Origin of the sequence: Streptomyces sp. SKN60, from assembly GCF_026236535.1 — a bacterium.
Taxonomy (GTDB): domain Bacteria; phylum Actinomycetota; class Actinomycetes; order Streptomycetales; family Streptomycetaceae; genus Streptomyces.
In genome coordinates, this window is record NZ_JAHTMW010000004.1 from 55,957 (window position 1) to 111,424 (window position 55,468).

A 55,468-nucleotide genomic window follows, 5' to 3' on the forward strand; every position below is an offset into this window, starting at 1 on the left:
CGGCGCGTCGCCGCGCGCCCGCTGCCGGGCACCACCCTCCGTACCACCCTCGGGCTCCCCCGCCCGGAGAGCCGCTTCGCCACCACCATCACGCGGGAGGGGAACCGATGACCGCCACCGACCCGTACGACGTCCCCCGCCCCGACGCCCGGCTGCACTTCGGGGTGTTCTTCCAGGGCGTCAACCACTGGACGGTCTGGTCGCACCCGGAGAGCGGCTCGCAGATCGATCCGGCGTCCTTCCGCAAGGTCGCGCAGACGGCGGAGCGCGGACTGTTCGACGCCTTCTTCCTCGGGGACGGGCTGCGGCTGCGCGAGACCGGCGGCGCGGTCCACGAGCTGGACGTGGCGGGGCGGCCCGACGCGCTGGTGCAGTTGTCCGCGCTCGCCGCCGTCACCCGGCACATCGGTCTGGTCGCCACCGCCAACACCACCTTCAACGAGCCGGGCGACCTGGCCCGCCGTCTGGCCGGCCTCGACCTGCTGTCCGGGGGCCGGGCCGGCTGGAACGTGGTGACCACCGACAACGCCTGGACCGGCGCCAACTTCCGGCGCGGCGGCTTCCTCGACCACGCGGACCGCTACCGGCGCGCCGAGGAGTTCCTCGGCCTCGCCCGCGCGATCTGGAACGGCTGGGCCGACGGCGTCGTGGCGGCCTCGGCCGACGCCCGGTCCTGGGCGGTGCCGGGCGGGATCGGGCGGGTGCGCGCCGCCGGCGCGCAGTTCGACGTCGACCTGGCGCCGACCGTGCCGCGCTCCCGACAGGGGCATCCGGTGATCTTCCAGGCGGGCGACTCGCCGGACGGCCGGGACTTCGCGGCCCGCCACGCGGATGTCGTCTTCTCCGCGCACGGTCACGAGTTCGACGACGCGCTGGCCTTCGCCGAGGACATCCGGCGCCGACTGCGGGCCGCCGGGCGGGCGGAGGACGCACTGCGCATCCTGCCGGGGACCGAGATCGTCATCGGCGCGACGGAGAAGGAGGCGGAGGAGAAGGCGCGCTGGATCCGCCTGGAGCAGGTGACTCCGGCGACCGCGCTCGCCATCGCGGGCCGGGTGTGGAACCGGGATCTGTCCAACCAAGACGCGGACGGTCCGCTGCCCGCCGAGGACCCGGTGGTCGTGGAGAACACCGGGGCGTTCGGCTCGGTGCGGATCGCGGATCCGCGCGCGCTGGCCGCCGAGTGGCGGGCGAAGGCGGAGGCCAACGGCTGGTCGCTGCGCGAGACGGTGATCGAGCTGGGTCCGCAGCGGAGCCATGTGGGCACGCCGTCCGGACTCGCGGACCGGTTCACGCACTTCGCGCGGCACGGGGCGGTCGACGGCTTCAACATCACGCCGTCGCTGGTCCCGGACGGTCTGGACGACATCGTCGACCTGCTCGTGCCCGAGCTGCAGGAGCGCGGGGCCTACCGGACGGCGTACACGGGGACGACGCTGCGCGAGCACCTGGGTCTGGGGCCGGCACGGGCCTGACCCGGCAGCGCCGGAGGGGGCCCGCGCGATCCGCCCGGGCCCCCTCCGCGTACCCGGCCCCCTCCGCGTGCCCGGCCCCCTCCGCGTGACCGAACGCCGCCGCTCAGCCCAGCGGCAGCGCGAGCACCGCCGGGGCGTCCTCGGACGCGCCGACGGTGGTCTGGGTCCAGACCGCGGCGACCTCCTCGGACACGTCCGCGTACAGCGGGTCCTTGCTGTCGATCACCAGCATCAGCCGGTGGCCCTCGGGGATGTCGTACGCGGCGGCCTGGAGCCGCCAGGAGACCCGCCGCTGCTGTCCCGGCGTCAGATCCCGTACGTTCAGCGGCTCATGGGTGACGATCCGGCCGAGGCCTTCCTCGTCCACGTCGAGGAGGTGGGCGACGAGGGTCGCCGCGGGGGCCGTGGAGCGTACGGTCAGGCTCAGCTCCGGGATCCCGCGCACCCGGCGGGCGACGCCGGTCTCCATCGCGCCCCCGGCCCCGTCCCCGGATGCGGCCCCGACCCCGGTCAGCGGCTCCGTCGTCCAGACCAGCGCGTGGATGCGGTCGATCTTCCGGGTGTCGTAGACCTTGGGATTGCCGGCCCACTCCGCCTTCCCGGTCTCCATGATCTTGTCCATGGCGGTGGCCTCGGTGTCGACGCCCGCGATGAAGGACCGCTCCCAGACGGGCGGTTCCGCTCCCCCGCCCGGCACGAGACCGCCGTCGGCGCCGCCCGCGCCGCCGGCCGTCAGGGCGAGCAGCTCGGTGCCCGTCGTGACCTCGGACCAGTCGGCCCGGTCCTCGCGCCGCGCCGGTTCCACGATCTCGTTCTCGCCGGTCGGCCGTCCGGTCTCGGGGTCGCGCACCGGGACGGTGCGGTAGGTGAACATGACCTGGTTGCTGACGGCGGCCCAGTCCTCCACACCGTTGCGCTCGCCCCTGAGGTGGTGGTCGAGCCACGCGTACGCCTCGCGCATCGGGATGTTGACGTCGCCGGGCTCGGCGGGCGGGGCGATCAGCCCGCTGCCCTCGGGCACGGCGTGGTCACCGATCCACATGTTGAGCCGCTTGGGCACGGTCAGCGCGTCGAAGGTCTCCAGGACCTGGTTGGCCGCGAACAGGCCCTCGTGCCAGGTGTTCGAGATGAAGGTCGGCGTCCCCTTCTCGTTGGTCTCGGCGAGGTACGACCAGGGCGCGCGCTCCGTGCCCCACGCGACGACCTCCGCCATGTCCACGCCCGCGTCGAACGTCGCCAGGATCTCCCGGGTCGGCTCGTCGAACTTCTCCTCGACCCGGCCGCCGGTCAGCCGCAGGAGCGCGGCGACGGCCGCGGTGTGGCGCACCCCGTTGGCGTACAGGCAGGTGGCGAGGTTGCCCCAGGTGCTGAGGGCGGCCACGGCCTGGACCCGCTCGTCGTGGGCGGCGACCAGCTGGCTGATGCCGGAGCCGTACGACTCGCCCAGGAATCCGATGGCGCTCGGGCCGAAGTGCTCGACGGCGTGGTCGACGACCGCCGAGCCGTCGGCCCGGTCGTTCGGCCCGGCGACGTCGATGAAGCCGGGCGAGGTGGAGGGCAGGCCCTTGAGGCCGAGGCCGCGGGGGGTGTAGGCGACGACGTGGTAGCCCTTGGCGGCCAGGGTGAGGTACGCGTACATGAAGAGCGCCCAGCCGAGCGGCTGCCAGCCGGCGGGCATGACGACCAGCGGGTGCGGGCCGGGGGCGGTCTGCCGGAGGGTGAAGGCGGAGAGCCGGAGGCCGTCGTGGGTCTCGATGCGCGGGAAGCCCGGCAGGGCGAGGCCGCGCACCCGGGCGACCAGATCGGCGAGGGCGTCGGGGAGGAGCTCCGCCCGGGTCTCGTCCTCCAGGGCGGCGGCCAGGGTCTGCCCGAGGCGGGCGGCGTCGGGGTCGAGCCGCCCGTCGGCGGCCCACATGCCGCGCGCGGCGACCCGGGCGAGGTCGGCCTCGGTGACGGCCTCGCTGATGAACGAGCTGAAGGTGGTCTCGTCGGGCACGTGCACCCGTTCCTCTCGTCTGGTCCGGCGATACGTGCGCCGGCGGCCCGCGGCGGAGACATGGGAGGTGCCCGTGTGACGACGGGCCGCCGGCGCACGGTCAGCAAGCCTGGCCCATTGCGGACAGATCCACCAGAGAGCGCATGAAGGGCGCGTGAGACACCCAACCGGGGCAGGAGCGACACCGGCTGCCCGGTTTCGCACGTTTGAAATGCCCCGGGCCCGTTACGGCAGGGCTTCGGGTGCGGTGGGCGCGGACACGGCGGCCGGTTCCGGCGGGCGTACGAGGAGCAGCGCGGCCACGTCGTCGTCGAGGCCGGCCACGCCGTAGTCGGTGAGGTCCTGGTGGAGCAGCGACAGGACCTGGTCGGCGGGCTCGTCGGTCCAGCCGCCGAGACGGGCGCGCAGCGGATAGAACTCGCCCGCCCGGTCGCGGGTCTCGCTCACCCCGTCGGTGAACAGCAGCAGCCGGTCGCCGGGCCCGAAGGGGACCTCCTCGACGACATGCCGCGAGGCGTACAGACCGGCGAGGTTGAGGGGCAGCGACGGGTCGGTGAAGGCCACCGGACGGACCCGCCCGGCGTGCTGGAGCAGCGGGGCGGGGTGGCCGCAGCTGACAAGCCGGACGACGTCGCTGTCGTCGGGGAGTTCGAGGAGCAGGACGGTGGCGAAGCGTTCGGCGGCGTCGGAGTCGGGATCCCAGGCGCCGTACTGCTGCAGGCCCGTTTCGAGGCGGTCGGCGAGGGCGGCCAGGTCGGGCGCGTCGGTGACGGAGGCGCGGTAGGAGCCGAGCAGCACGGAGGCGGTCTCGACGGCGCCGAGGCCCTTGCCCTGGACGTCGCCGAGCATGACGCGGACGCCGCCGGGGACCCGTACGGCCTCGTAGAAGTCGCCGCCGATACGGGCCTTGGCGGCGGCCGAGACGTAGAGGAGGTGGAGTTCGACCCGGCCGAGGCGCGGGGGCAGCGGGCGCAGCAGCACCCGCTGGACCACTTCGGCGACGGCGGTCACCTCGCTCAGGTCGCGCTCGTAGCGGGTGCGGACCTGGCTCACCCAGACGGACGCGGCGATGACGGCGGCCAGGACGAGCTCGGCGGAGACGGTGTCGGTGGCCGGATCGCCCTGGACCACGGCCAGGACGAGCCGGAGCACCATGGCGAGGATTCCGACGACGAGGGTGCCGCGTACGTTCCACGTGATGGCGGCCAGCGCCGGACCGATCACGAGCAGGCGGTCGAAGTGCTGCGTCTCGGCGGTGATCAGGTCGGCGACGACGACCAGGACGAGGGCCAGGAAGGGCAGCGCGAGACCGAGGTTGAACTGGGTGCGCGTCCCCGTCGTGCCGGGAAGGCGGTGACCACCGGAGGGCATCTCATGATCGTACGTTCGGGGCGGCGGCGGAGCCCGTTGTGGCGGCCCCGCTGGCGTGTCCGGCGGGCTCGCCGGCGTCTCCGGCGGGCTCACCCGCGGCCCGGGCGGCTCCCGGCAGGGCGAGGGCGGCGGGGACGGCGAGCGCGGCGGCCGCGGCCAGCGCGGGCAGGGCGGTGCCCGACGGCAGGAGCACGCTCGCGAGGGCGACACCGAGGACGGGGCCGGTGTTCATCGCGGTCTGCTGGAGCCCGCCGGCCACCCCGGCGTGTGCCTCGGCGGCCCGGTGCACGACCACGGAGGTGGCCGTCACCATCACGGCCCCGAATCCGGCGCCGATCAGGGCCGCGCAGCCGCCGGTGGCGAGCGCGGAGCCGGTGACCTCGGGCCGGGCGAGCAGCAGCACCCCGGCGGCGAGGAGCCCGGCCCCGGTGGTGGCGGTGCGCCGCGCCCCGTACCGCTTGGCGAGGACGGCGCTGACCGGCGCGCCGACGATCATCAGGAGGGCGAGCGGCACCATCCGCAGGGCGGTCGGCAGCGGTCCGAGGCCGAGGGTGTCCTGGAAGAGGTACGTGGCGGTGAACAGCGTCCCGGAGAGCGCGGCCGACACCGCGAGCAGCGCCCCGAGCCCGGCGGCGACCGGTCCCCGCCGCAGCATCCCGGGCGGCACCAGCGGCTCCGGCACGCGCCGCTCGTGGCGGACGAAGGCGATGCCGGCCGTGGCGGCGACGGCGAGCGCGGGCAGGGCGCCGGCGGCGGGCCCGTGGACGAGCCCCTGGACGAGGGCGGCGAGCGCGAGGCCGAGCAGGGCGGCGCCGGGCAGGTCGAGGGCGCGGAGGGCGGCGAGGACGGGACGGGACGGGCCCACCGGGGCCGCCGGGGGCGGGGTGCCGCGCTTGAGGCGCGCCTCCTGGCTTCGCCGGCCCGGCGCGGCCTCCTCGTACGGCACCGCGAGGCAGAGCAGGGCGATGGCGAGGGTCGGCGGAACGCCGAGCAGGAACACCGCGCGCCAGCCGTACGCGTCGACCAGCGCACCGCCGATCAGCGGGCCGGCCGCCGCGGCGAGTCCGATGACGCTGGTGCGCACGGCGACCGGCATGCCGAGCCGGTCGGGCGGATAGACGGCACGCAGCATGCCGAGGGTGGCGGGCTGCAGCAGCGCGCCCGCCACGCCCTGGAGGACGCGCAGGGCGACGACCCAGCCGATGCCGGGCGCGGCGGCGATGCCGGCGGAGGCGCCGGCGAAGCCGAGACAGCCGATGACGAAGAGCCGGCGGTGCCCGTAGCGGTCGCCGAGCCGCCCGGCGAAGACCAGCAGGCTCGCCACGGCGACCAGATAACCGGTGCTGGTCCACTGCACCTGGCCGGTGTCCGCGCCGAGGTCGCGCTGCAGCACGGGCTGGGCGATCGTCAGGACCGTCCCGTCGAGGGCGACGACGCCGGCGCCTATGACGCTGCAGGCGAGGGCGACGGGCCGGCGCGGGCTCATCGGGCACCCCCGGCCGGGGCGGCGGACGCGGACGGTCCGGACGGTCCGGACGGTCCGGACGGTCCGGACGGTCCAGACGGTCCGGTGGATCCGGCGGATCCAGCCGGGCCGGCGGCTGCGGCCGATCCGGCAGGTCCGCACAGTCCGGCGGACGCGGCTGGTCCGGCGGACACGGTCGATCCGGCCGATCCAGACGGTCCCGACGGTCCGGCAGGTCCAGACGATCCAGACGGTCCGGCAGACGCGGCCGATCCAGCCGCCCCGGCCGCCCGCCCGAGGTGGGCGTCCAGCGCGGCGGCGAGCAGCGGTGCCGGGTCCTCCGCGCCGGTGGCGAGGCGCAGGCTGCCCCAGCGCCACAGCTGGGCGATGCCGTGCAGGTTGGCCCACAGGGCGCCGGTGGCGGCGACCGGGTCGGCGGTGTCCGGGCGGGTGGCGGCGACCAGGTCGGTGAGGTGGGCGAAGAGCGGGAGGCTGAGGTCGCGCAGGCCGAGCCGGCCGCTCTCCAGGAGGTCGTGCCGGAACATCAGCTCGTACATCCCGCCCCGCTCCCGGACGAAGTCCAGGTAGCAGCGGGCGAGCGCCTCGATGCGGGCGCGCGGCGCGCCCGCCGGGTCGTCCGCCGCCGTCACACGCGCGCCCAGTTCGGCGAAGCCCTCGCGGGCGATGGCGGAGAGCAGGTCGAGGTGGGTGGGGAAGTGACGGCGGGGCGCGCCGTGGGAGACCCCGGCGCGGCGGGCGATCTCCCGGAGGGTGAGCGCCTGGACGCCCTCGGCGTCGACAAGCGCGACGCCGGTGCGGACGAGTCGGTCGCGCAGGGTCTCCTCGGGGGCGGCGTCGGATGCGCCTTCCGGGCGGTGGTGTGGTGCGTCTGCGGGCATGGGGTCTGTCTATCCGATCTTCGTAGACACTGTCTACTTCCCTGCGGGCAGCCTGGTCGACAGCGTCCACGAAGCCGAAACACGAGGTCGGATACACTGGTGGGCAGCGAAGGGGAGTAGCCCTGCGAACCGGTCGTCGACACACTGGAGCCCCCGGGTTCCCGGTGACCGGGTCCGCGTGAACAGCGCGGACGGGCGAGACCTTCGGCCAGGCAGTACGCCGCGTCCGCATTCCGTGGGCGTGGTTCGTCATGCCGGGCCGAGTGGTCCTCCCGTCGCCCGCCGAGGCGCCGTGTCGGTCCCGGGCCCGGTCCCGAGCAGAGAGCCTCTCCGGTTATGCATCTCGACCCCTTGGCGATCGTCACCGCCTTCGGGCTGATCTTCCTCGCCGAGCTCCCCGACAAGACGATGTTCGCGTCCCTCGCGATGGGCACGCGGATGCGTCCGCTGTACGTCTGGTTCGGCACCTCGTCCGCGTTCATCGTGCACGTGGCCATCGCCGTCGGCGCCGGCAGCCTCATCGGGCTGCTGCCCGGCTGGACCGTCAAGCTGGTCTCGGCCCTCCTGTTCGGCTTCGGCGCCTTCATGCTGCTGCGCGGCGGCGGGGACGACGACAACGAGGACGAGGCGGGCGGCAGGACGGTCACCGGCTTCTGGCCGGTCTACTCGACCGCCTTCATGGCCGTGTTCATCAGCGAGTGGGGCGACCTGACCCAGATCACCACCGCCAACCTCGCCGCCACCAACGGCACCTGGTCCACCGCGATCGGCTCCGCCGCCGCCCTGATGACCGTCTCGGCGCTCGCCCTGATCGCCGGCCGGTTCATCGCCAAGCGGGTCCCGCTGAAGACGGTGCAGCGGATCGGCGGCATCTGCATGGCCGGACTCGCCCTGTGGTCGTTCGTGGAGATCTTCACCGGCTGACCCCGTGGCCGGGCCGGGCCGCCCATCCCTCGCCCCCTCCCGCGGAGGTGCGGCGCGGACCCTTGCTGAAGCTATGAATCACTGCTTCACTTCTTGCATGGTCTACCGCCGCACGCCCGCCGTCCAGGCCCGTCTCGACGCACAGCGCACCGCCGTCGTCGAGGCGGGCCTCGGTCTGCTCGCCGAACACGGCTACGCCGGCTGCACCGTGGCCGCCGTCGCCGCGCGGGCGGGCATCGCCACCGGCAGCGTGTACCGCCACTTCCCCAGCAAGGCCGAGCTGTCCGTCGAGCTGTTCCGGACCGTCGTGGAGCGCGAGGTCGCCGCGGTCACCGAGGCCGCCGCGCTCAGCGCCCACCGGACGGCCGCCGACCGGGTCGTGGCGGTCATCGAGACCTTCGCGCGCCGCGCCCTCAAGGCGCCGCGCCTCGCCTACGCGCTGCTCGCCGAGCCGGTCGACCCGGCCGTCGACGCCGAACGCCTGGTCTTCCGGCGCGCGTTCCGCGACGTCTTCGCCGAACGGATCACGGCCGGCGTACGGGCGGGCGAACTGCCGCCCCAGGACGCCGTCCTGACCGCCTCCGCGCTCGTCGGCGCGGGCGCGGAGGCGCTGATCGGCCCCCTGACGGGCGGGGCCCCCGGGCCCGGCACCGTCCCCGCACTGGTCACCTTCACCCTGCGAGCCCTGGGAGTTCCCGATGCCGACCACGCATGAGGTCACCAACCAAGTTCCGCCGCTCACCGGTTACGACGTCGCCGGCGACCCGGCGCTCCTGGAGGCGCTGCGCCGCGAGGGCGCCGGCTGGGCGGAGGACGAGGTGCGCGAGCTCGGCCGGCTCGCCGGTGACGCCCGGGCCCAGGAGTGGGGGCGGCTCGCCGAGCGCCACCCCCCCGTGCTGCGCACCCACGACCGCTACGGGCACCGGATCGACGAGGTCGAGTTCCACCCGTACTGGCACGAGCTGATGACGACGGCCGTCCGGCACGGCCTGCACGCGGCGCCGTGGGCCGACGAGCGGCCCGGCGCGCACGTGGCCCGCGCCGCGAAGGTGTTCGTCTGGGGCCAGGCCGACGCGGGGCATCTGTGCCCGGTCTCCATGACGTACGCCGCGGTGCCCGCGCTGCGCGCCGAGCCGGAGCTCGCCGCCGTGTACGAGCCGCTGCTGACCTCCACGACGTACGACTTCGGCCTGCGGGTGCCGACGGAGAAGCGCGGGATCATCGCCGGAATGTCGATGACCGAGAAGCAGGGCGGCTCGGACGTGCGCGCCAACACGACCTGGGCGGTGCCGACCGGCGAGCCCGGGACGTACGCGCTGACCGGGCACAAGTGGTTCACCTCGGCGCCGATGTCGGACGTCTTCCTCACCCTCGCGCAGGCGCCCGGCGGTCTGTCCTGCTTCCTGGTGCCGCGGGTGCTTCCGGACGGCTCGCGCAACCCGATCCGGCTGCAGCGGCTCAAGGACAAGCTGGGCAACCGGTCGAACGCCTCCAGCGAGATCGAGTACGAGGGCGCGCTCGGCCGGCTCGTCGGCGAGGAGGGCCGCGGGGTCGCCACCATCATCCGGATGGTGAACATGACCCGGCTGGACTGCGCGATCAGCTCGGCGTCCGGGATGCGGCTCGGTCTGGTGCAGGCGGTGCACCACGCCACCCACCGCAGCGCGTTCGGCGCCCGGCTCGTCGAGCAGCCGCTGATGACCAATGTGCTCGCCGACCTGGCGGTCGAGGCCGAGGCCGCGACCCTCGCCGCGCTGCGGCTCGCGGGCGCGGTGGACCGGGCGGCCGCCGGTGACGCGCAGGAGGACCAGCTGCGCCGGCTCGGGCTCGCCGTCACCAAGTACTGGGTGTGCAAGCGGGCCCCCGTCCACGCGGCCGAGGCGCTGGAGTGCCTGGGCGGCAACGGCTATGTGGAGGACTCCGACCTGCCCCGGCTCTACCGCGAGTCGCCGCTGCCGTCCATCTGGGAGGGCTCGGGCAACGTGGCCGCGCTCGACGTGCTGCGCGCGATGGCCAAGCAGCCCGCCGCCGTGGAGGCCTTCTTCGCCGAGGTGGAACTCGCGGCCGGCGCCGACCGGCGGCTGGACGCGGCGGTCGCCCGGCTCCGCAAGGACCTGGCCGGCCTGGGCGACCCGACGGCCCTGCAGTTCCGTGCCCGCCGCCTGGTCGAGCACCTCGCCCTCGTGCTGCAGGGCTCGCTGCTCGTCCGGCACGGGCACCCGGCGGTCGCCGACGCCTTCTGCGCCTCGCGTCTGGACGGCGACTGGGGCATCGCCTTCGGCACCCTGCCGCACGGCGTGGACACGGCCGCGATCCTGGAGCGCGCGGCGCCGGTGTTCCCGGGCGTCTGACCCGGAGCGTGCGCCGTACGGCCGTCCTCGCCACGAGGGCGGCCGCGGCGTGCCAGGCTGGGCGCGAGCGGGACGTCCGTCCCTGGAACCGAGCCCTACGGAGGCCCTGGTGAGCACGGACCCGACGGCGGAAGCCACGACGGAACCGACGACGGAACCGACGCACGACGAGATCCGCGGCGCGCTCGACCGGGCGGCGGAGGCGGCGGCCGGGCAGGTCGTCGCCTGGCGCCACCACCTGCACCGCAATCCGGAGCTGTCCAACCGCGAGGAGAAGACAGCGGCCCTGGTCGCCGGCCATCTGCGGTCGCTCGGCCTGGACGAGGTGCGCACCGGGATCGCGGGCCACGGGGTGGTGGGGGTGCTGCGCGGCGGCCGGCCGGGGGCCCGGACGGTCGCGCTGCGCGCGGACATCGACGCCCTGCCCGTGAAGGACCTGTGCGGCGCCGACTTCGCGTCGGAGACGGTCGACGCGGACTATCCGGGCGGCCCGTTCCCGGTCTCGCACGCCTGCGGGCACGACTGCCACACGGCGATGCTGATGGGCGCCGCGAGCGTGCTCGCCGGGGTGCGCGAACGGCTGCCCGGCACCGTCCTGTTCGTGTTCCAGCCGGCCGAGGAGGGCCCGCCGGTCGACGAGGACGGCGGGGCGCGGGCGATGCTGGCGGCGGGCGCGTTCGCCGACCCGGTGCCGAGCATGGTGTTCGGCCTGCACGTCACGCCGTATCCCAAGGGGTACGTGGGCTACCGGATCGGCAACCAGTACGCCGCGTCGACGCTGGTGCGGATCGTCGTCACCGGGCACCAGACGCACGGCTCCACGCCCTGGCAGGGCATCGACCCGATGCCGGCGGCGGGCGGGATCCTCACCGGAATCGGCCAGATCTACCGTCAGGTCTCCGCGTTCGACCCGGTGACGGTGAGCATCGGGCACGTGGAGGACGTCGGCCGGTTCAACATCATCGGCCAGACGGTCACCCTGTGGGGCACCGTGCGCTGCGCGGTGGAGTCGGACATGGCCGAGGTGCAGCGGCGGCTCGCCGTGCTCGCCGAGCACACGGCCGCCGCGTACGGGGCGATGGCCGCCGTCGACTTCCTGCAGCCGGTGCCGCCGGTGCACAACTCGGCCGCGTGGGTGGCGGCGGGCCTGCCGACGCTGCGCCGGGTGGTGGGCGAGGAGCGGGTGGTGGAGACCGGGGGCACCCTCGGCTACGACGACGTGTCCGAGTTCGTGAACCGCTTCGGCGGCCTCTATGTGATGCTCGGCGTGCAGGACGCCACCCTCGACGAGGCGGGCCGACCGGTGCCGGTCCCCGGCGGCCGGGGCCTGGTCACCAACCACAACCCGCGCTTCTACGCGGACGACGACACCCTGGTGACCGGGGTGCGGCTGCACGCGCACATGGCGTACGCGCATCTGACCGGCGTGCTGACCGTCGACTCCGCCGACGTGGCGTGATCCGATGTGACCTGATCCGTTTCACCCGTTGGTGAGTTTCCCGTACGGACCACTGAACGCGCCCCCACCCTGGTGCGCGACCACGGCGGATCACGGAGAACGGGAACGGTGTGACACGGGAGAGCGGCAGGGACGAGCAGGCGGTGCTGCTGGTGGCGGGGCTCGCGGACCTGGCGGCGAGCACGCTGGGTTCGGCCCTGGGGACGGTACGGGGGCTGCTCAGGCGCTCCGACACGGCGCAGCTGGTCGAGGACGCCGAGCAGGACCTGCGGGCGCGCGGGCGGCTCGCCCTCGACCGGTACGCGGCGGTGCCGCCGGCGCATCTGGAGGTGCTGGCCCAGCACGTCCTGAGCCGGCGCGGAGCGGAGACGAGCGCGGACACGGGTACGGACAGGGCTACGGCTACGGCTGCGGTTCCGGGCGATGACGACTGAGGCCTGGGAGGCGGGTGCCTTCCGGGCCCGGATCGACGAGGTGCTGCACCGTTTCGTGGCCGAGGAGGCCGATCTCCTGGTGGACGTCGATGCCTCGCTCGGGCCGGTCGCCGCCGAGCTGGAGGCGGCGGTCGCGCACGGCAAGCGGCTGCGGGCGGCGTTCTGCTACTGGGGCTGGCGCGGCGCCGGGCAGCCGGACAGCGAGGCGCTGCTGCGCGCGGCGGCGTCCATGGAGCTGGTGCACGCGGCGGCCGTGGTGCACGACGACCTGATCGACGACAGCCCGCTGCGGCACGGGCGGCCCACCGCGCACCGGGCGCTGCGCGCGGCCGTGCCGCACCATCCGCGGGGCGGCGCCGCCGCCCGGTCGCTCGCGATGCTGGTCGGGGACCTGCTGATGTCCCTGGCCGGGCAGCTGTTCGTGACCAGCGGGCTGCCCGCCGCGTACCTGTCGCGGGCCCGGCCGCTGTGGGCGGCCCTGGCGCGGGACCTGGTCGCGGGCGAGTGTCTGGAGATCCTGCGCACGGGCGCGGCTCCCGACACCGCCGCCTCGCTCAAGGTGGTCCGCTACCGGGTCTCATCGCAGTGCACGGGGTTCTAGCCCGGTGATGAAGCGATTTTGAGAAGTGCTCTGCCCTGTGCTGTGCGCATGGGTCTGCGCTGTTGACCTTGGCTCAGACGGGTCGGTTCTGCTGCTCGATGTATTGCTTCACGACCCACAGTGGAGCCCCGCCGGGAACTCCTGGCGGAGCCTGCGCGAGCTGACACCCTTGAGCGAGTTGACCAGCCTGGACAGGGCCACCTTAGGTGGGCAGTTCACCAGCAGGTGGACGTGGTTGTTCTCAAGGCACAGTGACGACCAGTACGGATGTTCTGATGCTCAGCCATAAACCAATCGCAGTAGCGTGATCGGCATGCAGTTGAGGTACAGCTTCCGCCTGTACCCGAACGGTCCTCAGCGCACTGCGCTGGCCCGGGCGTTCGGGTGTGCCCGCGTCGTGTTCAACGACGCGTTGCGCGCTCGTGAGACCGCCCGCGCCGCCGGTGAGCCGTTCCCGAAGACCGGGGACCTGTCCAAGCTTCTGATCACCGAGGCGAAGAAGACCGACGAGCGCGCCTGGCTCGGAGAGGTCTCCGCCGTCGTCCTGCAACAGTCTCTGCGGGACCTGGATACGGCGTACCGGAACTTCTTCGACGGGCTGAAGGGCAAGCGCCCGCGTACGGGCGCGCCTCGGTTCAGGTCCCGTAAGGACAACCGGCAGGCCGTGCGGTTCACCGCGAACGCCCGCTGGAAGATCACCATCGGCGGAGACCTGTCGTTGCCGAAGATCGGCGATGTGCGGGTGAAGTGGTCCCGAAACCTGCCCTCGGTTCCCTCCGCGGTGACCGTGATCAAGGACGCCGCCGGCAGGTACTTCGCGTCCTTCGTCGTCGAGACCTACCCGGAGGTGCTGCCCAAGACCGAGTCCGTCGTCGGTATCGACCTCGGTCTTGGACACTTCGCAGTCCTCTCCGACAGCACGAAGATCGACGCCCCGCGCTTCCTGCGCCGGGCGGAGAAGAAGCTCAGGCGCGAACAGAGGCGCCTGAGCCGCAAGGCCATGGGATCGCAGAACAGGGACAAGGCCCGCATCAAGGTCGCCCGCGCTCACGCGCAGGTCGCCGACGCACGCCGCGAGTTCCACCACCAGCTCTCCACACGGATCATTCGCGAGAACCAAGCGGTGGCCGTGGAGAGCCTGGCGGTCAAGGGACTTGCCCGTACACGCCTGGCCAAGTCCGTCCACGACGCCGGATGGTCCGCGTTCGTCGCGATGCTGGAGTACAAGGCCGCTAAGTACGGCCGCGTGTTCCACCGCATCGGGCGGTTCGAGCCAACCTCACAGGTCTGCTGCGTGTGCGGCGTCAAGGACGAGCCCAAACCCCTCCACGTCCGCATCTGGGAATGCGGGGCGTGCGGATCCGTCCTCGATCGCGACATCAACGCGGCGGTCAACGTCGCCAAGGCCGCCGGACTGGCGGTGTCAGCCTGTCGAGCGCAGGTAAGACCGGTACCCGTACCGGCACAGCGCGGTGAAGCAGGAACCCACCGAGAGGGTCAGATGACCGTGGCAGGAATCCCCGCCCGTAGGGCGGGGAGCGGAAGTCAAAAGACCGCCAAGTACACGGTGCGGTGGAGCAGCCGCTGCTGATCGGCGGCACGCTCGCGGGGGCGGCGGCGCGGCTGAGCAAGGGCTACTCTGCGTACGCGCTTCCTGATGCGGCCGGACGCCTTCGAGGCGGGCGGCCGCTTCGTGCCCGCCGCACAGAAGGTGCGGCTCCTGCACGCGTCAATCCGCCACCACCTCGGGCGGAGGACCGCTGGGGTCGACCAGGAGGCGGTGCCGAAGGACCTCGGCGAGGCGCGCCGCTTCCTCGGCCACCTCACCACGGTGTTCGAACTGTCCTCGCTGACCCGGGGCCGGGCCATGCACTACGCGATCCCGGAGCACCTGAAGAAGGGCTACGGCGTCTCGTCCACGGTGAACCGCTCGCGCCGCTGGAGCCCGCCGCCGGCCGTGCTCGAACACTGAGGCTCTCAGGCCGAGGCCGCCGCCGTCTCGGCGAAGGCCCTGATCAGGGCGTTCTCGCTCGCGGTCGGCCAGACCAGGCCGTAGTCGAGGGTCGGTGCGTCGTGGAAGGGGACGTACGCGATGCCGGGGCGCGGGTGGTAGCGGGCGCCGCGGGCAGCGCCCGGGGCGACGCCGCGGCCCGCGCCGACCAGGGACAGCACCTCCTCCCAGGTGCCGGCGGCGGGGCCGTGGTGGATCGCGGCGCCGGACGGGGTGCGGGTCGGGTAGTGGGTCTCGCGCCAGGCGCGGGAGCGGGTGCGGCCGGTGGTGACGAGGGTCTGGCCCGCGAGGTCCTCCAGGCCGAGCGAGGCGCGGCGGGCCAGCGGGTGGCCGACCGGGACGAGCAGCACCCGCTCCTCCCGTACGAGGACCGGCCCGGTGGTGAGTCCGGTGACGCCGACCGGGAGGGCCACGTACTGGACGTCGAGTTCGCCGTCCTCGACCGGTCGGGTCCCGGCGTCCACGGGCACCTCGCGCAGGGTGAGGGCGCAGCCGGGGTGGCGGGCCAGGAAGGTGTCCGCCGCGGCGGTGAGGAGCTCGCCGCCCCACGGCGAGCCGAAGCCGACGCGGAGGGTGCCGAGCAGTCCGCGGCCGGCGGCGGTGGCGCGTTCGAGCGCGGCCAGGATCGTGGTGTGGGCGGGGCGCAGTTCCTCGTGGAGGCGGCGGCCGACCGGGGTGAGGGCGACGCTGCGGCTGGTGCGGGCGAACAGCGGGGTGCCGACGCGCCGCTCCAGCTTCTTGATGGTCTGGCTGATCCGGCCGGTGGAGACGCCGAGCAGCTCGGCGGTGCGGCCGAAGTGCAGCTCGTCGCCGAGGGTCAGGAAGGCCTCGAGTTCGTGTCGTTCGAGCACCGTGCCGCGTCCGCCCTCCGCCTGCGAGCCAGGCCTCCGATCGTTGAGTCTCGCTCAACGCCGATTGCATTGTCGCACCTTGATGGGCCTGTGCGGCCAAGGGAGCCTCGATGCGTGACCCTCCTCTCCCTCCACCCGCGCACAGCCACGCCCTCCGGGACCGCCTCGGCTCCGGCTCCCCTCAACGTCCTCGTCCTCGCCGTGGCCGGGGCCGTGACGGTGGCGAACGTCTACTTCCCGCAGCCGCTGCTCGCCGCCGTCGCCCGCGGACTCGCGGTCTCCGACCGGACGGCGGGTCTGGTGGCCACCGCCGGGCAGCTGGGGTACGCGCTCGGCATCCTGCTGCTCGTCCCGCTCGCCGACACCGCACGGCTGCGCCGGCTGACCGGTGTCCTGCTCGCGCTGACCGCCGGCGCCCTGCTGGTCGCCGCCGCGGCCCCGAACGTCCTGACGCTGCTGCTCGCGACCCTCGCCCTGTCGACGACGACGGTGCTCCCGCAGATCCTCACCCCGGTCGCGGCCGCCCTCGCCGGGCCCGAGCGGTGCGGCCGGGTGGTCGGCGTCATCGGCCTGGGCCTGACGCTCGGCTCGACCCTGTCCCGTACGGTCTCAGGCGCGGTCTCCGACGCCGGCGGGAGCTGGCGGGCGGCCTATCTGGTGGCCGCGGCGGCGACGGCGGCGCTGCTGTGGGTGCTGCCGCGCGCGCTCCCGGAGCGGCTCGCCGCGGCGGACCGGCCCCGTGTCCCGTACGGGCGGATGCTCGCCGGGCTGCCCCGGCTGCTCGGCGCGCACCGTGCGCTGCGGGTCGCGGCACTCAGGGGCGCGTGCGTGTTCGCCGCGTACAGCGTCTTCTGGGCGGCGCTGGTGTTCCAGCTGGCCGCCCCGCCGCTGGGTTACGGGCCGGGGGCGGTGGGTCTGTTCGGGCTGTTCACCGTGCCGGCGGCGCTCGCCTCGGCGTACGCGGGGCCGCTCACCGACCGGCTCGGCGCGGGGCCTGTCGGCCGGTGGGCGCTGGGCTGTGTGGCCCTCGGCCTGGCGGTCGCGGGCCTGGCGCCCGGCTCCCCCGTCGCCCTGGTGGCGGGGGCCGGGCTGGTGGTCCTGGGCACGAGCTCCTGCCAGGTGGCGAACCAGTCGCGGGTGCTTGGACTCGGGCGGGCGGTGGCCGCACGGGTGAACACGGTGTTCATGCTGGCCACGTTCGGCGGCGGCGCGCTCGGCTCGCTCACGGCGGCCTGGCTGTACGGGGCGTACGGCTGGACTGCGGTGGTGCTCGCGGCGGCGGGGTTCACCGCGGTCGGACTGCCGGCCGGGGCGCGGCGGCCCCGAGTTGCGTGACGCCCGGTACGCGCAAGGCTGGGTACGTCCGTCCGCGCACCCCGCAGGGAGACGCCATGCAGCAGCCCGAACCCTTCGACCTCGGCGCCCTGGTCGACGAGCACCTGGAGAAGGCGCGCGCGGACGCGCACGGCCGCAGCGCGCATCTGGTGGTGCACGACGGGGTGCTGCGGCAGAGTGTGATCGCCCTGATCGGCGGCATGTCCCTGGACGAGCACAACGCGCCGCCGGCGGCGAGCCTCCAGGTGCTGCGGGGCCGGGTGGAGCTGACGGCCTCGGGCCGGTCGGAGGAGCTGGCGATGGGCCAGCTCCAGATGCTCCCGAAGGAGCGCCACGGCCTGACGGCGCTTGAGGACGCGGTGGTGCTGCTGACCGCCGTCAACGACTGAGCCGCTCCGGCTCGGGGGTCACGAGCACCAGCGGCGTGCCGTGGCACGGCGTCAGGCGCAGGCCCCGGTCGTGGTGGACGGCCGGCGGCGCGGCGAGGACGGCCGCGACGTCGGGGCCCTTGGTGAGGGAGCCGGCGAGGTGGGCCGGGTCGGTGGAGGCGGCGACCCGGCCCCGGGCGTTGACCAGGCGGGCGGGGACGGGCAGTTCCTGGAGGACGGGCAGCACGGCCGCCTCGAAGTGGCGCAGGTAGACGTCGGCGGCGGCGACCCCGACGAAGGCGCCGTCGACGTGGACGGGGGCGGAGAGGGTGAGCCCGTACTCGTCGGAGCAGAGGTAGTCGACGTAGGGTCCCGCGACGGCCCGCAGGCCGGTCTCGCGGGGCAGCGCGTACCAGTCCCAGTGGGTGTAGTCGGAGTAAGCGGAGTGCGCCGGGTCGAGGTCGCGCACGAGCGGCCGGACGCTGCCGTCGGGGCCGCGCTGCCACCATTCCAGCCAGGCGGGGACGTCGGCGAGGAGGCCGGGCGCGGCGACGAAGCCGATGCCGGAGACGAGGCCGCCGAGGCGGGCGTGGAGGCCCGGGCGGAGCGCGGCGAGGTCGTCCCGGAGCGGACGGCGGCCTCCGGCGCCCGCCCGTACGAGCAGGGCCGCGGTCTCCTCGCCGGTGGCGGCGACGGCCGCGAACACCCCGTCGAGGGTGGCGCGGACGCGCTCCGCGACGGGGTCCGGGTCGAGGTCCGCGGCGGCGCCCGGGGCGCGTCCCTTTTCGAGGCCCGGTTCGAGGCCCGGGCCGGGGCGGCCGGCCGCGGCGCGCGGCTGCGGCGGCACGCCGTCGAGGCGGGGCGGGGTGGCGGACGGCGCGTCAGGCGCCGCTTCGTCGGGTCGGGCGAGCCCGGTGGTCCTGGCCATCGGTGTCCTCCTCGGGACGCGGCTCGGGGGCGCGGCTGGGCGGCGCGAGCCGCAGGGCGACCAGTCGGCCCACGGTCTCGCGCACGCACTCCTCGGCCAGCATTCTGGCCCGCTCGTCGGCCTCGTCGTGCACGGCAGAGATCACGGAGCGGTGACGATCCGCCACGCGGGAGACATACCCCGGATCGTCCAGGACAAGGACCGGGAGGGCGCCCAACTCGGCCTGGAGGGCGATCTCCTCGCGGGTGAGCCGGGCCGACTGGGCCGCGGCGGCGAGTTCGACGTGGAAGCGGCCGTAGAGCCGGCTGCGGGCGGCGGGGTCGGCGGCCGCGGCGAACTCCTCGACGGTACGGGCGGGCTGCCGCAGCTCACCGGGCTCGGTGCGGCGGGCGGCGAGCAGCGCGGCGGCGCCGGACACGGCGGCCCAGTGGTCGCCGAGGTCGCGCAGTTCCTCGGTGGACCAGTCGGCGAGCCGGGCGCGGATCCGGTCCTCGGGCGGGCCCTCGGGGACGGTGACGAAGCTGCCGCCGCCGCGGCCGCGGCGGGTGGTGACGAGTCCCTGCTGCCGCAGGGCCATGAGGGCCTCGCGCAGGGTGACGGTGGAGACGCCGAGCTGTCCGGCGAGCTCGGTCTCGCCGGGGAGTTGCTCGCCGTCGGCGAGCAGGCCGAGTTCGATGGCGTCGCCGAGCCGGCGTACGACGGTGTCGACCCGCGCGCGGGTGTCGACGGGGGTGAACACGGCCGTGCGGGCGCTCCCCCGCGCGCCCGCACCCCCTCTGCGGCCCGGCCCGCCGGACCCGCCCGGTCCGCCCTGTCTGCCGTCCGGTCTCACGCTGCACCACCTCACGCACGCCGACGCGTTGACTCAGGCTTTACCTTACGGGGGTCTTGAGATTTGAACTATGACTTCATATGTTTACGCCGCTCGTCAGAACGCTCCCCGCACCAGAAAGGTTCCCGGCCATGGAGGGAATGGCGATCCGGCTCTCCGGACTGCGCAAGAGCTACGGCCGGACGGAGGCGGTCGCCGGGGTCGACCTGGAGATACCCGACGGCGAGTTCTTCTCGATGCTCGGCCCGTCCGGCTCCGGCAAGACCACGGTGCTGCGGATGATCGCCGGCTTCGAGACGCCGAGCGCGGGCACGGTGGAGCTGGCCGGCCGGGACGTCACCCGGCTCGCGCCCTTCGAGCGCGATGTGCACACCGTCTTCCAGGACTACGCGCTCTTCCCGCACATGACGGTCGAACAGAACGTCGCGTACGGGCTCAAGGTGCGCCGCGTCCCCAAGGCGGAGCGGCTGGTACGGGCCCGGGCGGCGCTCGCGCAGGTGCGCCTGGAGGGCTTCGGCCGGCGCCGCCCCGCCGAGCTGTCCGGCGGGCAGCGCCAGCGCGTGGCGCTCGCCCGGGCGCTCGTCGGCCGCCCCAGGGTGCTGCTGCTCGACGAACCGCTGGGCGCGCTCGACCTCAAGCTGCGCGAGCAGATGCAGGTGGAGCTCAAGGCGATCCAGCGGCAGGTCGGCATCACCTTCGTGTTCGTCACCCACGACCAGGAGGAGGCGCTGACCATGAGCGACCGGATCGCCGTCTTCCACCAGGGCCGGATCGAGCAGGTCGGCCCGCCCGGCGAGATCTACGAGCGCCCGGCCACCCCGTTCGTCGCCGGCTTCGTCGGCACCTCCAACCTGCTCAGCGGCAGGGCCGCGCGGACCGTGGTCGGCGCCCCCGGCACGTACAGCATCCGGCCGGAGAAGATCCGCGTCGTCGAGGACCCGGACGAGCCGGCCGGGCCGGGGCTCACGGGCGCGGCGGGCACCGTCGCCGAGGTGGTCTACCTGGGCGACGCCACCCGCTTCCTGGTCGACCTGGACGCCGGCGGCCGGCTCACGGCCGTGCAGCAGAACCTGGAGACCTCGGCCGCCGACCTCGCCGCCTTCCGCGGCGCCCGGGTGGGCCTGCGCTGGCGGCCGGCGCACGCGGTGCCGGTGCCCGTGCCCGAAGTGCCGGCCCCAGCGGCGCCCTGACCGGGCCTCGGCCCCCGCTCCCGTGGCCGTATCCGCTCCCGCACCCGTACCCGTACCCGTACCCGTACCGCTCCTGCCTCCCCTCCCCGTACCGTCCCCTCACGCAACGGAGGACCCCGTGCGTCTGCACCGCTCGCTCCTGACGGCCGCCGCCGTCTCCGGACTGCTGCTCGTCACCGCCTGCGGCTCGGCCGACCCGGCCGGCGGCGGCACGTCCGGCGGACTCAACCCGCCGCCCCTCAAGGCGCCGACGGCCCTCGGCTCCCCCGAGGGGCAGGTCAATCTGATCGCCTGGGCCGGCTATGTCGAGGACGGCTCCAACGACCCGAAGGTCGACTGGGTCTCCGGCTTCGAGAAGCAGACCGGCTGCCAGGTGAACGCCAAGACCGCCGCCACCTCGGACGAGATGGTGGCGCTGATGAAGACCGGAGCGTACGACGCGGTGTCGGCGTCCGGCGACGCCTCGCTGCGCCTGATCGCGTCCGGCGACGCGGCGCCCGTGAACACCGCCCTCGTCCCGCACTACGCGGACGTCTTCGCCGGCCTGAAGAACCAGGAGTGGAACTCGGTCAAGGGCGTCGCCTACGGGATCCCGCACGGCCGCGGCGCCAACCTCCTGATGTACGACACGGCGAAGGTCACCCCCGCGCCCGACTCCTGGTCCGCGGTCTTCGACGGCGCCTCCGCCCACAGCGGCAAGGTCACCGCCTACGACTCCCCCATCTACATCGCGGACGCCGCGCTCTATCTCTCCGCCACCAAGCCCGAGCTGGGCATCAAGAACCCGTACGCGCTCGACAAGAAGCAGTTCGACGCGTCGGTCGCGCTGCTCAAGGCGCAGAACGAGCACGTGGGCGAGTACTGGAGCGACTATCTGAAGGAGATCTCCGCCTTCAAGAGCGGCGACTCCGCGGTCGGCACCAGCTGGCAGGTGATCGCCAACCTCGCCAAGGCCGAGGGCGCGAAGGTCGAGGCCGTGCTGCCGAAGGAGGGCGCCACCGGCTGGTCCGACACCTGGATGGTGTCCGCCAAGGCCAAGCACCCCACCTGCGCCTACAAGTGGCTCGACTGGATCGTCTCGCCGAAGGCCAACGCCCAGGTCGCCGAGTACTTCGGCGAGGCACCCGCCAACGCCAGGTCCTGCGCCGAGACCGCCGCCAAGGACCACTGCGCCACCTTCCACGCGAGCGACGAGGAGTACTGGAAGAAGGTGCGCTTCTGGACCACGCCGATCGAGCAGTGCCTCGACGGCCGCACGGACGTGCGCTGCGTGCCGTACGCCTCCTGGGTGCAGGCCTGGAACGAGATCAAGGGCTGACCGCTCCCCATGACCACCCTCTCGCCCCCGCCCGCTCCGCGGACCGCCGCGGACCGCCGGACCGCCGCCGACCGGGCCACCGCCTCGGTCCGGCGGTTCGCCGGGGCCCTGCACCGCAGGCCCCGGGTCCGGCTCGCCGCGCTGCTCACCGCGCCGCTGCTGTGGCTGGTGCTCGCCTATCTGGGCTCGCTGGCCGCGCTGTTCCTCTCCGCCTTCTGGACCACGGACTCCTTCACCTCGGAGGTCGTACGGGTCTGGTCGACGCGGAACTTCCAGGAGCTGGTGAGCTCCTCGCTCTACCGCACGGTCGCCCTGCGGACGGTGGGCGTCGCGCTCGCCGTGACGGTGCTGTGCGCGGTGATCGCCGTCCCGCTGGCCTTCTACACGGCCCGGGTGGCGAGCCCGCGGCGCCGCCCGCTGCTCGTGGTCGCGATCCTCACCCCGCTGTGGGCGAGCTATCTGGTCAAGGTGTACGCGTGGCGGCTGATCCTGTCCGAGGGCGGGCCGCTCGACTGGGCGCTGCGGCCGCTGGGCATCGAGGGGCCGGGGTACGGACTGACCGCCACCGTCCTGGTCCTGACCTACCTCTGGCTGCCGTACATGATCCTGCCGCTGCACACGGCGCTCGAACAGCTGCCGGACAGCCTGCTGCAGGCCTCGGCCGACCTCGGCGCGCGAGCGGGGCGGACGTTCCTGTCGGTGGTGCTGCCGATGGTGTGGCCGGCGATGGCGGCCGGGTCGGTCTTCACCTTCTCGCTCAGCCTCGGCGACTACATCACCGTGCAGATCGTCGGCGGCAAGACCCAGCTCATCGGCAACCTCGTCTACTCCAACGTCACGCTCAACCTGCCGCTGGCCGCGGCACTCGGGACGGTGCCGGTGGCCGTGATCGTGCTCTATCTGCTCGCGGTGCGGCGCACCGGGGCGCTGCGCAGCCTCTGACCGCCCGTGAACTCCCCCGAGGCCGGAAGGACTCCGCCCCCATGAACCTCTCCCGCCCCGCCCGGATCGCGCTGCGCACCGCGGCCGGGCTCGGCTTCGCCGTCATCTATCTGCCGCTGCTGCTCGTCCTCGTCGGCTCGGTCAACCCGGACCGCTCGGCGAGCTGGCCGCCGCCCGGGCTCACCCTGAAGTGGTGGGCGGCGGCCTGGGAGAACGACGGGGCCCGCGAGGCCCTGTGGACCTCGGTCCGGGCGGGCCTCGCGGCGACCGCCGTGGCCCTGGTGCTCGGCACCCTGATCGCCTTCGCCGTGCAGCGGCACACCTTCTTCGGCCGGGAGGCGGTGTCGTTCGCGGTGGTGCTGCCGATCGCGCTGCCCGGCATCGTCACCGGCATCGCGCTCAACTCCGCGTTCGGGGTGGTCCTGGAGCCGCTGGGGGTGGGACTCGGGCTCTTCACGGTGGTCGTCGGGCACGCCACCTTCTGCATCGTGGTCGTCTTCAACAACGTGGTGGCGCGGCTGCGGCGGCTGCCCGGCTCGTACGAGGAGGCGGCGACGGACCTGGGCGCGCACACCTTCCGCACCTTCTGGGACATCACCTTCCCGCTGCTGCGCTCCGCGCTGCTCGCGGGCGGGCTCCTCGCCTTCGCGCTGTCCTTCGACGAGGTGGTGGTGACCACCTTCACCGCCGGTCCCGGGGTGCAGACCCTGCCGCTGTGGATCTTCGACAACATGACCCGGCCTCAGCAGGCGCCGGTGGTGAACGTGGTGGCGGCGCTGCTCGTGCTGCTCTCGGTGGTCCCGATCTACGCGGCCCAGCGGCTGTCCTCGGACACGGCGGGCGGCGGCCGGGTCTGAGCCGGCCGCCCGCGGCGGTCGGCGCGGGCCGCCGCGGGCCGCCGCGGGCCGCCGCGGGCGCGTCACACCGGGACGGGGTGGAGTCCGGGCCGGCCCCGCTCCTGGTCGCGGTTCCATTCCAGGGTGATCCGCAGGCTGGCGTCGACGCCGCCCTGGACGACGAGGGCCGTGAGTTTGCCGCCCTGCAGGCCGAGCTGGCAGCCGAACTCCACGGTGGCCCGGTCGGGCGCCGCCCGGTGCAGGGCGTCGCCGATCTGGTCGGCGAAGGAGGCGAGCGCGGCGGTGACGCCCGACAGATCGGGCAGCCGGCCGCCCCCGAGGCCTTCCAGGCCCTCCAGGTCGTCGGTCCGGTCCGCCGGGCCGCCGAGAGGCCGGGCCTCCACGTAGAGCACGCCGCTGTCGAGGGCGACTCTCGCGATCGCGGTCTCGGGTCCGGGTCCGGTCTCCGGTCCGGTCTCGGTCATCTGCGTCTCCTTTCCGTGTCCTCGGTACGTCAGAGGGCGGGCGTGAGCACGCCCTCGGGGGCCCCGGACGCGGATCCGGGTCCCGCCCCGGGTCCGGCGGCCGCGGTGCCGAGGGCGCTGCCGCGCCGCCACTCGGGCCAGCTGAGGTTCCAGTCGCCGTAGCCGTTGTCGAACGGGGTCATCCGCTCCCCGTAGCCGTTGACGACCCGCACCACGTCGCCCTCGCGGACGGTGGCGAACAGCCAGGCGGCGTCCTCGGTGCTCATCCCGGTGCAGCCGTGGCTGACGTTCTCGCTGCCCTGCGCGTCCAGCGACCAGGGCGCGGCGTGCAGGTACTCGCCGCTCCAGGTCACCCGGGTGGCCCAGCGGACCTTGAGGTCGTAGAAGTCGCCGCTGCCCCGGGCGATGCCGATGGAGTCGCCGCGCATCCGGACCGTCGCCTCCTTGCCGAGGACGACCTTGACCCCGCTGCGGGTGCGGTAGCCGGCCTTGCCCGTGGTGACCGGGATGGTGCGGACCACCTCGCCGTCGCGCAGCACGGTCATGGTGTGCGCGGCGACATCGGTGACGGCCTCGATCCGGGCGCCGGTGATGAAGGTGAGCGGCGCCGAGGGCCCGCCGTAGAGACCGCCGGTGACGCAGACGCCGTCGAGCGCGCTGCGGACCCGGACGGTGGCGTGGGCGGGCCAGTAGCCGCGCGGGCGGTAGTGCAGGGTGGTGGGCCCGACCCAGTGCCAGGCGCCGTCGGCGCGGGGCACCGAGCTGACGTGGAGGGCGCGTTCGACGGCGCGGCGGGCCTCCGGGTCGGTGGCGGGTACCGGGTGGCTGAGCTCGGCGGTGAGCGGCTGCCCGACGCCGTACGTCCCCTTGCCGGGGCCGAATTCTGCGGTGAGCCGCTCGCCGCGGGGCGCCGCCGGGGTGCGCAGGGTGAGGCGGGTGCGGTGCACGATCTGCTCGGCGCCGTGGGTGCGTTCGACCAGCAGGCGGGCGGTGTAACGGCCGGCGGCGCCGAGCGGCCCGACGCTGGTCCAGCGGGCGCCGTCCGGGCTCACGGTCCCGGCGACCCGGCGGCCCTTGTGGTCGGTGACGGTGACGTCGGCGAACCGTCCGGCGGTGCGCAGCGCGAGGTCGACGGGTCCGGCGGCGGCGTCCAGGTCCAGGGTGGTCGCGCTGTCGTCGAGGACCAGGGTGCGCCGGGCGGCGCTGCACATGCCGCGGGCGGGGCAGGAGCCGACCGAGAGCAGTGCGGCGCCGGCGGGGGCGGCCGTCCCGCCGGTGGCCGCCGGCGGGGCCGCGCCGAGCGCGAGCGCGGTGCCGACGGCGACGGACAGCGCGCTCCACCCCTTGACGCTTCGGCGTGACATCACGTCGTACACCCGCCCCTTCTCGGTCCGACCACTGCACCGTTGCACCGCTGTGCCACGGCACCACTGCACCGCTGCATCAAAACGGATCGAGGGCGAAAAGGATGATCATCCGACCGGGCGTGGCGCACGAGAGGCCGTCGAGACGACTCGAAAGCACCAACGCCGGCGGCGCCGGAGAGCTCAGCGGGGCACCTCGGGCAGCTCCTCGCCGGTCTCCAGGAGCGACTTCAGGCTGGAGATCAGCGCGGGCCAGCCCTCGCCGACCAGACCGCGGATGGTGCCGCCGGCGGCGAGGTCGTCGTGGACGACGGTCAGTTTCACCATGTCCCCGGCCGGTTCGATGGTGTACGTGACCCGGGAGCGCCCCTCGTCGACGAGCCGCGCGTACACCTCCTCGCCGATGCCGACGGCCTGCGCCCATTCGGGGGTGAAGGTGTGCCAGGTGTACGAGAGCATCCGGCCCGGTTCGGCGATGAGCACCACCTGGTCGGGGTCGGCGGTGGTGCGCCCGCCCTCGTCCCAGACCATGGGGGAGCCGACGGCCCAGTCGGTCTCGAAGGCCACGCCCCAGTAGCGGCGGGTCAGACCGGGCTCGGTGAGCGCCTTCCACAGCTCGTCGGGCGTGGTGCGGATGTACGTCGTGTAGACGAACGCCGCGTGGTCTCCGCGGTCGCCGCTGTGTCTGCTGTCCATCGGGGCTGCTCCATTGCTGGCATCGGATCGGCGGGTGGGCGGGCGCCCGCGCGGTCACGGCCGGAGGGCCGCGGCCACCAGTCCCTCGATCGCCCCGGTCCCGCCGCCGGCCGCGTCCGGCCCGGCGACCACCCGGTCGAGGACGAGCCCGTCCACACAGGCGAGCAGGGTCAGGGTGCGCGCCTCGGGGTCCGCCACGCCCCGGGCGGTGAGGAAGGCCCGTACGGCATCGCGACCGGCGTTCTCCCTCGGCACCAGGATGTCCCGCAGTTCGGGGTCGCGCACGCTCTCCAGGACGCAGGCGTAGCGGGCGAGGGAGCGCCGGCGCCCTTCGCCGCTCGTCCGGGCGGCGACGAGCGCGGCGAGACCGTGCACGAGGTCGTCGGCCGTCCGGAGTACGGGGGCGTGCTCGGCGGCCGCCGTCAGTTCGGCCTGGTCGAGCTCGACGAGGCGCCGTACGAGCGCGGTGAGCAGCGCGGAACGGGTGCGGAAGTACGCGGAGGTCGTGCCCGCCGGCAGACCCGCGGCGGCGTCGACCGCCCGGTGGGTGAGGCCGCGCATCCCGGCGTCGGCGAGGACGCCGAGGGCGGCGTCGGCCAGCAGGGTGCGGCGGGTGGACGGCACGGCGCGTGCGGGGGCGGGGGCGGGGGCGGGATGCTCGGATGTCACCCCCTCTTTCTACACCTGTAGAGGACACGCGCTAGGCTTCTACACCTGTAGAAGCCTAGCGATCGCAGGGAGTGGAAGCATGGGAGGACGTACCGCCGTCGTCGTGGGCGCCGGGATCGGCGGCCTGGCCGCCGCCGTGGGACTCCGCCGGATCGGCTGGGAGGTGACGGTGCTCGACCGTGCGCCCGTCCTCGCCGACGCGGGCGCCGGGATCTCCCTCGCCGCCAACGGGATCCGCGCCCTCGACGTGCTCGGCGTCGGCGCGGCCGTACGGGCAGCCGGGCGCGGCCAGTACACCGGCGGCACCCGCACCCCGGACGGCTCCTGGCTGGCCCGGATGGACGGCGCCGCGCTCGAACGCGCCCTGGGCTCCCCCATCGTGGGCATCCCGCGCGCCGAGCTGCACCGACTGCTGCGCGAAGCCCTGGACGCTGACGGGGCGCCGCGCACCGGCGTGACGGTGACGGGTGCGGGCACGCTCCCGGGCGGCGCGCGGGCCCGGGTGACCCTTCATACGGCGGAGGCCGTGGAGGCGGATCTGGTGGTCGCCGCTGACGGGGTCGGCAGCCGCCTCCGTACCGCCCTGTTCCCCGCGCATCCCGGCCCGGTGTACAGCGGTTCGACCGTGCTGCGGGCGATCACGGACCGCCCGCTCGATCTCCGTACCGACTTCGAGATCACCTGGGGGCGCGGGGCGGAGTTCGGGCACATCGCGTTCGCCGACGGGCGGGCCGAGTGGCACGCGGTGCTCAACGCGCCCGCCGGGGTGCGCCCCACGGATCCGCTGGCCTTACTGCGCCGGCGCTTCGCCGGCTGGCACGCGCCGGTGCCCGAGCTGCTCGCCGCGACCCGTCCCGAGGCGGTCCTCCACCACGACATCACCGAACTGGCCACTCCCCTGCCGTCCTTCACCGCGGGCCGGGTGGTGCTGCTCGGCGACGCCGCCCACGCGATGACCCCGAACCTCGGGCAGGGCGCCTGCCAGGCGCTTGAGGACGCGGTGGTCCTGGCGGCCGAGCTGGAGGGGGCCGCGGACGTGGCCGCCGCGCTCGCCCGGTACGACGCCGCGCGCCGTCCGCGCACCACCGCCGTGGCCGCGGCGGCCCGCCGTGCCGGGCGGATGGGCCAGCAGCTGAGCCACCCGCTCGCCGTGCCGGTGCGCAACGCGCTGCTGCGGCTCGCACCCTCGGGCGCCGCGGTCCGCGCGATCCTCCGGCACGCCGCCTGGACCCCGCCTCTCACCAGCGCTTTCGTGCGTGAATAGGCATGGCGGAAACACTTCGGCGGACTGCTAGTTTGTCCGGATGTCTCTCAAGCACGCGGTCCTGGCGGCTCTCCTGGAGGGCGAGGCGTCGGGGTACGACCTGGCCAAGCTCTTCGACGTGTCCGTCGCCAACTTCTGGGCGGCCACGCCGCAACAGCTCTACCGGGAGCTGGACCGGCTCTCCGAGGCCGGTCTGATCGCGGCGCGGGTCGTGCAGCAGGAACGCCGCCCCAACAAGCGCATGTTCACCCTCACCGACACGGGCCTCGCCGAACTCCTCGCGTACACCGCCCACCAGCCCAAGCCGACGGCGGTCCGCGACGACCTCCTCGTGCAGGTCCAGGCGTGCGACGCGGGAGACACGGCGGCGGTGCGCGAGCACGTACGGGAGCGGATGGAAGGGGCACGGGGGAAGCTCGCGCGCTACCGGCGGATGCGCGAGCGGATGCTCGACGGGCAGGACGAGGAGACCTATCTCCGCGAGTCCGAGCGGGTCGGCCCGTATCTGACGCTGCTGCGCGGCATGGCCTTCGAGGAGGAGAACGTGCGCTGGGGCGAGCGGACCCTCGCGGTCCTCGGCGAACGCGCGGCGCGGCGGTCCGCCGCCGATGCAGGCGATGCCGCCGACGTCGGCGACGCCGGGCGGGTGACGGGCGGCACTACCGTGGGGTAACGTCCGCTTCCATGAACGTCGGTGACTTGGTCGAGGACTTCACCCTTCCGGACGAAACGGGGCGGTCCCGCTCCCTCTCCGGCCTGCTGGCCGACGGTCCCGTCGTGCTCTTCTTCTACCCGGCGGCGCTCACGCCCGGCTGCACCGCCGAGGCCTGCCACTTCCGGGACCTCGCGGGCGAGTTCCACGCGGTGGGGGCGCGGCCGGTCGGCATCAGCACGGACGAGGTGGAACGGCAGCAGGAGTTCGCCGAGCGGCACTCGCTCGGCTATCCGCTGCTGTCCGACCCCTCGGGCGAGATCCGCGAACGGTTCGGGGTGAAGCGGGGCTTCACGCTCGCGCCGACGAAGCGGGTCACCTTCGTCATCGACCAGGACCGCCGGGTGCTCGAAGTGGTGCGCAGCGAGCTGCGGATGTCCGCGCACGCGGACAAGGCGCTCGCGGCGCTGCGTGCCCGTCAGGCCTGAGAGACGGAAGACGCCGTCCCATCCGAACACGGGGCCCGCGGGGCCGCACCCGCAGCACATCACGACATGCGGGGTCCCTGGGGTTCGGCGAGACTCGCTGCTGCGCGAGGCCTCCACGGCCTGGCCGGAAACGGAGTTTCGGCATGGACGGCTACCCCCTGCTCAACGTCTTCTGGACCATGCTCTGGTTCTTCCTCTGGATCATGTGGCTGTTCCTGCTCTTCAAGATCGTCACCGACATCTTCCGTGACCACGAGATGAGCGGCTGGGGCAAGGCGGGCTGGCTGATCTTCTGCATCCTGCTGCCCTTCCTCGGCGTGCTGGTGTACGTCATCGCGCGCGGCAAGAGCATGACCCAGCGGGACCTCAAGCAGGCGAAGGACACCGAGGCGGCCTTCCAGGACTACATCCGCAAGACGGCGGGGACGGCGCCGGCCGGCGGCAAGGGCAGCGGCGTGGACGAACTCGCGCGGCTCGCCGAACTGAAGGACAGGGGCGCCATCACGGACGAGGAGTTCCAGCAGGCGAAGGCCAAGGTCCTGTCCTGACCCGGCGGGAGGGCGAGCGGGAGGACGCGTCGGCCCGGCTGGTCCGGTCACTGCTGCGCGAGGCGGTGGCCACGCCGGGCCGTCTGCCGGAGGTGCTCGCCGCTTTCGCGCCGCGCCGTCTCGGTCCGGGAGCGGACCGGACGGTGCGGCAGCTGCGGGCCGGTCTTCCGGAGGCGACGCCGGACGAGCTGCACGCCCGGCTCGTGCGGCGCGGCACCCGGTCGGCGTACACCGAGGGCGCGTTCGTCGGCGGGCCGTTCCTGTTGCTCGTGCCGTTCGCGTTCTGCGCGGCGTTGCTGTCACAGGCGCGCACCGTCCTCCAACTGGCGGCGCTCACCGGCCGGGACCCGGCGGATCCCGAGCGGGCCGCCGAATTCCTCGTCCTCCAGGGGGTGTACGCCGGCACGGACACCGCCCGGGCCGCGCTCACCACCGACGCGGCGACGGAGGAGAAGCAGGAGGAGGGGGAGGACGGGGTCGAAACGCGGCGGGGGCGGATCCCGGCGCAGTGGGGCCTGAGCATGCGCATGGCCAAGCTGCTCGGGGTGCTGACGCCGTCCACGGACGGCGCGCGCTGGTTCGTCCGGTTCGGGCAGTACACGCTGACGGGGGCCGTGTTCCTGGTGGGCCTGGTGGCGCCGCTGGTGTGGCTGCCCTATCTGGCGTACACCTATCGGCGCAACACCCTCCAGCTGCTCGACCGGGCCACGGTCTTCTACGCGGGAAAGCCGATCCCGCGCCGCAGCACACGGCTGGACGCGGCGATGGTCCTCGCGCTCACGCGGGCCGCCCTGTCTCTGCTCGTGCCGGTGGTGGGGGTGCTCGGAGTGCTGATCGCGGACGCGCGGATCGCGGGCAGCCACTGGCCGGTGCTCGGCATCGTCCTCATCGTCGGCTCGGTGGGCGTCGGCGGATGGTGGGCCCGGCGGCAGTGGCGCCGCTGGCACAGCTGACCGGGAATGCGGTCCGCATCACTCACCCCTGAATACGAATCTGAAATACGCCTTTGATACGGTCGGATCGTGCGGTTGACGAGATTCACCGACCTGGCGCTGCGTGCCGTGATGCGCCTGGCGGTCACCGATCAGGACGAGACCCCCACCACCCGGGAGGTCGCGGACTCGATGGCCGTTCCGTACGCGCACATGGCGAAGGTGGTCACCCGACTCCAGCACCTCGGCGTGATCGAGGCGCGCCGGGGCCGTGGCGGCGGGCTGGCGCTCACGGAGCTCGGGCGGCAGTCCTCGGTGGGCTGGCTGACCCGGACCCTGGAGGGGGACGAGGAGGTCGTCGCCTGCGAGGGCGACACGCCGTGCCCGCTGCGGACGGCCTGCCGGCTGCGCGGCGTGCTGCGCCAGGCGCAGGAGGCGTTCTACCGCACGCTCGATCCGCTCACCGTCGCCGATCTCGTGGAGTCGCCCACCGGGCCGGTGCTCCTCACGCTCTCGACCCGCCCACCGGGCGACTGACCCACCGGACTCCCGCCCCGCCTTCCCTCCCTCAGACTCCCGCCCTCCCCCGGGCGGTTTCCTCTCGCCTTTAAATACGTAGATCATCTACCAGTTTAGGAGCCCCCATGCTGTCCGAGCAGTCCGTACCGGTCGTCCGCGCCACCCTTCCCGCCGTCGGCGGGGCTCTCGACGAGATCACCGAGCGCTTCTACGCGGGCATGTTCGCCGCCCACCCCGAGCTGCTGCGCGATCTGTTCAACCGCGGGAACCAGGCCACCGGAGACCAGCGCAAGGCGCTGGCCGGCTCCATAGCCGCCTTCGCGGGCGCCCTGCTCGAGCACCCGGACAGCCGCCCCGACGTGATGCTCTCGCGCATCGCCCACAAGCACGCCTCGCTGGGCGTCACTTCGGAGCAGTACAAGATCGTCCACGAGCATCTCTTCGCCGCGATCGTCGCCGTCCTCGGCGACGCCGTGACGCCGGAGGTCGCCCAGGCCTGGGACGAGGTGTACTGGCTGATGGCCAACGCCCTGATCGCGCTGGAGGCCCGGCTCTACGAGGGGCGCGGGGTCGCCGAGGGCGAGGTCTGGCACCCGATGGAGATCGCCGGACGGGACGAGGAGACCGCCGACACCGTCTCCTTCACGCTGCGCCACCCCGACGGCCGGCCCACCGCGGACTTCCGGCCCGGCCAGTACATGAGCGTCCAGGTCACGCTGCCCGACGGCGCCCGGCAGATCCGCCAGTACAGCCTGTCCACCGCCCCGGGCCGCCCCGACTGGCGGATCACCGTCAAGCGCGTGGACGGGGACCCGGCCGGCGAGGTCTCCTCCTGGCTGCACGCCCATGGCACCGTCGGCGACCGGGTCGCGGTGTCCGAGCCCTTCGGCGACCTGGTGCTTCCCGAGGGCGACGGCCCGCTGCTGCTCGCCTCGGCGGGCATCGGCTCCACCCCCATGCTGGCGATGCTGGACCACCTCGTCGCGACCGGTTCGACCCGCCCGGTCACCGTCGTCCACGCCGACCGCTCCCCCGCCGGCCACGCCCACCGCGAGGAGCTGCGCCGTCTGGTCGACGCGCTGCCGCAGGGCTCGCTGCACCTCTGGTACGAGGAGCCGGGCGCCGCGGACGCCCGCCTCGGCCGCGCCGACGTCACCGCGCTCGACCTGCCGGAGGGCGTGACCGCCTATCTGTGCGGCCCGCTGCCCTTCATGCGCGCGGTGCGCGGCGACCTGCTCGGCCGCGGTGTCGCCGCGGCGGACGTGCACTACGAGGTCTTCGGCCCCGACCTGTGGCTCGGTGCGGCGGCCTGACCGCCACCCCCTCCCGCCCGGCGCCCGTAGGGGTGCCGGGCTTCGGCCTTGCCTGCGGATCCTGGGCTCCATGGCGCAATCCGCCCGGATATTGCATAGTGAAGCCGCGAATTCACCTCATGATCAGTGGCGGGAGTGAGCGGATGACCACGGCGTACGAGGCGCTGCGGAAGCCGGCGGGCAGGGTCCGCGGGCTCGCCGTCGACATCGGCAGCTCCCGCACCCGGGTGTGGGCTCCGGGCGCGGGCGTCCTCGCGGACGTGCCGAGCGGCCCGGTCCGGCGCGGCCGGGTCACGGACGCCACCCCGCACCAGCGGCTGCTGCGCGAGGTGGCCGACTCGGCGTTCGGCGACGACCGGGCCGGCACCGTCGTGATGCTGTGTCATCCGGTCCTGGCCGGGCCCGAACAGCGGGCGGCGGCCCGGCGGATGGTGGCCGAACTCGGGCCCGCCCGGGTGGTCTCCGTCGACAGCGCGCGGGCGGCCGCCGCGTACGCCGGTCCCAGCGGCGGCGGTCCGCTGCTCGTGGTCGACCTGGGCGCGGAGCTGACCGAGGTCACCCTGTTGGTCGACGGCATGGTGCAGGACGCGCGGCTCGCCGAGCTCGGCCTCGACGATCTGCCGGAACCGGGCTCGGCGACGGCCGCGGTGGTCCACACGGCCGCCGACATGGTCATGGACCTCTGGCGCCGCGATCGCACCGGGGCGGTACGGGGCGCGCTGCGCCGCGGGATCCTGGTCGCGGGCGGCGGCGCCCTGCGGATGGATCTGACGAGCCGGCTGGCGCTGCAGCTCGGTGTCCGGCTGCGGCTGGCCAACGACCCGGCGACCAGCACGGTCCGCGGCGCTGGCCTGCTGCTCTCCTCGACGCTCCGGCATCCGGGCGCGGCGCGCCGGGACTGACGCGGGGACGGGCCGGCGTACGGCGTGCGCCGGCCCGTCCCTCCGCCCCGTGGCCAGGGGGGGGACGGGCCGGGGTGTCAGCAGCCGGTGGCCCAGATGTGGGAGTCGCCGCGGTCGTTGGCAGCCCCGTTGTAGCCGACCTCCTGGCCGGGGGCGAGACAGATGGTCATGGAGCCGCCCTGCCAGGCGGACTCGTAGACCTGGACGTAGTCCTTGATCCCGGGTCCCGAGATGCCGTGGTTGGCCCAGGACGAGTCGGTGTCGGCGATCCAGCTCTCCCACCAGCCGTCGTCGCCGCTCCAGTTGGCGCGCTGGCCGCCGAAGTCGGCGTCCTGCCAGGCGCAGAAGTCCCCGGAGGGGCATTCGGCGGCGGTGGCGGGCGCCGTCAGGGCGAGGCCGCCGGCGAGGGCGAGCAGGGCTGCGGTGGTGGGGCCGAGGAGTCGCTTCATGAAGCGTCGATGCCTTTCTTCTCGGATGTCGCGGTTTTCCCGGTGGGGTGCGCGGACAGCTCGGCTGCCCGCCGCAGTGCGCGGGCGCGCAGCTGCTCGTAGGTGGCGACCTGGTCGCGGTGCAGGGTGCGTACGGTGGCGAGCTCGGCGGGTTCGAGCCGGGCGCGGACGTCGGCGAGGCCGCTCTCGCGGGTGCAGCGTTCGGCGACGGCGGGGTCGGGGCGGCCGGCGCGCGGTCCTCCGGAGGGTGCGGCGCAGCGGGTCCAGCGGTCGAGCGCGGCGCGGTGCGCGGGGTCGTCCTTCATCCGGGCCTGGGCCTCGGCGCGCAGGTTGTCGACGGTGACCTGGGCGCGGAACCAGCGGTGCTGGTCGCCGTACAGCGCGGCGCGGGCGGCGGCGACGCAGCCGTCGCTGTTGGCGGTGACGGTGTGTCCGGTGGCCAGGGTGAGGGAGAGCTCGCGGGGGTCGCGGCCGAAGAGCGCGGTCTGGAGCCGGGTGTCGGCGTCGGCGGCCGCGGGGCCGGGGGCGGGCGCGGGGGCGCGGGCCTGAGAGACCGGGGCAGGGGGCAGCGTGAGGCCCTGGGCGTCGAGGCAGTCGGCGACGAGCCGCTGCTCGGCGGCCTTGAGGAGCCGGTCCTGGGCCTGGCGGGTGGCGAGCGCGGAGGCGGGCGCCCCGGCCGTGCCGACGGGCGGGGCGGGTGCGGCGGAGTGCGGGTGCACGGTGGCGCAGCCGGCGAGGACGAGCGCGGCGGCGGCCGTGAGGAGTGCGTGGCGGTGCGCTGAGCGGGGCGCGCGGCGGGACGCGAGGCGCATGGTTCCCCCTGGTGGCGGGCCTGGGCGGTGGTGTCCGGCGGTGTGATCGCCGCCGTGTCGTGGCGATCAATGCCCGGTGCCGGGGTGGCCATGCGGGGCTTTGCGGCGACTCACTCGAAGGGGTCGAACGCGCCGGGGCGCGCGCCGCCAACAGGGTGGTCGCGGGTCGTGCGGCGCGTACGCAGGAACGACAGAGCCCCGGCTGGACGGGGGGTTCCAGCCGGGGCCGTTTGCCGTGACGTGGTGAAGAGCGGTCGCCGCTGAGGGGGGACCAGGGGACCGGGCCCCTTCGCCGTCACATAAGGATGAACGGTCAACCTTCACCCAATGTTCCGCCTTGCGCCCGGTGTCGGGTGTGAGCCTGCTCACCCCGTTTTGCCCGTTCGGTCAGTCGTCCTTCTCGGGGCGGTAGACCGTCCCGGGCTCGGGCTTTCCGGGGGCGATGAGCTGCGGCACGGTGACGAAGGTGTAGCCGCGGCGCTTGAGCTCGTCGATGATGCCGGGCACGGCGGGGACGGTGCCGCCGTAGATGTCGTGCAGCAGGATGATGCCGTCGCCGTGGGCCTGGTCGAGGACGCGCCGGCGTATCAGGGCGGTGTCCTCGGTGGAGTAGTCCTTGGCGGTGATGCTCCACAGCACCTGGGAGAGGCCGAGTTCGCGGCTCACGTCGGAGACGGTGTCGTCGGTCCGGCCCTGCGGCGGGCGCATCAGGGTCGGCTTCTTGCCCGTGATCTTCGCTATCGCGTCCTGGGTGCGGGACAGCTCGTCGCGGACCTCGGCGGCGTCGAGGCCGGTCAGGATCTGGTGGGTCCAGGTGTGGTTGGCGACCTCGTGCCCCTCGTCGGAGATGCGCTTGACGACCTGCGGATAGCGCAGGACGTGCTTCTGGCCGAGCAGGAAGAAGGTCGCGTGGACCTGCTTCTCCTTGAGGATGTCGAGCAGTTTCGGGGTGTCCTCGCCCGGGCCCGCGTCGAAGGTGAGGGCGATGCACTTGGCCTTGGCGCAGTCGACGGCGTCGGGCGCCGCCGCTCCGAACCTTCCGCCCGTGCCGGCCTTGCCGTCCGTGGGCGCCTGCTCGCGCGCCTCGCCGGGCGTGACCGTGTCGGCCGAGCATCCGGTGAGGGAGGCGACGAGTGTCGCCGCGGCGAGCAGCGCGAGGGCGGCGCCCCGGTGTCGTCGGCCCGGCTTGGTTCGGAACATGTGCAACCCGCTTTCCCCGAAAGATTGGTTCGCGAGCAAGGGCCCCCGCCTGGTCATGGCGGAGGCCCTGCGGCTCGTCGACGACTCTACACACGGTGTATAGCCGGGGAGGGGGCGGGGGTCGGTGGCGTGCACATGGCGGCCCCGGGCGGCGCCCGTCCGCGACGCCCAGGGTCGATGGAGGGATGTCCTCGCCCGTCAGCGGGACGCGAGGAGGAGGCGGGCCTCGGTCTCCTGGTCACCGGAGACGGACTGGAGGGACTGGATGTCGAAGGTGCGCGCGAGCACCCGCTCGACCTCGTCGACGGCGTGGTACCCACCGGTGAGCAGCGCTCCGACCATGCCGGTCAGCGGCACGGGTGCCGTTTCCTCGTGGCGGCCGCCGGCCGTGTCGAAGGTGGCCATCCAGACGGTGGTGGCGGGCGAGGTCGCCGCCTCCGGGCCTGGCGTCACGATGTCCTCGAGCTGATAGGTGCGGTCGAGGACGTCGAAGACGGCCTGGGCGTCCTCCCGGCAGCAGTCGCTCAGCTGCACGGTGACATCGGTGTCGATGTGCAAGTCGTACACGGCGCTCATCTCCTCGTGTGCCCGATTCCAGCATCCCTCGTGGCACGGCCGCCCGCGAGGGCCCCGGGTGGCGGACCGGTCGCGAGGTCCGCACGGTGGAAGAAGAGCGTCCTCGGGAGGCGGCGTGTCCGGTACGAGCCAGGGGCCAGGGAAGCCCGCGGGGCCGGACGGGGACGGCCTGGTCCGGGGCCGCCACGAGACCCCCGACGAACGCGCCGACCGGCGCTGGACCGAGCTGATGCAGGAGATCCGGGTCGCCCAGACGGGCGTACAGATCCTCTTCGGCTTCCTCCTCACGGTCGTCTTCACCCCGCGTTTCCCGGAGCTGTCGGACACCGACCGGACGATCTACATCGTGACGGTCTCGCTGAGCGCCGCCGCCACCGGCGCCCTCATCGGCCCGGTCTCCTTCCACCGCATGGTCGCCGGGCGCCGCCTCAAGCCCCGCGCGGTCAGCTGGGCCTCCCGCCTCACCCTCGTGGGCCTGGTGCTCCTCCTCGCCACCCTGTGCGCCGCGCTCCTCCTCGTGCTCCGTGTGGCCACCGGCGCCACCTTCGTCCCCTGGCTCGTCGCCGGACTCCTCGCCTGGTACCTCCTGTGCTGGTTCGTGCTCCCGATCTGGGTCCGCCACCGCCACACGTCCGGTCCCGGCGGCTGACTCCCCCTGGCAGGTCACCCCGCCGCGAGAACCGTCTCCACCGTGTCCGCCTCGGCGGCTCGCTTGTCCGGGCGGTGGCGCAGCACACGGGCGAAGCGGAGGGTGACGCCGGCGGGATAGCGGGTGGAGCGCTGGAGGCCGTCGAAGGCGATCTCCACGACGAGTTCGGGGCGGACGCGGACGGTGTACCCGTCGTCGGAGACGGCGAGTTCGGTGAGACGCTCGGTCTGCCAGCGGAGCATCTCGTCGGTGAGGCCCTTGAACGTCTTGCCCAGCATGACGAAGGTGCCGTCCGCCGCGCGGGCGCCCAGGTGCAGGTTGGACAGGAGCCCGGTGCGGCGGCCGTGCCCGCGTTCGACGGCGAGGACCACCAGGTCGAGGGTGTGCACCGGCTTCACCTTCAGCCAGGTGCGGCCCCTCCGGCCGGCGACGTACGGGGCGTCGAGGCCCTTCACCAGAACGCCCTCGTGGCCACGGGCCAGGGTGTCCCGGAAGAAGTCCTCGGCCGCCTCGACGGCGACCGGGTCCGCCGGGTCGGTGACCGGCCTCCGGCGCACCCGGAAGTGCTCGGGCAGCAGACGGGCGAGCACGGCGTGCCGTTCGCGCCCCGGGCGGTCGAGCAGCACCGTCCCGTCCGCCGCGAGCACGTCGAAGAACACGGGCGTCAGCGGCAGCGCGGCCCGCGCCGTGGTCACATCGACCCGGGAGCCGACGCGGGAGGCGATGTCCTGGAACGGCAGCGGCCGTCCGGTCGCCGGGTCGAGGGCGATCACCTCCCCGTCCAGAACGAGCCGGTCCCCCGCCGCCTCCCGGACCGTGTCGACCACCTCGGGCAGCCGCCCGGTGATGTCGTCGAGGGAACGGGTGTACACCCGCACCTCGTCGCCGAACCGGTGCACCTGAATGCGGATGCCGTCGAGCTTCTCCTCCACCGCACACGGGCCGAGCGCCTCGACGGCCTCCGTGACGCTGCCCGCCGTGAGCGCGAGCATCGGCTGCACCGGCCTGCCGACCCGCAGCGTGAACGCCTCCAGTGCGTCCGGCCCCTCGGCGAGCACGGCGCGCGCGACCGGCGGCAGCGAGCCCTCGAGCATGACCGCCCGCCGCAGGTCCCCGGGCGGCACCTCGGCCGCCCGGGCGACGCCTTCGAGCGCGACCGCGTCGAGCGCGCCCTGCCGGACCTCGCCGGACAGCAACCGCAGCAGGAACTCCTGCTCCTCCGTCGTCGCGGCGCCGAACAGCTCACGGACCAGGCCGAGTCGCCGGGCCTGCGCCCCGGATCCGGAGACCGCTGCCAGCTCGGTCATCGTCGCGTCGGTACGGGCCAGGGTGAGCGCGGGCCGCCCGGCGGGCGGGACGGCCGGTGGCAGCACGTTCTTGAGCACGCTCCAGCCGACCCCGATCCGCCCCTGGGGGAGGCGGCCGGACAGGTAGGCGATGACGAGCGGGCTCTCCTCCGGCTCTGCCTCCGTGAACAGTCCGGCGAGCAGAGCGATCTTCCGGGACCGCGCCGACGTGGCGGCGACCTGCCCGGACACCTCCGCGACGCGGGCCAGGAGCATGGGCCCATGGTGCCCGCGCGCCCAACACCCCGCACCCCGGCGCCCGCCTCACGCCCCGGGCCCGCGCACCGCCTCCTTCCGCCTGCGCCACCGGTCGAGCAGACTCCGCCGAACCCGTCTGCCGGGCGGCCTCGTGACCGCCGCCGGACGCGGCGGCCACCGGTCGACATGCCGCGCCCGCGGCACCGGAGCCGGAACGGGCCACGGTGCCGCGTCCCCGACCAGTCCGGCGCCCGGGTCCGGGACCGAAGTCGGAGTCGGAGCCGAAGTCGGGGCCGAGGCCGAGGCCTGGTCCGGCTCCGTGTCCGGGCCCGGAGGCGGGGCCGGGCTCAGGGCCGGCGGCAGGACCACGTCCCGGGCCGGGCCCCGGAGGGGGAGCGGGCTCGGGACGGCCGGATCCGGGCCCGAGCACGAGTCCGGGGCCGGGTCCAAGCCCGGGGCCGGATCCGAGCCCGGATCCGAGCCCGGGGCCGGGGCCAGGCGCAGGGAAGGAGGCGGGGCCTGGACGGGCGGCCAGGCGCCCGGACGCGGGGCCTCGCGGTCCGCGCGGGCCTCGTCCAGGGCGAGCGCGAGGCTCATCCGGTGCCAGAGGATCTCGTCGGGGTCGTCGGCGACCATCAGCCGGTCGGCGATCTCCCGGGGCGTCGGCGCGTTCGGCCGCCAGCTCGGCGGCGCGGGCCGCAGCCGCTCCAGATGGGCCCGTTCATAGGGGTCGTCGACGACCTCGGCCACATGCGACGGGTCGAGGAGCGAGGCGATCGCGGCCGCGCGCACCCACGGGTCGTCGCTCGCCCGCAGCAGCACGCCGAGGCGCCGGGCGCGCCAGTTCCGGGGCCGCCAGTCGAGGTGGTCGGTGGCCGCCTGGGCGCGGACGTCCAGGGGCAGCCGGCCGGCCAGGAGCCGAGGGTGGTTGAGCGCGAACTCGGCGAGTTCGGCGGCCGGGTAGAGCCAGACGACGGCCCGGTAGCGGTTGATGTAGAAGCGGACGGGGCTGAAGTGGCCCGTGCGCGCGAGGCGGGCGAAGCGATCGCGGGTGACCGAGAGGAGTTCGGCACCCTCTCCCGTACCGACGGCTCGGACCCGCTCACGCAGTCCGTCGGGGAAGTCCGGGGCGGCCCGGAGCCGTTCGATCTCGTCGCGGGGCACGCGGCGGCGGGCTCTCTCCCCCGGGGCGGCGTCCGGGGCGCCGGGCGCCGGGCCCGGCACCGTACGGACGATTCCGAGGTCGACGGCGAGCCGGAACTCGTCGCGCCTCAGCTCCAGTTCCTCGGCGGCGCGCCCCGGGGCGACGGCGCCCGCAGGCGCCGCGCCCCTCGCCTCCCGCCGCGCCACACCTGTCGCTTCTGTCGTCTCCGTCGACTCCGTCCGCTCCGTGGTCTCTGTCGTCTCGTGCGTGGTCATACGAGCGGCCCTCCCCCGTGTGTCGTGTCGCGCCCTGCGAACACTTTCGGTGATGACCGTAACGCACAGTGACGACAGTTCGCCTGCCCTGTGGATAACTTTCGGGACGGACCGTCCGGGGCTAGGACTCGTCCGCGCCGCCCGGCTGCCGGGCCGCCACGCCCAGGTGCTCACCGACCCGGTTCACCAGCAGCGTCATCTCGTAGGCGACCTGGCCGATGTCGGCCTCCGCCGCGCTCAGGACACAGAGACAGCTGCCCTCGCCCGCCGCCGTCACGAAAAGCACGGCCTCGTCGAACTCGACCATGGTCTGCCGTGGCCGGCCGGCCTTGAAGTGGCGGCCCGAGCCGCGCGCCAGGCTGTGCAGGCCCGAGGAGACGGCGGCCAGATGCTCGGCGTCCTCACGCTCGAGTCCACTGCTCGCGCCTGTCACCAGGCCGTCGTTCGACAGTACGAGGGCGTGCCGTATCGAGCCGACCCGTCGGGTCAGGTCGTCCAGAAGCCAGTCGAGTCCTCTGTCCAGCGCCATGCGTGGTCCTCCCCCATGTGTGGTGCGTCCCCGTCGCCCCGTGGTTCCCCGTGGTGCCCGCGGCCCGGGGGTCGCGTGTCCGCGGCCGGTCACGCGGGTACCGGCCGACCGTATTCCGTTCCGGTCAGCCTTACGCACTGTCGTGAGCAGGGCAAGCATCCGTGGCCATTCGCGTGCCGCCCGGCGGCCGCCGCAGACCACAACAGGCCACCGGGCCCCGCCCAACCCGCCTAGCCCACCGGGCGGGACGAGCCCGTCGCGTCCGTCGCGTCCGCCGCATCCGCCGCATCCGCCCTGCCCACCGAGTCGAGCAGCCGGGCGGTGTGCATGCGGCCCGCGTACTCCACGAGGCGGATCAGCACCTCCTTGCCCGAGTCCCGGTCACGGGCGTCGCACAGCACCACCGGGGTGCCCCGGTCCAGGTCCAGGGCGCGTGAGACGTCGTGCGCGCCGTACGTACGCGCCCCCGCGAAGCAGTTGACGGCGACGACGAAGGGAACGCCGCGGTGCTCGAAGTAGTCCACGGCGGGGAAGCAGTCCTCCAGGCGGCGGGTGTCGGCGAGGACGACGGCGCCGAGCGCGCCCTGCGACAGGTCGTCCCAGAGGAACCAGAAGCGGTCCTGGCCGGGTGTCCCGAAGAGATAGAGCGAGAGCCCGGCGCGGATGGTGATGCGGCCGAAGTCCATGGCCACGGTCGTGGTGCTCTTCTGGTCGACCCCTCCCGTGTCGTCCACGCCCTCCCCCACCCGGCTGAGGCGTTCCTCGGTGCGCAGCGGGCGGATCTCGCTGACCGCGCCGACGAGGGTGGTCTTGCCGACGCCGAAGCCGCCGGCGACCAGGATCTTCAGGGCGAGGGCGGTGGTGTCCGGGCCGCCCGCCCGGGTGCTCTCAAAGCGCTCGTAGGCCATCGATGACTTCCCTCAGGATCCGTTCGTCGGGCAGCTGTGCGGGCGGGACGGGTCTGCTGACCTTCACGAAGCCCGCTTCGAGGAGGTCGCCCAGGAGGACCCGGACCACCCCTACGGGGAGGTCGGCGTCGGCGGCGAGTTCGGCCACGGACTGGGTCTCGGCCCGGCACTGGGCGAGCAGGGCGCGGTGTTCGGGGCCGAGCAGGGCCTCTTCGGCCCCGTCCGGCGGGTCGTCGTCGACGACGACCAGGGCGATGAGGTCGAACCGTACGTTGCTCGGTCCGGGCTTGGTCCGGCCGCCGGTCATGGCGTACGGCCGGACCAGCGGTCCGGCGTCGGCGTCGTACCACTGACTGCCCGGCAGGGGCGGTCCGCCGCCGGCGCTGTCCTTGTTCATGGGGTCTCCGTGGTCCGGGGGTCCGGCGCGCCATGGGGCACGCGCGCGTTGGGCACGGGCGCGCGGTGTGCGGGGCCCGGGGCGGTCAGCCCGCGGCCGGCGGAGTGACCGTGAGCCGGGGCGGGGTGTAGAGGTGCTCGCCGACGCGTTTGACCAGGCGGGCCATCTCGTAGGCGATGAGGCCGATGTCGGCGTGGATCCCGCTGAGGACGGCGAGGCAGGAGCCGTCCCCGGCGGCGGCGACGAAGAGGAAGCCGTCGTCCATCTCGACCATGGTCTGGCGCACGCCGCCGGTGTGGAACTGCCGTCCGGCGCCCTTGGCGAGGCTGTGGAAGCCGGACGCGATGGCGGCCAGGTGCTCGGCGTCCTCGCGGCTGAGTCCGCTGGAGGCGCCGACGGCGAGGCCGTCGCTGGAGAGGACCACGGTGTGGCGGACCTCGCGGACACGGGTGACCAGGTCGTCCAGGAGCCAGTCCAGTTCGCCGGAGCGGTGGTGGGAAATCCTCTCGTGGTCGATCATTCGTCGTCTCCTTCGCTGCCGGGTTCGCTGGATGCGGGGCGCTCGCCTGGGGCGTGGCCCCGGCTGTGGACCTGGCCCTGGCCCTGCCCCTGGGCGGGATCGGTTTCCGGGCCGGGACTCGGTCCGTGGCCTGCGCTGGTGCCGTGGCCTGCGCCGGTGCCGTGGCCTGCGCTGGTGCCGTCGCCTGTGCTCATGGCGTGGCCAGGGCCGAGCGGGCGTCGGACCGGGGGTACGGCGGCGCCGGGGGCGGGGCCGCCGCCCCTGCGCCAGCCGTCGCGGTACGCGGACATGCGGTCGCGGACCTGTTCCGGTGTCCGCTCGTCGGCGCCGCTGCCCGCACCGGCGGCGCCACCGGCACCGCCCGGAGCGGTCCCGGGACCGGCGGGCGCCGCGGGCGGTGCCTCACGAAGCTGCGGTACGAGGCTGGCCTGCCGTACGCGCCGGGGCAGGTCGGCGCCCGGGTCCTCGCCCGGCCCTCCGGACGCGGACACAGTGCCCGTGGTGGGGGGCCCGGCCGGGAGCTGGGGGCGCGGCGGTACGGACGGGGACGGCGTACGGGACGGGGCCGGGGCGAGGTTCCGGCCGCGGTGGTGCAGGGCGGTGACGGCGGCCGGGGGCCGCTCCGGCTCGGCGCTCGCGGCGGGCGCCTGCGGCGCGCGGGGCCCCGGCACGGACGGCGCCGCCGCCGGCGCGAAGGCCGGAGCCGGGACCGTGGGCGGCGCGGGAGTGGTGAACTCCTCCTCCGGCGCCGTGTTCTGGAGCAGGTCGGTGGGGAGCAGGACGACGGCGGTGGTGCCGCCGTACGGAGAGGTGCGGAGGTGGACCTTGACGGCGTGCCGGGAGGCGAGGCGGCTGACCACGAACAGGCCGAGCCGGTCGCTGTCGAAGAGGTCGAGCGCCTCGGACCGATCGATCCGGGCGTTGGCCTCGGCGAGGGATTCCCGGCCCATGCCGAGGCCGCGGTCCTCGATCTCCAGGGCATAGCCGTTGCCGACGGGTTCGCCGCTGATCCGCACCTTGGTGTGGGGCGGGGAGAACTGGGCGGCGTTCTCGATGAGTTCGGCGAGCAGGTGGGTGAGGTCGGCGACGGCGCCGCCGACGACGGCGGTCTCGGGGAGTCTGCGCATCTCCACGCGCGCGTAGTCCTCGATTTCGGAGACGGCGGCGCGTACGACGTTGGTGAGGGGTACGGGCAGGCGCCAGGCGCGGCCGGGGGCGGCGCCGGAGAGGATGATCAGGCTCTCGGCGTGGCGGCGCATGCGGGTGGTGAGGTGGTCGAGCTTGAAGAGGTCGCCGAGTTCGTTCGGGTCGTCGGCCCGCCGTTCCATGCTGTCGAGCAGGTTGAGCTGGCGATGCACCAGGACCTGGCTGCGCCGGGCGAGGTTGACGAAGACCCCGGAGATGCCGCTGGCGAGTTCGGCGCGTTCGACGGCGGCGGAGAGGGCCGCGCGGTGGACGGTGGTGAGGGCCTCGCCGACCTGGCCGATCTCGTCCTGCGGGGCGGGCCCTGGCGGGGCCTCGGCCCGGACGTCGATCTCCTCTCCGGCCCGCAGCCGGCGCATGGCGGCGGGAAGTTTGCGGCGGGCGATCTCCAGAGCGCCGTTGCGGAGGCTGATGAGCTCCACGACGAGGCCGCGGCCGATGCGTACGGAGATGACGAGGGAGGCGGCGACGGCGGCGAGGCCGAGGAGTACGGCGGCACCGCCGGCGCTGAACGCGCCGCCGGCGAGCGGATCGTGGCGGGCGGCCGCGTCCGTGTGCGCGGCCCGCTCGATGCCGGCGGTGCCCTCGCGGACGAAGGCGTGGACCGTGTCCCACTCCCCCGAGGTGACGGCCTGGGCGGCGCGCCGCCCGGGTACGGCGGCGCGGACCCGGTCCTCGGCGGCCAGGAGCCGGCGGTAGTCCGGCTGGGCGGTGAGGTTGCGCCAGGCGGCGCGCTGGGCCGGGGGCAGGTCGGCGGTGGCGGACTCGGTCAGGGCGCGGCGGGCCTCGACGGCGCCGCCGAAGGCGCGCAGCCGGTCGGCGTCCAGCGACCCGGTGAGGTGAGCGGCGCCGAGGAGGGTGTCCTCCCGGGCCAGCTGTTCGCCGGCGCGGGCGAGTTCGAGCAGGACCCGGGCCTCGGCGCCGGCGTCGGTGCCGTCGGCCACGGCGAGGGCTCCGCCGATGCCGAGGCCGGTGGTGATGGCCGCCGTGTACGCGTCGTAGAGGCGGCCGGCGTCGGCGCGGCCCTCGGCGGCCTCGGTGCGGAGTGCGCTGAGCGCCTCGGCCTGGCCGACGAAGGAGGCGACGCGGGTCGCGACGTCGCCGGGGAGGCTGCCGCTGTCGCCGACGGTGTGCCGCTCGTCGAGGCGGAGGCGGGCGACGGCGGCGGCGCTGGCCCGGGCGCGGTTGTCGAGTTCGGCGGCACGGGTGGCGCCGGGGGCGGCCGCCTGACGTACGGCGGCGCGTCGCTCGTCCTGGAGGGCGGTGACCGCGACGGTGACCGGCCCTCGGACCTCGGTGTCCACGGACTGGAGGTGACGGAGGCGGGCGATGTCCTGCGCGGTGGAGACGGTGGCGAAGCCCCACAGGGCGAGCAGCGAGACGACCGGCACCATGAGCAGCGACACGATCTTCGCGCGGACGGTACGGGGACGGATACCTCGGCCCCTGCGGCGCGGCGCGGTCGGGGCGGGGGCCGGGGCGGAGGCCGGTGTCGGGGTCGGTGCGACTGCCCCGGTGGCCCCCGTGGGGGGAGCGGGTGCGGGTACGGGCAGGGGGGCGGTCGCTGCGACCGCCTGGCCGGCGGGGCCGGGGGCGGCCGGGCCTGCGGAGGCGGGGGCCGCGGGTCCGCCGGGGGCCGTCTCGTCGGCGGGCGGCCCGGCGTGCGCGCGGCGCCCGCGGGCCGCCGTGGGCGGCTGGGCGGGGGCCCCGGGGGCCGGGGTCCTGCGGGGAGTTCGCATGGCCTCCTCGTTCCTTCGTTCACGGCCCCGGTGGGGCGGCGGGACCGCTGGTGCTGGGGATCGGGCGGGCTGGCAGGGATGACTGGGTTGTGGGACGGGCCGTGGGGACGGGCGGCCCGTCGGGTGCGGCAGCGGGAGCGGAGTGCCGGACGCCGTGGGGAGGCGGTGTCAGTGCGCCCTGGCATCGTGGGGATCGGTCGGGCTGTGCACAGGCCCCGACGGATGGGCGTAGGCCGGGCTGGGGGCGGTCGGGCGGGGCGACGGGGTGTCCGGATCCGGGCGGAAGCCCGGGGGTGCGACGTCCACGGCGCGTTCGTCGGGTTCGGTCAGGCGCTCGGCGGAGGCGTAGGCGGCGTGTTCGCCCGCCGTCGGGGAGAGGGCGACGAAGGCGGAGGTGATGAAGAGGTAGGAGCCGAGGCCCACGGCGAGCGGGAAGATGAACTGCATGACGGAAGCGCCGGGAAGGGGTGCGGCGGAGGGGGTGACGGTGACGTCGACGGCGAACATACCGGTGTAGTGCATGCTGCTGACGGCGGCGCCCATGACGAGGGAGGCGAGGGCCACGGCCGCCGGGGCGTGGATGTTGAGGGCGGCCCAGAGGGCGGCGGTGGCGGCGACCACGGCGATGACGACGGAGAGGGCGACGAGCAGCGGGTCGTAGCGCACCTGGCCGTGCAGATTGAGGGCGGCCATGCCCATGTAGTGCATGCTCGCGACGCCGACGCCCGTGGTCAGTCCGCCGATCAGGAGCGATCGGATCCGGTCGCGGCCGTACCCGACGGCGAAGACCCCGACGCCCGTGACGCCCATGGCGATGAGCAGGCTGAGCAGGGTGAGGGGGACGTCGTAGCGGATGTCGGTTCCGGTGACGCCGAAGCCGAGCATCGCGACGAAGTGCATCGTCCAGATGCCGGTGCCGATCGCGGAGGCGGCGGTGAGCAGCCAGTTGCGGCGCGAGCGGCCGGTCGTGTCGAGGGCGCGTACGGTGCAGCGCAGTCCGAGGGCGGCGCCGGTGCAGGCCATCGCGTACGACAGCACAGGTGTCAGCCAGCCGTAGGTGGCGTGGTCCAGGTGTCCCATGGCTCCGGGACGCTAGTGCGCATCCGGGGGCGCACCGGGGGCGCATTTCGAAAGCTGATGGAATATGACACAGAGATGTTCCCGAACGATCGCCGCGACCTCGAACATGCGCGCAGTTCGTTCACTCGCCCGGGCGATATCGGAGGCGCTCCATACGAGGAACTCACCCCTGTGGGTGACCCACACCTGAGGGATCATGGATCGCATGAGCGATGACCCCACACAGGTACGCGAGTTCTTCGGCGCGCGCGCCGCTCGCTGGGACACGAGGTTCCCCGACGACGGTCCGGCCTACGCCGCCGCCGTGGCGGAGCTCGGACTGCGGCCCGGCGACGCCGTGCTCGACGCCGGCTGCGGCACCGGCCGCGCGCTGCCGCCCCTGCGCGAGGCGGTCGGGCCCGGCGGCACGGTCCTGGGCGCGGACCTGACTCCCGAGATGCTCGCGGAGGCGGCGAAGGCGGGCCGGGACGCGGCGGGCACGCTGCTGCTCGCGGACGTCTCCCGGCTGCCGCTGCGCGACGGCGGGCTCGACGCCGTGTTCGGCGCGGGGCTGATCTCCCACCTGGCCGACCCCGAGCGGGACCTGCGCGAACTGGCCCGGGTGGTCCGGCCCGGCGGGCGGCTCGCGCTGTTCCACCCGATCGGGCGCGCGGCCCTCGCCGCCCGGCACGGCCGGCAGATCACCGACGACGACCTGCGGGCAGAGCCCAACCTGCGCCCGCTGCTTGCCCGTTCGGGCTGGGAGCTGGTCTCGTACACGGACGAGGACGAGCGCTATCTGGCGCTCGCCGTGCGCCGTACGGGGTGATCGTTCCGGCGAATCGCGAAACCGCGAACCCGTGCGCACGCTCGCGCCATGACGGCGGGGCTCCTGTCGGCGGTCCGGTGGGGCGGGCGACGCGTCGGAAACGGGGGCGGTCCGCCGCGGGCGGTGACTGGGCGGGCGGCACGGACGGGGTGGTACGGGGGCCGTGACCGCGGCGCACTCCGTGGCGGCCCCGCCGCGCGGCGCGCCACCGACCGGGCGTCCGGATCCCGCGCCGGGCGGCCGGAGGCCGAGGCCGCCCCGCCGGCCGGGGAGGCCACGAAGCACGGCTTCGGCACGGAGTCCCGGCGCCACCGGGTCGCCCGGGGCGCCCGGGCCGGCCCCGGCCGGGCACGGCACCCGAGGCTCCCGGGCTCTCGACGGGCGGGTTACTCACTGGTTAGGGTGCGCCGACGACCAGATGGGGAGGCTGACGTGGCCGAAACGGAATCCGCCGTGACCGGTGCGGAGGACGTCGTCGCGAACGGGGACGCCGAGAGCGACGAGGACGCGCTGTACGTGCTGACGGCGGCGCTGCTCACGCCCGCGCAGTTCCCCAGCGTGCTCGGCGACGACTATCCGGCGGCCTGTGCGGCGCTGCGCCTCGAACCGTACGCGGAGGGCTACGGCCTGGTGCTCGGGCAGGACGGCACCGGCGCGCGGTGGACGGTGGTCGTCGACGACGTGTCGCTGGTCGCGGTCGCCATCGCCTCCTGGGACTGCGGCATGGAGTACGACCTCTCCCCCGACGACCGCTCGGTGGTGTCCGCGCTGCCCGGCTGGCCGCTCGCGGTCGCGACGTCCGCGTCCGGACTGCCCGAACCCCACGACCCCGCCCCGGAGGCCGGCGCCCCTGAGCCGCTCGCCCCGCCCGCCGGCGACCGGTGGGGGCCGGCCCAGCGGCGCCTCGGCGCCGACATGGTGGCCCTGCAGTGGGCCGAGTGGCGCGCCAAGATCGGCGACGTGAGCCCCGAGAGCTCCGGCAGCCCCGGGAACACCGCTGAGGCCGCCGCCGGCGAGGATCAGGTCGACCCGGCCGCCGACCCGGAGGGCGGCGACGCCGACCCGTACACCCGCGTGCGGCGCGTCCTCGCGGAACTCGGCGAGTACGTCGAGCAGGCGCCCCCGGTCGGCCGGGTGCGGTCCAGCTTCGCCGGCGGCGAAGCCCGGATGCTGCGGGCCGACGGCCCCGGCTGGTCGCTGGTGGCACGCACCGACGACATGGCCTTCGTGCTCCTCGACGACGAGCCGCACCAGGTGCTCCCGGTGACACCCGGCCCCAGGCTGCCGGATCTGCTGCGGTCCCTCGACGCGATGGCGGTACGCCCGAGCTGACGGCGCCGCGGGGCGGCGCGCTCCGGGGGTTGCGCCCGCTCAGACCCGGTCGAGCGGGACGTGCGGCTCCGGCGGCAGTTCCACCCGGATGGTGTCGCCCGGACGCACCTCCCCGCCGGTCAGGACGACCGACATGATGCCCGCCTTGCGCACGAGCCGGCCCTCCTCGTCGCGGCCGACGACCTGCTTGAGCAGTCCGTGCCGGAAGTCGTCGATCTGGGCGCAGGGGTTGCGCAGGCCGGTGACCTCGACGACGGCCTCGGGGCCGAGGTGGAGCCGGGTGCCGGTGGGCAGGCCGAGCAGGTCGATGCCGCGGGTGGTGACGTTCTCGCCGAGGTCGCCGGGGGTGACCTCGAAGCCGGCCTCCGCCACCTCGTCGAAGAGCTCCGCGTGGATCAGGTGGACCTGGCGCAGGTTGGGCGCGGTCGGGTCCTTGGCCACCCGCGAGCGGTGCTTGACGGTGACCCCGGAGTGCACGTCACCCTCCACGCCCAGGCCGGCGAGGAGCGTGATGCCCTCCCGGTTGGGCTTGGTGAACGAGTAGACGCCATTGCTGCTGACCGTCGTGACGGTGCCTTGGCTCATCGGACAGAGCTCCCCTTCTCTGTTGTCGTGTCGCGCCCTCCGACCCTACGCGGCGTCCGCCTCGCGCAGGGGGGCGCCCACCTCGTGCAGGTGGCCGAGGGCCTGGCGGTAGGAGTCGACGAAGCCGGTCTCGGTGTAGGGGATGCCGAGTTCACGGCAGTGGGCGCGGACGGCGGGCTGGGCGAGACGCAGGTGCGGGCGCGGCATGCTGGGGAAGAGGTGGTGCTCGATCTGGTAGTTGAGCCCGCCGAGGAACCAGTCGGTGAGACGGCTGCCGCGGATGTTGCGGGAGGTGAGGACCTGTCGGCGCAGATGACCCCAGGAGTCGCCGTCGGGGTGGGCGTCGGGCATCTCCATGCCCTTGTGGTTGGGGGCGAAGGCCATGCCGAGGTGCACGCCGAGCAGCATCTGGTGGAGGAGCGCGAAGACGAGGGCCTGGAGCGGGCTGAGCAGGGTCAGCAGCAGGGCGGCGTAGCCGGCGAGGTGGGCGAGGAGGAGGGCGCCCTCCAGGAGGCGTTCGCGCCGGGTGCGGTACGGCCCGTCCGAAGAGAGCAGGGCCTGGACGCCGTACACCTTGAGCGCGATGCCCTCCAGGGTGGTCAGTGGGAAGAAGAGCCAGGCCTGGTGGCGGGTGAGCCAGCGGCGCAGGCCGGTGCGGTCGGTGGTCTGGTGGGCGGCGAAGACGAGGATGTCGGCGGCGACGTCCGGGTCCTTGTCGAGGTGGTTGGGGTGGGCGTGGTGGCGGTTGTGCTTGTCGTTCCACCATTCGCGGCTCATGCCGAGGAGCAGGTTGGCGTGCACGAGCTGGACGGCGCGGCCGAGCCGGCGGTTGCCGGTGACCTGGGCGTGCCCGGCGTCGTGGCCGATGAAGGCGGCGCGGGCGGAGAGCAGGGCGAGCGGCAGTGCGAGGAGCAGTGCCCACCAGGAGGGGCCGAGGAGGACGAGGCCGGCGACGACGGCGCCGATGCCGAGGAGGTTGACCGCCATGTCGCGGGCGTACCAGCCGGGCCGGCGGTCGAGCAGCCCCTGTTCCTTGATGGTGCGCAGGAGCGGCGCGAACTCGCTGCCGCCGCCGCGGCGCGGGCGGTGGGAGGCGCGTGCGGAGGGCGGCGGGGTGGGCGCGGCGAGCGGTGCGGCGAGGGTCGCGGCGGCCTGGGACATGGCGGTCTCCGGAGTCCGTTGAAGTCCGTTGGGAGGCCGTCGCGTAGGCCGCGCCGGCTACCGAAAACGTACGGATCGGCGATCGTCCGCGACCATGGCGTCACCACCCGGACCTGCTCGGGGGCGGTCCCGGGGGCGGGGGTGGGGTCTTCCCCACCCGAGCACATGGGTGTGTCGCGGATCACTCGCTAGAGTCGCACGCGGAGGCCTTTCCGCTAGGTATCATCGGCGGCTCGGCATCAGTAGTCAAATTTGAGGAATGCGTTGTCGCAGTCTCCGTCACAGTCACTGTCGTCCTCGATCCCGCACACCCCCACGGGTGAACTCGCCCGCTGCTCCACCCTGTTCCTGCCCGCCGCGCCGCCCCGCGCCGGCCGGATCGCCTTCTGGTCCCCCGATGGGCCACCCGACGGCCCGGCCGTCGGCCCTGGCGAGCCCGCCGAACCGACCGTCCTCGACATCGTCGACCTCGTCGACGGCGAGGTGCGGCCGCTGACCGTGCCCGCGCTCGTCCTCCCCGTACGGGAGGCGCTGTCGATCCTCGTCCGGGCGCGATCCGCCGCGGACGCCTCGCCGTCGGCGGCGTTCTGGGGCGCGGCCGCGCTGTTCTCGCTCGACCTGGTGGCCCGGGGCCTGCTCCTGCCCGGCCTCACCGCCGGTGACCTGGACGCCTGGCGGGTCGGCCCGCTGGGTGCCGAGGAGGTGGCCGCGCTGCGCGACCTCGCCGCTTCGATGCCGCCGTCGGCCCAGGCTGTACCGCTCCCCGCGGAAGACGCCGAGGACATCGACGACTCCGAGGACATCGACGACTCCGGGAACACCGACGGCTCCGGGAACACCGACGGCTCCGGCGCGGAGCTGATGCTCCCTCACCCCGAGGAGCTGCTGCGGGCGTTCGCCGACGCCGTCGCCGACGTACTGCCGCGCACCCCGGCCGCCCCGCTGCTGGCGGGCGGTCCCGGCTTCGCCGCCGAGGAGAGCCGGGCCGAGCCCGTACCGCTGCCGGAGCAGCGGGCGTGGGCGGCGGACGTGGCCGCCGGGCACGACGCGGGCGTACGGCTTTCGCTGCGCGTCGAGTTGGTGACGGCCGGGGCGCCGGCGGACGCCGCCGACGAGGTGCCGTCGTTCCGTGCCGTGCTGCAGATGCACGCGGTGGCCGATCCCGCGCTGGTCGCGGACGCGGCGGACGTGTGGGCGGGTACGGCCCCGGCGGGCCCGGGCGGTCACGGCGGCACCGCGTTCGGGCCGCGGGCCCGGATGGACGCGCTGCTCGCGCTGCGCCGGGCCGCCCGCGCCTGGCCCCCGCTCTCGCCGCTGCTCACGGCGGCGGTGCCGGACGCCGTCGACCTCGCCGACGAGGAGATCGCCGAACTCCTCGGCCCGGCCGCCCGCGCGCTCGCCGCAACCGGCGTACGGGTGCACTGGCCGCGCGAACTCGCCCACCGGCTCACCGCGCGCGCCGTCATCGGCCTGCCGGACGACACCGAAGGCACCGCGGGCCGAGGCGGGCGGGGCGGCGACGCGCTCCCCTCCTTCCTGTCCGCCGACAGCCTGCTCGCCTTCAACTGGCGTTACGCGATCGGCGACCGCGAGCTCACGCGTGCCGAGCTTGACCGGCTCGCCGAGGCCGGCCGGCCGCTGGTGCGACTGCGCGACCAGTGGGTGCTCGTCGACCCCGAGGAGCTGCGGCACGCGCGGGCGGGCCAGGACCACAAGCTGACCCCGGTCGACGCGCTCGGCGCCGTACTCACCGGCAGCACCGAGATCGACGGGCGACGCGTCGAGGTCCGGGCGGCGGGCGCCCTGGAGCGGCTGCGGGAACGGCTCGCCGACCCCGAGGGCGACGCGGGCGGCGCGGGCGACGAGCGGGAAATCGCCCAGCCCGCCGCGCTGGCCGCGACGCTGCGCGACTACCAGCTGCGCGGACTGCGCTGGCTGGACCGGATGACCTCGCTCGGGCTCGGCGGCTGTCTCGCCGACGACATGGGCCTGGGCAAGACCATCACCCTGATCGCACTCCATCTGCACCGCCAGACCGACCCGGCCACGGCGGGCCCCACCCTGGTGGTCTGCCCGACCTCGCTGATGGGCAACTGGCAGCGCGAGATCGAGAAGTTCGCGCCCGGCACGCCGGTGCGGCGCTTCCACGGCGCGACCCGGTCCCTGGACGGGCTCACGGGCGAGGGGCCCGCGGGCGAGAGGCCTGCGGGCGACGGGCTCCCCGACAGCGGCTTCGTCCTCACCACGTACGGCACGATGCGGCTCGACGCGGCCCGGCTCGCCGGACAGCCGTGGGGTCTGGTCGTCGCGGACGAGGCGCAGCACGTCAAGAACCCGTACTCGGCGACCGCGCGGGCCCTGCGCACCGTCGGTGCGAAGGCGCGGGTGGCGCTGTCCGGCACGCCGGTCGAGAACAACCTCTCCGAGCTGTGGGCGATCCTCGACTGGACGACGCCCGGGCTGCTGGGCGGGCTCGGACCGTTCCGCAGGCGGTACGCCTCCGCCGTGGAGGGCGGCGCGGACCCGGCCGCGGCGGCCCGGCTCGCCGCGCTGGTGCGCCCGTTCCTGCTGCGGCGGCGCAAGTCCGACCCGGGCATCGCGCCCGAGCTGCCCCCGAAGACGGAGACCGACCACGCCGTGGCGCTCACCACGGAGCAGGCGGGGCTCTACGAAGCGGTGGTGCGGGAGATTCTCGCCACGATCGCCGACGCCGACGGCATGGAGCGGCGCGGGCTCGTGGTGAAGCTGCTCACCGGGCTCAAGCAGATCTGCAACCACCCGGCGCAGTACCTGAAGGAGGAACACCCGCGCCTCGAAGGGCGCTCGGGCAAGCTGGAGCTGCTGGACGAGCTGCTCGACACGATCCTGGCGGAGCGGGCGAGCGTGCTCGTCTTCACGCAGTACGTGTCGATGGCGCGGCTCCTGGAGGCGCACCTGGCGGCGCGGGGCGTGCCGACCCAGTTCCTGCACGGCGGGACGCCGGTCGCCGAGCGGGAGGCGATGGTGGCCCGCTTCCAGGAGGGCGAGGTGCCGGTCTTCCTGCTGTCCCTGAAGGCGGCGGGCACCGGCCTCAACCTGACCCGGGCGGAGCATGTCGTGCACTACGACCGCTGGTGGAACCCGGCGGTGGAGGCGCAGGCGACCGACCGCGCGTACCGGATCGGGCAGACCCGGCCGGTGCAGGTGCACCGGCTGGTCGCCGAGGGCACGGTGGAGGACCGGATCGCGGCCATGCTGGAGCGCAAGCAGGCCCTCGCCGACGCCGTCCTCGGCGCGGGCGAGGCGGCGCTCACCGAACTGACCGACGGCGAACTGGCCGAGCTGGTGCGGCTGCGGGGCGAGGAGGACGCCCGATGAGCGCCCGGGACAGGGACCAGCACGAGAACGAGAACGAGCACGAGAACGAGCACGGGCACGAGTACGAGTACGGCGGCGGGAAGGGGCACATGAGCGGGGACGCGGGTCGGGGCGGCGAGGAACGGACCTTCGGGGCGTTGCCGCGGGCCGGGAGCGGGGCGTTCGCCCGTACCTGGTGGGGCCGGGCGTGGCTGCAGGCGCTTGAGGACACGGCGCTCGACAATCAGCAGCTGAAGCAGGGCCGGCGGCACGCGCGGGCCGGGGCGGTCGGCGCGGTGTCGGTGCGCCCCGGCCGGATCACGGCGGTGGTGCAGGACCGGGACGGCACCGCGTACCGCAGCGACGTGCTGTTGCAGGAGCTGTCCGAGTCGGAGTGGGACACGCTGATCGACCTGGCCGTCGGCAGCGCCGGGCACATCGCGGCACTGCTCGACCGCGAGATGCCGCCGCACCTGGTGGAGGACGCGGCGGCGGCCGGGCTCGACCTGCTGCCGGGCATCGGCGACCTGGAGCCGGAGTGCGGCTGCGAGGCCTGGGACCACTGCCCGCACACCGCGGCCCTGTGCTACCAGGTGGCGCGGCTGCTCGACGAGGATCCGTTCGTGCTGCTGCTCATGCGGGGTCGGGGCGAGCGGGCGGTGATCGAGGCGCTGCAGGAGCGGAGCGCGGCGCGGCTCGCGGATCCGGGCGGCGGGGACGGCGCGACGGACGGTGCGGGCCCGCGGGCGGCGGGCCGGTCGCGGGTGCCGGGTGTGCCGGCGGCGGAGGCCTTCGCCGTGGGCGGCATCCTGCCGCCGCTGCCCGCCCCGCCGGTGCCGGCGGCGGCGCCGGGCGAGCCGCCGTCCCTGGACACCGAGACCGAGCCGGCACCGGGTCTGGACCCGGCGGCCCTGGAGTTCCTGGCGGCGGACGCGGCGGCCCGCGCCCATCGGCTCCTCACGGGGGCCGCCACGTTCGACGAGCCGCCGCTGACGGCCGCTCAGGACGCGGTCCGGCTCGCCGCCGGCTCCCCCGTCTCCTGGCTCGCCACCCGCCTGGCGACCGGTTCGGGCCGCACCCGCGCCGAGCTCGACCTCGCGGTGCGGGCCTGGCGCACCGGCGGCCCGGCCGGCCTCGCGGTCCTGGCCGAGGACTGGACCCCGGACCCGGAGGCCCTGCGACGCGCCGAGACCCGGCTCACCGAGGCCTGGGACGACGACGAGCGCCCCGCCCTGCACGCGTCCGCCCCGGCCCGCTGGACCGTGGACGACGCGGGGCTGCAGCTCCGCCTGGGCGAGGACGGCCGCTGGTGGCCGTACCGCGAGGAGTCCGCCGGCTGGGCCCCGGCGGGCCCGCCGGACACGGACCCGGCGGCGGCGCTGGCGGGTGCGGCGAGCGACTAGGGGTATCTCCGGCGGATCAGGGGCGGAGAGGCCGCGGGCCCCGGTGCGGGTCCGGGGGCGGGGCTCTGGCCCGGGGGATCGTCCAGCGTTGGGGGGCGTGGATAGCAGCGCTATCCACGCCTTCGGTCCGGGGGCTCCCCGCTCACGCGCCCCGCGTCACCGCAGCGGCGCGGTGAGCTTGCGCTCGCTGCCCGACGGGACGGCGAGGGAGCAAGCCACGGTGGTCTCGCCGAGCAGGTAGCTGGTGAGGTACGGGTACTGGACGAAGGTGGTCCAGCGGGTGCCGAGCGGCTGGAGGGCGGCCTTGGCGCGCAGCGGGGCGCGGCACAGTTCGGCCGCCGCGTCCCGTACGGCGTCGTCGTCCGCGTACCGGCCGGTGAGGGTGATCCGGGCGACGAGT

The 55,468-nt window shown here is 74.5% G+C and carries 52 protein-coding genes and 4 pseudogenes (2 of these 56 running past the window's edge); 29 read left to right on the top strand and 27 right to left on the bottom strand.

The features are described 5' to 3' along the window. Both KV205_RS08055 and KV205_RS08060 read left to right on the top strand, forming a co-directional pair. Positions 1–111 carry the final stretch of an LLM class flavin-dependent oxidoreductase gene (locus KV205_RS08055; protein WP_265863387.1) on the top strand. The gene continues 1,011 nt to the left of window position 1, outside the view, so only the last 111 of its 1,122 coding nucleotides appear in the window; its start codon lies beyond the left edge, outside the window; the stop codon is at positions 109–111. Further along, positions 108–1,475: an NtaA/DmoA family FMN-dependent monooxygenase gene (locus KV205_RS08060; protein ID WP_265863389.1), complete on the top strand. Its 1,368-nt coding sequence runs from the start codon at positions 108–110 to the stop codon at positions 1,473–1,475. Before KV205_RS08055 ends, KV205_RS08060 begins: the two co-directional genes overlap by 4 nt. Positions 1,476–1,578: 103 nt before the next feature. Here the strand turns inward: KV205_RS08060 and KV205_RS08065 are convergent, their stop codons facing one another. From KV205_RS08065 to KV205_RS08080, 4 genes and pseudogenes are all read right to left on the bottom strand, one after another. Next, positions 1,579–3,471 carry a CocE/NonD family hydrolase gene (locus KV205_RS08065; protein WP_265863390.1) on the bottom strand — a complete coding sequence of 631 codons (1,893 nt, stop codon included), beginning with the start codon at positions 3,469–3,471 and terminating at the stop codon, positions 1,579–1,581. 225 nt (positions 3,472–3,696) lie between these two features. Continuing rightward, positions 3,697–4,842, bottom strand: coding sequence for a PP2C family protein-serine/threonine phosphatase (locus tag KV205_RS08070; protein WP_265863391.1), 1,146 nt, complete (start codon positions 4,840–4,842; stop codon positions 3,697–3,699). A gap of 1 nt (position 4,843) precedes the next feature. After that, positions 4,844–6,328: an MFS transporter gene (locus KV205_RS08075; protein ID WP_265863393.1), complete on the bottom strand. Its 1,485-nt coding sequence runs from the start codon at positions 6,326–6,328 to the stop codon at positions 4,844–4,846. 266 nt (positions 6,329–6,594) lie between these two features. Continuing rightward, a pseudogene (locus KV205_RS08080) lies at positions 6,595–7,206 on the bottom strand (TetR/AcrR family transcriptional regulator); the annotation flags it as partial. Positions 7,207–7,542: 336 nt separating this feature from the next. Here KV205_RS08080 and KV205_RS08085 point away from each other — a divergent pair. The 6 genes and pseudogenes from KV205_RS08085 to KV205_RS08110 form a co-directional block, all read left to right on the top strand. Next, positions 7,543–8,130 carry a TMEM165/GDT1 family protein gene (locus tag KV205_RS08085; RefSeq protein WP_265863395.1) on the top strand — a complete coding sequence of 196 codons (588 nt, stop codon included), beginning with the start codon at positions 7,543–7,545 and terminating at the stop codon, positions 8,128–8,130. A gap of 97 nt (positions 8,131–8,227) precedes the next feature. Continuing rightward, positions 8,228–8,845 (top strand): TetR/AcrR family transcriptional regulator, encoded by a 618-nt coding sequence (locus KV205_RS08090; RefSeq protein ID WP_265863396.1) that lies wholly within the window; start codon positions 8,228–8,230, stop codon positions 8,843–8,845. Further along, on the top strand, positions 8,829–10,481 hold the full coding sequence (locus KV205_RS08095; RefSeq protein WP_265863397.1) for an acyl-CoA dehydrogenase family protein: 1,653 nt from the start codon (positions 8,829–8,831) through the stop codon (positions 10,479–10,481). Before KV205_RS08090 ends, KV205_RS08095 begins: the two co-directional genes overlap by 17 nt. 109 nt (positions 10,482–10,590) lie before the next feature. Next, positions 10,591–11,940 carry an amidohydrolase gene (locus tag KV205_RS08100; protein WP_265863398.1) on the top strand — a complete coding sequence of 450 codons (1,350 nt, stop codon included), beginning with the start codon at positions 10,591–10,593 and terminating at the stop codon, positions 11,938–11,940. A 110-nt stretch (positions 11,941–12,050) separates the two neighbouring features. Beyond that, positions 12,051–12,374: a polyprenyl synthetase gene (locus tag KV205_RS08105; RefSeq protein WP_265863399.1), complete on the top strand. Its 324-nt coding sequence runs from the start codon at positions 12,051–12,053 to the stop codon at positions 12,372–12,374. Beyond that, positions 12,364–12,954, top strand: a pseudogene (locus tag KV205_RS08110) (polyprenyl synthetase family protein); the annotation flags it as partial. The gene KV205_RS08105 and the pseudogene KV205_RS08110, both read left to right, overlap by 11 nt. A gap of 94 nt (positions 12,955–13,048) precedes the next feature. Here KV205_RS08110 and KV205_RS08115 read toward each other — a convergent pair. Further along, positions 13,049–13,218, bottom strand: a pseudogene (locus KV205_RS08115) (transposase); the annotation flags it as partial. Positions 13,219–13,288: 70 nt separating this feature from the next. Between KV205_RS08115 and KV205_RS08120 the strand changes: the two are divergent. Together KV205_RS08120 and KV205_RS08125 are read left to right on the top strand one after the other, a co-directional pair. Then, positions 13,289–14,566, top strand: a complete 1,278-nt coding sequence (locus KV205_RS08120) for an RNA-guided endonuclease TnpB family protein (protein ID WP_265863400.1) — start codon at positions 13,289–13,291, stop codon at positions 14,564–14,566. Positions 14,567–14,620: 54 nt separating this feature from the next. Continuing rightward, positions 14,621–14,947, top strand: a pseudogene (locus tag KV205_RS08125) (hypothetical protein); the annotation flags it as partial. A gap of 5 nt (positions 14,948–14,952) precedes the next feature. On the opposite strand, the gene KV205_RS08130 reads toward KV205_RS08125, so the two are convergent. Next, positions 14,953–15,837 (bottom strand): LysR family transcriptional regulator, encoded by an 885-nt coding sequence (locus KV205_RS08130; protein ID WP_265863401.1) that lies wholly within the window; start codon positions 15,835–15,837, stop codon positions 14,953–14,955. A gap of 114 nt (positions 15,838–15,951) precedes the next feature. Here KV205_RS08130 and KV205_RS08135 point away from each other — a divergent pair, with 114 nt between their 5' ends. Together KV205_RS08135 and KV205_RS08140 are read left to right on the top strand one after the other, a co-directional pair. After that, complete coding sequence (locus KV205_RS08135) at positions 15,952–17,172, top strand: MFS transporter (RefSeq protein ID WP_265863402.1); 1,221 nt, start codon at positions 15,952–15,954, stop codon at positions 17,170–17,172. Between the two features lie 56 nt (positions 17,173–17,228). Next, entirely contained in the window at positions 17,229–17,561 is a 333-nt protein-coding gene (locus KV205_RS08140) for a cupin (protein WP_265863403.1), read from the top strand. Here the strand turns inward: KV205_RS08140 and KV205_RS08145 are convergent. Together KV205_RS08145 and KV205_RS08150 are read right to left on the bottom strand one after the other, a co-directional pair. Continuing rightward, positions 17,551–18,468: a cache domain-containing protein gene (locus tag KV205_RS08145; RefSeq protein ID WP_265863404.1), complete on the bottom strand. Its 918-nt coding sequence runs from the start codon at positions 18,466–18,468 to the stop codon at positions 17,551–17,553. The genes KV205_RS08140 and KV205_RS08145 overlap by 11 nt on opposite strands. Then, positions 18,422–19,207 (bottom strand): FadR/GntR family transcriptional regulator, encoded by a 786-nt coding sequence (locus tag KV205_RS08150; RefSeq protein WP_265863405.1) that lies wholly within the window; start codon positions 19,205–19,207, stop codon positions 18,422–18,424. The genes KV205_RS08145 and KV205_RS08150 overlap by 47 nt, the downstream gene beginning before the upstream one ends. Before the next feature lie 224 nt (positions 19,208–19,431). On the opposite strand from KV205_RS08150, the gene KV205_RS08155 reads away from it, so the two are divergent. From KV205_RS08155 to KV205_RS08170, 4 genes are all read left to right on the top strand, one after another. Further along, positions 19,432–20,490, top strand: a complete 1,059-nt coding sequence (locus KV205_RS08155) for an ABC transporter ATP-binding protein (protein WP_265863406.1) — start codon at positions 19,432–19,434, stop codon at positions 20,488–20,490. A gap of 118 nt (positions 20,491–20,608) precedes the next feature. Next, positions 20,609–21,808: an ABC transporter substrate-binding protein gene (locus KV205_RS08160; RefSeq protein WP_265863407.1), complete on the top strand. Its 1,200-nt coding sequence runs from the start codon at positions 20,609–20,611 to the stop codon at positions 21,806–21,808. Between the two features lie 9 nt (positions 21,809–21,817). Next, complete coding sequence (locus tag KV205_RS08165; RefSeq protein WP_265863408.1) at positions 21,818–22,750, top strand: ABC transporter permease; 933 nt, start codon at positions 21,818–21,820, stop codon at positions 22,748–22,750. Positions 22,751–22,791: 41 nt separating this feature from the next. After that, complete coding sequence (locus KV205_RS08170; protein ID WP_265863410.1) at positions 22,792–23,607, top strand: ABC transporter permease; 816 nt, start codon at positions 22,792–22,794, stop codon at positions 23,605–23,607. Between the two features lie 62 nt (positions 23,608–23,669). Here KV205_RS08170 and KV205_RS08175 read toward each other — a convergent pair whose 3' ends face one another. From KV205_RS08175 to KV205_RS08190, 4 genes are all read right to left on the bottom strand, one after another. After that, entirely contained in the window at positions 23,670–24,071 is a 402-nt protein-coding gene (locus KV205_RS08175) for a CU044_2847 family protein (protein WP_265863411.1), read from the bottom strand. Positions 24,072–24,100: 29 nt separating this feature from the next. Beyond that, a complete protein-coding gene (locus tag KV205_RS08180) occupies positions 24,101–25,435 on the bottom strand; it encodes an Ig-like domain-containing protein (protein ID WP_265863412.1) in 1,335 nt (444 codons plus the stop codon). 183 nt (positions 25,436–25,618) lie between these two features. Then, entirely contained in the window at positions 25,619–26,131 is a 513-nt protein-coding gene (locus KV205_RS08185; RefSeq protein WP_265863413.1) for an SRPBCC family protein, read from the bottom strand. Positions 26,132–26,185: 54 nt separating this feature from the next. After that, complete coding sequence (locus KV205_RS08190; RefSeq protein WP_265863686.1) at positions 26,186–26,755, bottom strand: TetR/AcrR family transcriptional regulator; 570 nt, start codon at positions 26,753–26,755, stop codon at positions 26,186–26,188. A gap of 124 nt (positions 26,756–26,879) precedes the next feature. Between KV205_RS08190 and KV205_RS08195 the strand changes: the two genes are divergently transcribed. From KV205_RS08195 to KV205_RS08230, 8 genes are all read left to right on the top strand, one after another. Beyond that, complete coding sequence (locus KV205_RS08195) at positions 26,880–28,064, top strand: FAD-dependent monooxygenase (RefSeq protein ID WP_265863414.1); 1,185 nt, start codon at positions 26,880–26,882, stop codon at positions 28,062–28,064. Positions 28,065–28,104: 40 nt separating this feature from the next. After that, positions 28,105–28,737 (top strand): PadR family transcriptional regulator, encoded by a 633-nt coding sequence (locus KV205_RS08200; protein ID WP_265863415.1) that lies wholly within the window; start codon positions 28,105–28,107, stop codon positions 28,735–28,737. A gap of 11 nt (positions 28,738–28,748) precedes the next feature. Beyond that, positions 28,749–29,204 carry a peroxiredoxin gene (locus KV205_RS08205; protein WP_265863416.1) on the top strand — a complete coding sequence of 152 codons (456 nt, stop codon included), beginning with the start codon at positions 28,749–28,751 and terminating at the stop codon, positions 29,202–29,204. Between the two features lie 143 nt (positions 29,205–29,347). After that, entirely contained in the window at positions 29,348–29,752 is a 405-nt protein-coding gene (locus tag KV205_RS08210; protein WP_265863417.1) for an SHOCT domain-containing protein, read from the top strand. Between the two features lie 143 nt (positions 29,753–29,895). Beyond that, positions 29,896–30,705 carry a hypothetical protein gene (locus KV205_RS08215; protein ID WP_265863418.1) on the top strand — a complete coding sequence of 270 codons (810 nt, stop codon included), beginning with the start codon at positions 29,896–29,898 and terminating at the stop codon, positions 30,703–30,705. A gap of 69 nt (positions 30,706–30,774) precedes the next feature. Then, positions 30,775–31,221, top strand: coding sequence for an Rrf2 family transcriptional regulator (locus KV205_RS08220; protein WP_265863419.1), 447 nt, complete (start codon positions 30,775–30,777; stop codon positions 31,219–31,221). A 107-nt stretch (positions 31,222–31,328) separates the two neighbouring features. Beyond that, positions 31,329–32,516: a globin domain-containing protein gene (locus KV205_RS08225; protein WP_265863420.1), complete on the top strand. Its 1,188-nt coding sequence runs from the start codon at positions 31,329–31,331 to the stop codon at positions 32,514–32,516. Positions 32,517–32,659: 143 nt separating this feature from the next. Next, positions 32,660–33,418, top strand: coding sequence for a rod shape-determining protein (locus tag KV205_RS08230; RefSeq protein ID WP_265863421.1), 759 nt, complete (start codon positions 32,660–32,662; stop codon positions 33,416–33,418). Positions 33,419–33,495: 77 nt separating this feature from the next. Here the strand turns inward: KV205_RS08230 and KV205_RS08235 are convergent, their stop codons facing one another. The 4 genes from KV205_RS08235 to KV205_RS08250 all read right to left on the bottom strand — a co-directional run bounded on the left by KV205_RS08235 (position 33,496) and on the right by KV205_RS08250 (position 36,455). After that, entirely contained in the window at positions 33,496–33,867 is a 372-nt protein-coding gene (locus KV205_RS08235; RefSeq protein ID WP_265863422.1) for a peptidase inhibitor family I36 protein, read from the bottom strand. Continuing rightward, on the bottom strand, positions 33,864–34,679 hold the full coding sequence (locus KV205_RS08240; protein WP_265863423.1) for a hypothetical protein: 816 nt from the start codon (positions 34,677–34,679) through the stop codon (positions 33,864–33,866). Before KV205_RS08240 ends, KV205_RS08235 begins: the two co-directional genes overlap by 4 nt. A 387-nt stretch (positions 34,680–35,066) precedes the next feature. Then, on the bottom strand, positions 35,067–35,879 hold the full coding sequence (locus KV205_RS08245; protein ID WP_265863424.1) for a polysaccharide deacetylase family protein: 813 nt from the start codon (positions 35,877–35,879) through the stop codon (positions 35,067–35,069). Positions 35,880–36,077: 198 nt separating this feature from the next. Then, a complete protein-coding gene (locus KV205_RS08250) occupies positions 36,078–36,455 on the bottom strand; it encodes a hypothetical protein (RefSeq protein WP_265863425.1) in 378 nt (125 codons plus the stop codon). 115 nt (positions 36,456–36,570) lie between these two features. Between KV205_RS08250 and KV205_RS08255 the strand changes: the two genes are divergently transcribed. Beyond that, positions 36,571–37,104 carry a DUF6328 family protein gene (locus KV205_RS08255; RefSeq protein ID WP_265863426.1) on the top strand — a complete coding sequence of 178 codons (534 nt, stop codon included), beginning with the start codon at positions 36,571–36,573 and terminating at the stop codon, positions 37,102–37,104. Between the two features lie 14 nt (positions 37,105–37,118). Here KV205_RS08255 and KV205_RS08260 read toward each other — a convergent pair whose 3' ends face one another. The 8 genes from KV205_RS08260 to KV205_RS08295 all read right to left on the bottom strand — a co-directional run bounded on the left by KV205_RS08260 (position 37,119) and on the right by KV205_RS08295 (position 46,443). After that, positions 37,119–38,666 (bottom strand): ATP-dependent DNA ligase, encoded by a 1,548-nt coding sequence (locus KV205_RS08260; RefSeq protein ID WP_265863427.1) that lies wholly within the window; start codon positions 38,664–38,666, stop codon positions 37,119–37,121. Positions 38,667–38,714: 48 nt separating this feature from the next. Beyond that, a complete protein-coding gene (locus KV205_RS08265) occupies positions 38,715–40,067 on the bottom strand; it encodes a DUF6397 family protein (protein ID WP_265863428.1) in 1,353 nt (450 codons plus the stop codon). 121 nt (positions 40,068–40,188) lie between these two features. Continuing rightward, positions 40,189–40,596, bottom strand: a complete 408-nt coding sequence (locus KV205_RS08270; RefSeq protein WP_265863429.1) for a roadblock/LC7 domain-containing protein — start codon at positions 40,594–40,596, stop codon at positions 40,189–40,191. A gap of 230 nt (positions 40,597–40,826) precedes the next feature. Continuing rightward, entirely contained in the window at positions 40,827–41,504 is a 678-nt protein-coding gene (locus KV205_RS08275; protein WP_265863430.1) for an ATP/GTP-binding protein, read from the bottom strand. Further along, positions 41,485–41,901 carry a DUF742 domain-containing protein gene (locus KV205_RS08280; RefSeq protein ID WP_265863431.1) on the bottom strand — a complete coding sequence of 139 codons (417 nt, stop codon included), beginning with the start codon at positions 41,899–41,901 and terminating at the stop codon, positions 41,485–41,487. Before KV205_RS08280 ends, KV205_RS08275 begins: the two co-directional genes overlap by 20 nt. A gap of 85 nt (positions 41,902–41,986) precedes the next feature. Next, the gene (locus tag KV205_RS08285; RefSeq protein ID WP_265863432.1) at positions 41,987–42,421 is read right to left on the bottom strand and encodes a roadblock/LC7 domain-containing protein; all 435 of its coding nucleotides are present in this window, start codon (positions 42,419–42,421) and stop codon (positions 41,987–41,989) included. Then, positions 42,418–45,363, bottom strand: coding sequence for a nitrate- and nitrite sensing domain-containing protein (locus tag KV205_RS08290; RefSeq protein WP_265863433.1), 2,946 nt, complete (start codon positions 45,361–45,363; stop codon positions 42,418–42,420). Before KV205_RS08290 ends, KV205_RS08285 begins: the two co-directional genes overlap by 4 nt. A gap of 168 nt (positions 45,364–45,531) precedes the next feature. Beyond that, positions 45,532–46,443: an MHYT domain-containing protein gene (locus KV205_RS08295; RefSeq protein WP_265863434.1), complete on the bottom strand. Its 912-nt coding sequence runs from the start codon at positions 46,441–46,443 to the stop codon at positions 45,532–45,534. A 205-nt stretch (positions 46,444–46,648) separates the two neighbouring features. Here KV205_RS08295 and KV205_RS08300 point away from each other — a divergent pair, with 205 nt between their 5' ends. After that, on the top strand, positions 46,649–47,251 hold the full coding sequence (locus tag KV205_RS08300; protein WP_265863435.1) for a class I SAM-dependent methyltransferase: 603 nt from the start codon (positions 46,649–46,651) through the stop codon (positions 47,249–47,251). Positions 47,252–47,704: 453 nt separating this feature from the next. Continuing rightward, positions 47,705–48,583, top strand: coding sequence for a hypothetical protein (locus KV205_RS08305; RefSeq protein WP_265863688.1), 879 nt, complete (start codon positions 47,705–47,707; stop codon positions 48,581–48,583). 39 nt (positions 48,584–48,622) lie between these two features. Here the strand turns inward: KV205_RS08305 and KV205_RS08310 are convergent, their stop codons facing one another. Next, positions 48,623–49,168, bottom strand: a complete 546-nt coding sequence (locus KV205_RS08310) for an MOSC domain-containing protein (protein ID WP_265863436.1) — start codon at positions 49,166–49,168, stop codon at positions 48,623–48,625. 45 nt (positions 49,169–49,213) lie between these two features. After that, positions 49,214–50,329: an acyl-CoA desaturase gene (locus tag KV205_RS08315; protein ID WP_265863437.1), complete on the bottom strand. Its 1,116-nt coding sequence runs from the start codon at positions 50,327–50,329 to the stop codon at positions 49,214–49,216. 264 nt (positions 50,330–50,593) lie between these two features. Here KV205_RS08315 and KV205_RS08320 point away from each other — a divergent pair, with 264 nt between their 5' ends. Further along, positions 50,594–53,686 (top strand): DEAD/DEAH box helicase, encoded by a 3,093-nt coding sequence (locus tag KV205_RS08320; RefSeq protein ID WP_265863438.1) that lies wholly within the window; start codon positions 50,594–50,596, stop codon positions 53,684–53,686. Next, positions 53,683–55,068 carry an SWF or SNF family helicase gene (locus KV205_RS08325; protein WP_374214642.1) on the top strand — a complete coding sequence of 462 codons (1,386 nt, stop codon included), beginning with the start codon at positions 53,683–53,685 and terminating at the stop codon, positions 55,066–55,068. Before KV205_RS08320 ends, KV205_RS08325 begins: the two co-directional genes overlap by 4 nt. Before the next feature lie 156 nt (positions 55,069–55,224). Here KV205_RS08325 and KV205_RS08330 read toward each other — a convergent pair whose 3' ends face one another. Further along, positions 55,225–55,468: the end of a hypothetical protein gene (locus tag KV205_RS08330; RefSeq protein ID WP_265863439.1), read on the bottom strand. Its footprint extends 548 nt past the window's final position; 244 of the gene's 792 nt are visible here — the last part of the coding sequence; the start codon falls outside the window, past its right edge — the gene reads right to left on this strand; its stop codon occupies positions 55,225–55,227.

Bases quoted from the DNA above. Each gene is read 5' to 3' on its own strand.
- KV205_RS08060 (WP_265863389.1), top strand. From the start codon at position 108: ATGACCGCCACCGACCCGTACGACGTCCCCCGCCCCGACGCCCGGCTG.
- KV205_RS08070 (WP_265863391.1), bottom strand. From the start codon at position 4,842: ATGCCCTCCGGTGGTCACCGCCTTCCCGGCACGACGGGGACGCGCACC.
- KV205_RS08075 (WP_265863393.1), bottom strand. From the start codon at position 6,328: ATGAGCCCGCGCCGGCCCGTCGCCCTCGCCTGCAGCGTCATAGGCGCC.
- KV205_RS08085 (WP_265863395.1), top strand. From the start codon at position 7,543: ATGCATCTCGACCCCTTGGCGATCGTCACCGCCTTCGGGCTGATCTTC.
- KV205_RS08090 (WP_265863396.1), top strand. From the start codon at position 8,228: ATGGTCTACCGCCGCACGCCCGCCGTCCAGGCCCGTCTCGACGCACAG.
- KV205_RS08095 (WP_265863397.1), top strand. From the start codon at position 8,829: ATGCCGACCACGCATGAGGTCACCAACCAAGTTCCGCCGCTCACCGGT.
- KV205_RS08120 (WP_265863400.1), top strand. From the start codon at position 13,289: ATGCAGTTGAGGTACAGCTTCCGCCTGTACCCGAACGGTCCTCAGCGC.
- KV205_RS08140 (WP_265863403.1), top strand. From the start codon at position 17,229: ATGCAGCAGCCCGAACCCTTCGACCTCGGCGCCCTGGTCGACGAGCAC.
- KV205_RS08145 (WP_265863404.1), bottom strand. From the start codon at position 18,468: ATGGCCAGGACCACCGGGCTCGCCCGACCCGACGAAGCGGCGCCTGAC.
- KV205_RS08155 (WP_265863406.1), top strand. From the start codon at position 19,432: ATGGAGGGAATGGCGATCCGGCTCTCCGGACTGCGCAAGAGCTACGGC.
- KV205_RS08165 (WP_265863408.1), top strand. From the start codon at position 21,818: ATGACCACCCTCTCGCCCCCGCCCGCTCCGCGGACCGCCGCGGACCGC.
- KV205_RS08170 (WP_265863410.1), top strand. From the start codon at position 22,792: ATGAACCTCTCCCGCCCCGCCCGGATCGCGCTGCGCACCGCGGCCGGG.
- KV205_RS08175 (WP_265863411.1), bottom strand. From the start codon at position 24,071: ATGACCGAGACCGGACCGGAGACCGGACCCGGACCCGAGACCGCGATC.
- KV205_RS08180 (WP_265863412.1), bottom strand. From the start codon at position 25,435: ATGTCACGCCGAAGCGTCAAGGGGTGGAGCGCGCTGTCCGTCGCCGTC.
- KV205_RS08185 (WP_265863413.1), bottom strand. From the start codon at position 26,131: ATGGACAGCAGACACAGCGGCGACCGCGGAGACCACGCGGCGTTCGTC.
- KV205_RS08195 (WP_265863414.1), top strand. From the start codon at position 26,880: ATGGGAGGACGTACCGCCGTCGTCGTGGGCGCCGGGATCGGCGGCCTG.
- KV205_RS08200 (WP_265863415.1), top strand. From the start codon at position 28,105: ATGTCTCTCAAGCACGCGGTCCTGGCGGCTCTCCTGGAGGGCGAGGCG.
- KV205_RS08205 (WP_265863416.1), top strand. From the start codon at position 28,749: ATGAACGTCGGTGACTTGGTCGAGGACTTCACCCTTCCGGACGAAACG.
- KV205_RS08210 (WP_265863417.1), top strand. From the start codon at position 29,348: ATGGACGGCTACCCCCTGCTCAACGTCTTCTGGACCATGCTCTGGTTC.
- KV205_RS08225 (WP_265863420.1), top strand. From the start codon at position 31,329: ATGCTGTCCGAGCAGTCCGTACCGGTCGTCCGCGCCACCCTTCCCGCC.
- KV205_RS08230 (WP_265863421.1), top strand. From the start codon at position 32,660: ATGACCACGGCGTACGAGGCGCTGCGGAAGCCGGCGGGCAGGGTCCGC.
- KV205_RS08235 (WP_265863422.1), bottom strand. From the start codon at position 33,867: ATGAAGCGACTCCTCGGCCCCACCACCGCAGCCCTGCTCGCCCTCGCC.
- KV205_RS08240 (WP_265863423.1), bottom strand. From the start codon at position 34,679: ATGCGCCTCGCGTCCCGCCGCGCGCCCCGCTCAGCGCACCGCCACGCA.
- KV205_RS08245 (WP_265863424.1), bottom strand. From the start codon at position 35,879: ATGTTCCGAACCAAGCCGGGCCGACGACACCGGGGCGCCGCCCTCGCG.
- KV205_RS08250 (WP_265863425.1), bottom strand. From the start codon at position 36,455: ATGAGCGCCGTGTACGACTTGCACATCGACACCGATGTCACCGTGCAG.
- KV205_RS08260 (WP_265863427.1), bottom strand. From the start codon at position 38,666: ATGCTCCTGGCCCGCGTCGCGGAGGTGTCCGGGCAGGTCGCCGCCACG.
- KV205_RS08265 (WP_265863428.1), bottom strand. From the start codon at position 40,067: ATGACCACGCACGAGACGACAGAGACCACGGAGCGGACGGAGTCGACG.
- KV205_RS08270 (WP_265863429.1), bottom strand. From the start codon at position 40,596: ATGGCGCTGGACAGAGGACTCGACTGGCTTCTGGACGACCTGACCCGA.
- KV205_RS08275 (WP_265863430.1), bottom strand. From the start codon at position 41,504: ATGGCCTACGAGCGCTTTGAGAGCACCCGGGCGGGCGGCCCGGACACC.
- KV205_RS08280 (WP_265863431.1), bottom strand. From the start codon at position 41,901: ATGAACAAGGACAGCGCCGGCGGCGGACCGCCCCTGCCGGGCAGTCAG.
- KV205_RS08285 (WP_265863432.1), bottom strand. From the start codon at position 42,421: ATGATCGACCACGAGAGGATTTCCCACCACCGCTCCGGCGAACTGGAC.
- KV205_RS08290 (WP_265863433.1), bottom strand. From the start codon at position 45,363: ATGCGAACTCCCCGCAGGACCCCGGCCCCCGGGGCCCCCGCCCAGCCG.
- KV205_RS08295 (WP_265863434.1), bottom strand. From the start codon at position 46,443: ATGGGACACCTGGACCACGCCACCTACGGCTGGCTGACACCTGTGCTG.
- KV205_RS08300 (WP_265863435.1), top strand. From the start codon at position 46,649: ATGAGCGATGACCCCACACAGGTACGCGAGTTCTTCGGCGCGCGCGCC.
- KV205_RS08310 (WP_265863436.1), bottom strand. From the start codon at position 49,168: ATGAGCCAAGGCACCGTCACGACGGTCAGCAGCAATGGCGTCTACTCG.
- KV205_RS08315 (WP_265863437.1), bottom strand. From the start codon at position 50,329: ATGTCCCAGGCCGCCGCGACCCTCGCCGCACCGCTCGCCGCGCCCACC.
- KV205_RS08325 (WP_374214642.1), top strand. From the start codon at position 53,683: ATGAGCGCCCGGGACAGGGACCAGCACGAGAACGAGAACGAGCACGAG.